The organism is Methylomonas sp. Uni0011, assembly GCF_056850255.1.
In genome coordinates this window covers 461374-516419 of the sequence record NZ_JBVVNO010000001.1, presented here as the reverse complement: position 1 = coordinate 516419, position 55046 = coordinate 461374, and the positions used below count along the sequence as shown (strand labels likewise).

The window sequence follows — 55046 nt, the reverse complement described above, 5'->3', positions numbered from 1 at the left end:
AATCTGCAACTTTTCTTGTTGCCGGCGCAAGGTGGTGATGTCGTTGAGCGTCAACAACAAATAATCCTTGGATTGGCGGGCAAAAAAACTGTCGGCGCAGACGTCGTTTTCGATGAACCAGTTGCCGGAGCAGGAAAACCAGCGAGCCCCGCGCAAGCCGCTGCCTTCGATCCGGATTTCCCGGTTGGCGAAACCCTGGTGGCGATTGATGTCGGCGCCCCACAAGTCGCCCATTTCCTGCTCCAAAGCATCCAGAAAAAACAGGGCGGGCTCGTCTTTGTCCAATTCGCTGATCAGCATCTTGTACATTTGGTTGTCCAGCACTACGCGTTTGTCGCTGTCCAGCACCGCCATCGCTACCGGCGAAGCGTTCAATACCGATTCGATCAGTTGCTTCTGGTTGTTGACCTGTTGTTCGGCGTAGTGGGCCTGGGTCACGTCGCGGTGCATGCCGATGTAATGGCTGATCGCACCTCTTTCGTCCAGCATCGGTGCGATGGTCAAATCGGCCAGATAACGTTGTCCCATCTTTTGCCGGTTGACTAATTGCCCATGCCAGACCTGTTTACGGGATATGGTGTGCCACAAGTCGTAATAGATTTGTCTGGGGGTGGACTTGTCGGACAGTTGCGATTCGTTTTTACCGAGAATTTCCGCCGCGTTATAGCCGGTCACTTCGGTGAATGCGTCGTTGATATAAAGAATGTTGGCTTTCTTGTCGGTAATCGAAATCGCCACCGGCGCCTGCTCGACGGCCTTAACGAACAACGAAAACGGCAGCGTTTTGCTCGGCGTTTTGGCAACGGCTACTGCCGGACTGCTTCCGGGCGCGGCCGTTAGCAGTTCGGCGGTTTCGCTATCGATCTGGCTTTGCAGAAAGTCTGGAGTCGATTTGCTCATGCGCATAGATCTCGTCTGATTGATGAAGTCCACAAAACACATGCAATTTGGGCGCCAAATACGAATTTGCCTGCCTACGCTCGATAAATCCTGACGATTTGTGCGGTTTGCGACAATTTTAAACCCGGTTGTTTTGCCTCTGTGTTTTTTGACACAGAAATTTGTGGGGCCGATTTTGCGGTTTTTGCACTAAAACGGTGAGCTGACGGGCCTTTGCAGCGTTGGCACAATTGATGCTGATTACATTGCAAAACACCAGGTTTAAGGCGATGAGCGAATACTTACTTCTGATATTGGGTACGGCGTTGGTCAATAACGTCGTGCTGGTCAAGTTTCTCGGATTATGCCCGTTCATGGGCGTGTCCAATAAGCTCGACACGGCACTGGGTATGGGTTTGGCAACCACCTTCGTGTTGACGCTGGCATCCGCCGCCAGCTGGGTGTTGGAACACCGCTTGCTGATACCGTTCGATATCGGCTTTTTGCGGGTGCTGGGATTTATATTGGTGATCGCCGCCGTGGTGCAATTTACCGAAATGGTGATTCATAAGACCAGCCCGGTCATGTACCAGGTGCTGGGGATTTTCTTGCCGCTGATTACGACGAATTGCGCGGTGCTGGGTGTGGCCTTGCTCAACATCCAGGAGAAATACGATTTCGTGCAAAGCCTGCTGTTCGGCTTTGGCTCGGCAATGGGTTTTACCCTGGTGATGGTGCTCTTCGCCGGTCTGCGTGAACGCTTGGCGCTCATGGCAGTACCGGCGCTTTTTTCGGGGACGCCTATCGCTTTTATTACCGCCGGCATTTTATCGCTGGCATTTATGGGGTTTGCGGGTCTTTATACTAAATAAGAGGCGCATTATGTACGTACTGTCCGCCATCGTTGTTCTGACTGCACTGGGACTGTTACTGGGGCTGGCGCTGGGGATTGCCGGAAAGTATTTGAAAGTAGAGGCCGATCCGCTGATCGAAAAAGTGGAGGCGTTGATGCCCGGTTCGCAATGCGGACAGTGCGGTTATCCGGGCTGCCGGCCGGCGGCTGAAGCGGTGGTATCGGGCGCGGCGCCGGTGACTTTGTGCCCGCCGGGCGGGACGTCGCTGGTGGAGCAACTGGCCAAGTTGCTGGGCGTGGAAGTCGATTTGAGCCAGACCCAGGACCAGGAGCCGATGGTGGCCCGGGTGAGCGAGGAAACCTGCACCGGCTGCACCCGCTGCTTCAAAGTCTGCCCGACCGATGCGATCGTCGGCGCGCCGAAACAAATCCATGCCGTGGTTGCCGATGCCTGTATCGGTTGCAAAAAATGCGTCGAAGTCTGCCCAACCGAATGTTTGCAAATGTATCCGATCGAAGTGACCCTGCGCAATTGGCGCTGGCCTAAACCGCTGGCGGCCTGACGGAGAAGCCTATGCTCGCATTGTTCGAAAATCCCCGTTTGCGCGGCGGTATTCACGCCGAAGAACACAAAACCGAGACCTCGGCGCTGCCGATTGCGACCGATTTTCCGTTGCCGAAGAAACTGTATATTCCGGTGCAGCAGCATGTGGGCAAGCCGGCCGAGCCGTTGGTCATGGTCGGTGAAAAAGTGTTGAAAGGCCAATTGCTGGCGTACAGCCAAGGCACGATTTCGGCGCCGGTACATGCGCCAACCTCCGGCACCATTGTCGATGTCAAAGACTTTCCGGCGCCGCACCCGTCGGCCTTGCCGATCCGCACCGTCGTGTTGGAAAGCGACGGCCTCGAACAATGGGCGGAGTTGAACGTCGCAGAAGACCCGTTTCAGCTCGATCCGGAAGAAATTTGCCTGAGGGTCGGTGCGGCCGGCGTGGTCGGTCTGGGCGGCGCGGTATTCCCGTCGGCGGTGAAACTGAGTCTGGGCCGGAAGAACAAAATCCATACCCTGCTGATCAACGCCGGCGAATGCGAACCCTATCTGACTTGCGACGACCGCTTGATGCAGGAGCGGGCGGCGGAAATAGTGGCCGGCATCCGGCTGATGTTGCGCGGGATGGATGCGCCCAAAGCCTTGGTCGGGATCGAAGACAACAAGCCGGAAGCCTTTGCGGCGATGCGCGAGGCCAGCCGCGACTTCGCCAATATCGTCGTCTCGCAAGTGCCTACCCGCTATCCGATGGGCTGGGATCGGCAAATGCTGCGCTATCTGACCGGCCAGGAAATACCTGCCGACGGCCGCGCCACCGACATCGGCGTCGTAGTGCATAACGTTGCCACCGCGTACGCGGTTTATAAAGCCGTTTGTTTGGGCCAGCCCTTGATTAGCCGGGTGGTGACGGTGTCCGGCGCGGCGGTCGCGCAGCCGCAGAATGTCGAAGTCCCGATCGGTACCCTGATGTCGGAAGTATTGGCCTATTGCGGTTTGGACAAAGCCAGAATGGCGCGGCTGGTCATGGGCGGGCCGATGATGGGCGACGCATTGCCGATCGCCGAGGTGCCGGTGGTCAAGGCCTGCAACGGAATTCTGGCATTGTCGCAAGCCGATATCGAAGAGCCGGAAGTGCAGCCTTGCATTCGGTGCTCGAGTTGCGTGACGGCCTGTCCGGTCGGTTTGTTGCCGTTGGAGATGGCCAGCCGGATCAAGGTTAACCAACTCGATGCGGCGGTGGATTTGGGGCTGAAGGATTGCATCAGTTGCGGTAGTTGTTCTTACGTCTGTCCCTCTAACATTCCGTTGGTGCACTACTTCAAGTTTGCGTCCGGCGAACTGGTCAAGCGCCAACAAGCCGAGCATAAAGCCGAGCAAACCAAGCGTTTGATCGAAGACCGCAACAACCGGATGGAACGCATTCGCTTGGAAGCCGAAGCCGAAGCCGAGCGCGCCGCCGAAGCCCGTGCCGCCAGATTGGCCGCCCAGCAGCAGGCGCAGCAAGCTAAAGCCGAAGGTACCGAAAAATCCGCGCCGGGCGTCGCCGCCGAGGAGACCGCATGAGCAGCAAACCGATCAGCGGGCCGCACGTTGCGGCGACCCGCCGCGTAGACCAGATCATGTGGCTGGTGATTAAGGCCATGGCGCCGGCAATCGCCTGCGGCATATTTCTGTTCGGTTGGCCGGCCCTTTACTTGCTGGCAACGACCGTAGCCGCGGCACTGTTATTCGAAGCGTTCAGTTTGAAACTGAAGGGCGTTGCCGCCATGCCGTTTTTGCGCGACGGTTCTGCCATCGTCACCGGTTTGCTGGTGGCCATGACCTTGCCGCCCTGGGCGCCGTGGTGGATAGGCGTGGTCGGTGCGGCCATCGCGATCGTGTTGGGTAAGCACGTCTACGGCGGCTTGGGCCAAAATCTGTTCAACCCGGCCATGCTGGCGCGGGTGGCCTTACTGATTTCTTTTCCGATCGAGATGACGACCTGGGCCAACGTGTCGCCGTTGTTCGCGGGTCCGGGGATGATCGATAGTTTGGGTATTACCTTCGGCGGTTTGCAAAATGCCGATGCCGTGACCGGCGCCACCACCTTGGGTTACGTCAAAACCGAATTCTCCCAAGGCCGGTTGTTGCCCGGCAGTTTGTTGGATTATTCCGGTTTTCTGGCTTTTTTAGGCTGGGAACGCGGCAGTCTGGGCGAAACCTCTTCGCTGCTACTTTTGGCGGGCGGCATCTGGCTGATGCGGCAGGGCGTAATCAAATGGCATATTCCGGTATCGCTGTTGCTGAGCATTTTTCTGTTGTCGAGTCTGTTTCATTTACTGGATAGCCAGCACTATCTGGGGCCCTGGGTGCATTTGAATTCCGGTGCGGTGATGTTAGTGGCGTTTTTTATCGCCACCGACTACGTGACCTCGCCGAATACGCCGTTGGGCCAAATTATTTTCGGTGCCGGTTGCGGCATGTTGATTTACGTGATCCGCACCTGGGGCGGCTATCCGGAAGGTACCGGCTTTGCAATCTTGTTGATGAACGCAGTGACGCCGTTGATCGACCATTACATCCGTCCGCGGATCTACGGCCGTTACCGTAACGGCAAACCGCTCGATATTTCCAACTCCTGAGGCCGGCCATGAGTTCCGAACCCGCAAAACCTCAAACCGGGCTCAAAGCCGGCGAATTTTTAGAATCGGCGCGGCAACGTTGGGCTTGGTTCAGGCAAAAACTGGCGGTTTGGCTGGAACCCGATAATTTGCAGCAATTAAGGCCGCAAGTTAAATTTCAGGCCGGCGTGTTGGCCGGGTTTGCGCTGTTGGCTGCGATTCTGTTGGGCGTTGCCGACCTGGCGACCCGCGGCGTGATTGAATTGCGCTTGCGCGAAGATTTGCAGGCCAATCTGGCCCAGGTAGTGCCGGCCGAATTGCACGATAACGATCTGCTGCAGGACAGCGTGATGCTGGATGCCCGCGACAACAATCTGGGAAGCGAGCAAATCGAGGTGTATTTAGCCAAGCAAGCCGGGATGGTCAATGCGGTATGTTTCAAATTCGTGGCGCCGGACGGCTATGCCGGGCCGATTACTCTGGTGATGGGCGTCGACCGCAACGGCGAAATTCTTGGCGTACGGGTCATTTCTCACGTCGAAACGCCGGGTCTGGGCGACAAGATCGAAGTCACCAAATCGAAATGGGTGTTAGGGTTCAACGGCAAATCGCTGGATAACCTGAGCGTCGAACAATGGGCCGTGAAGAAAGACGGCGGCGTGTTCGACCAATTCAGCGGCGCGACGATCACGCCGCGCAAAGTGGTGCAGGCCATCAAGCGCGGTTTGGACTTTTACAAGTCGCACCAGGCGGAATTGCTGGCTGCCGGTTAACGTCGGTTAGTAAGCTCACTGAGCAGCGACTGCGTTGGCGCCGCCGATAGCGCACGAATCGCAACCAAGTTTTTATAAGGGAGCATAGCTGTCATGAATCTGTCGATTCTATTCTCTGCACAATACCGAAAAATCGCCCGCGACGGCTTGTGGGACAACAATGTGGTTTTGACCCAAAATCTGGCGCTGTGTCCGCTATTGGCTGTGACCGGAACCGCAACCAACGGTTTGGGCATGGGCTTGGCAACGATGGTGGTGATGGTGGCTTCCAACGCCGCGGTTTCGGTCAGCCGGCATTTGATCCCGTCGGAAATTAGGATTCCGATTTTCGTGCTGCTGATTGCGGCGCTGGTGACGCTGGTCGATATTTTTCTGAATGCCTGGATGCACGAATTGCACAAAGTATTGGGCCTGTTCATCCCGTTGATCGTGACCAACTGCGTGATTCTCGGCCGCGCCGAAGCCTTCGCTTCCAAGCAGCCGGTGATGCCGTCGATGTGGGACGGTCTGATGATGGGTGTCGGCTTTACCGGGGCGATGGTGGTGTTGGGCGCGATGCGCGAGATTAGTTCGACCGGTACTTTATTTGCCAACGCTTCGGTTTTGCTTGGCGAAAGTTTTCGCTTTCTGGAGACCGTGTTGATACCGGAATACAAAGGTTTCTTACTAATGGCGTTGCCGCCGGGCGGCTTTATCATGCTCGGGTTCATGGTGGCCTTGAAGCGGTTGTTGGATCGCAGAATTGCGCTCAAGCCGGCCCCGCTAGTGGAGGCGGCGGTGGAGGTGGTTGACGAGGATGCGGTCGCGGTGGAATAACAGGAGGCGAAGATGAACGTAGGGGTATGTTACGCACAGGCCGATCGGCAAATTTGGTTGCGTCTGGAAGTGCCTGACGGCAGCACCATCGCTGATGCGATCCAGTTGTCCGGCGTGTTGAAGCAAATTCCGGAGATCGATCTGGAAACGCAAAAGGTCGGTATTTTCGGTAAACTAGCCAAGCTGGATGCTCCGGTCAAAGAGGGCGACCGGGTGGAAATCTACCGTAAAATCACCGCCGATCCCACTCAAGTTCAACGGCGACGAGTGGCATAAGCGATGTATGTCTGCATTTGCAAAGCGGTGACCGATAGCCAGCTCGATGCCGCAATCGCCAGAGGGTTGTGTTCGCGCAAGCAGCTGTTCCATTGTTTCGGCGTGGGCGGCGACTGCGGCAAATGCAACAAGGATATTGCCCGAATCTTGACCGATAAATCCGCCGGACCTTTGCAGCAGACGGCGAATCGTCGGCACTGACCAAACCACATTACCCAGGAGATTAGACATGCAAGGCGACAAGAAAGTTATCGAGTATCTGAACAAGGTATTGGAAAACGAATTAACCGCGATCAACCAGTATTTTTTGCATGCCCGGATGTTTAAAAACTGGGGTTTGCACAAGCTCAACGAAAAGGAATACCACGAGTCGATCGACGAAATGAAACACGCCGACAAGCTGATCGAGCGGGTGTTGTTTTTGGAAGGTTTGCCCAATCTGCAAAGCCTGGGCCGCTTGATGATAGGCGAAAATCCGCGGGAAATGCTGGAATGCGACCTTAAGTTGGAATTGCTGGCGTTGCCGTTGTTGAAAGAAGCAATCGCTTACTGCGAATCGGTCAACGACTATATCTCCCGCGAAGTATTGGAGCACATCCTGGAAAGCGAGGAAGAACACGTCGACTGGCTGGAAACCCAGTTGGATTTGATCGAAAAAATCGGCTTGCAAAACTATTTGCAGTCGCAAATGTAACCCCCTTCTGCAAACAGCGGTCGCGCCGAGAATACCTTTGGCGGCGCGACCGCCGTTTCTCGCGCGTGTTCCCAACTTCCTTTCTTTAATTCAATAGTCGCGCAGGCGGCGAAATATCAGCTCGCTTGTCGACAGGGCCGGCGAAGGTACTTCAGCGAATATTTTCCGCGCCTCGCCACCACTTTCCGCTTATGGGTTATGCTTACTCCGATTGCTGGGAGCGGCCTTGGGCTGGTTGATACGGTCGTATCCCGCCGTTGCCGTCTAGCGGCGTGAGGTTGCCTATTTTTCTATCAAAACTGCCGGAATGGAGCGTATGCCGCAAAATGCTTTTACCCTGGAATCCTTGCTGGAAACACACGACTTGCCGCTGGTTATCGTCGATGCCGGTTTGAATGTGGTAGCCGTCAATCGGGCTTGGGAATTGGGGTTTGGCGCTTCCCGGCAGAGTCGGGTAGGTAAACCGTGCTGTCCGGACAACAGCGATTGCCGGCACCGGAAAATGTTCAGAACCTTGGAATCGTATGCGGGGGTCTATCCCGATTACAGTAATCCAGAGGCGCCGTCCTCGTTAAATGTACGCGGTTTTCCGCTGTTGGATGCCGATGCCACGCTGTATCTGGGGGAAGTGCAGACACCATTGCACAAAGGCCCGTCTGTAGAATCTGAGACCTTGATGGTAGGTAAGTCGCCAGCCTTTACCGAGTTTAAAACCCGGTTATGCCAGGCTGCCGATACTCAAGCTGCGGTAATGCTGCTTGGCGAGACCGGAACCGGCAAAGAGTTGGCCGCCGAGTTTGTCCACCGGAACTCCAAGCAGGCGAATGGCGAATTCGTGATTGTCGATTGCACCATCCTGGGTGAAGACTTGTTCGAAAGCGAGTTGTTCGGCCATGAAAAAGGGGCGTTTACCGGCGCCACCGCGGCGAAGAAAGGCCTATTCGAATTGGCGGACAATGGCACTTTGTTTTTCGACGAGATCGGCGATTTGCCGTTGTCGCAACAACCCAAGTTGTTACGGGCCTTGGAAAGCGGTCAATTTCGTCGTGTGGGCGGTACCACGATGCAAAAAGCGAAAGTCAGAGTGGTTTGTGCGACCCATCGGAATTTGGCGGAAATGGTCAAAAACGGCCGGTTTCGCGAAGACTTATTCTACCGGTTGTCGGTGTTTCCGGTGGGAACGCCGCCGTTACGCCAGCGCAAGCAGGACCTGCCGATATTGATCGACCATTTCCTGGGGCAACTCGCGGTGGGAGATGGGCGTTACAGCCTGACGCAAGCGGCGTTGGTCAAGTTGATCCAATACGATTGGCCGGGGAATATCCGCGAGTTGCGCAATTGTCTACAACTGGCCGCCGGTTTGTGTAAGGAACACAAGATTCAAGACACTGACATTCACTTTATGCAGCGTCCGGCCGAGATCGCTGAAACCGGAAACGGCGTTGCCGAGCAGCGCGAGCCAACAGCCTTGACCGGCTTGGCGCAGTACGAGGCGGAATTTATCGGTAGTCTGATGAAAAAATATCAGGGCAACCGCAAGCTGATAGCGGCCGAAATGAATATCAGTGAAAGAACGCTTTACCGGAAATTGAACCGGCTGCACTTGAACTAGGCCACGGGACGCGATGATGGAATCCAATTTGATCAACTGGACGCTGGACAACATCGGTAACCAGCAACGTAACGGTTTCACGCCGCCGCGGGATATGCGGGAAATGATTTCCCAGATCAAAGCGTTGCCGCCGTTGCCGGGCAGCGCAATGCGCATATTGAATCTGATCGGCGATCCGCATGCCGATGTCGCCAAATTGGCTGAAATCATTGAGCTGGACCCGCTATTGACGGCGCAAATCATCCGTTGGGCCAGTTCTTCGTTGTACGGCTACCGCGGCAAAATCACGACCGTACACGACGCGATTAGCCGGGTTCTGGGATTTAATTTCGTACTGGATCTGGCGCTGGGCCTGGCGGTGCTGGCGCCGCTGAAATCGCCGAAGGAAGGGCAGATCGGGACCCGGATGTTCTGGACTCACGCTTTGGCCAGTACTCGTTTAATGTCGCAATTGGCGGCGGCTATGCCGGAGCCGATGCGGCCGAGTTCCCAAGAGCTGTTTCTGGCCGGCTTGATGCACAACATCGGCTTTCCGTTATTGGGCCATCGGTTTCCCGATGAATTCAACTATCTGAGCGGCCTGATCAACGCAAATCCGAATTTGGCGATATTTAACCTGGAAAATTTCGCGTTCGGTTTGAATCACACCGAAATCGGCGCTTGGTTAATGAATGTCTGGTCGATGCCGCGCACAATCACCGATATCGTTTATCACCACCACAATCCTTGTTATCGCGGTGAGCATCACGTGCTGAATTTGCTGACTTTTTACAGCGATTGTCTGTTGGGCAAGTTGGGTATAGGCGATGCCGCGAATCAGGCTTGTCCCGACGACGTGCCGACGCTGTTGGGCTTGGACGAGGCGGCCTGCGAACGCATTCTCGACGGCCAAAATGACGAGATCAGTTATATTCTGGCAACGGCCGAACAGTTGACGGACTGAGCACTGCCGCTACAGGCAAGCGGCGTTGAATCCCGGTTACGCTTGGTGTGATTACAATTCGACCCCGCCCCCGGATTCCGAGGGCGCCAGGATCGGGTCGCATTTGGGATTAGGTTGAAGAATGGCTGGTTTCGACCAGGATTTTCAGTTTCGAGCCGGGTTTTATGTCCGCTTTGTTGCGCGGCACATTGTTCCATTTGCGCAATTCGGTAACGTTGACATTAAATTTTTTCGAAATTTGGCCCAGCGTGTCGCCCGGTTTGACGGTGTAACTGATTTGTTTGATGGCTGGTGCCGTGGATGCGACGGTGATGCTGCCGCTGGTCTTTTTGATGGTCAGTTTTTGGCCGGGTTTTAACGCGGCTTTTTTCGATAGCTTATTCCAACTGACGATGTCATCCTGATCGATCGCGAAATGCTGAGCCAGGCGGGACAAAGTGTCGCCTTTCTTGACCGTATACACCTGTTTGCCGGCCGGCATCGGCGCCGAGGTTTGGGCTGCCGGTGCCGACGAGGCTAGGCTGGTAGCTTCGCCTTTTTGCGATTGGTTGGACGCCGGAATCAGCAAGATTTTGCCTTGCGCCACCGATTCGTCTTCCAGGTGGTTGACGCTGGCAATTTCTTCAACCGTGGTGTGGTGTTTGCTGGCGATACTTTTCAGCGTCTCTTTTTTACCCACCGTATGGTGTTCCCAGCGGATGCGTTCTTCGTGCGGCAGTTCCGCCAGTTTTTCCTTGAATTTATCGGCTTTGTCGATCGGAATCAGCAAGTGCTGGGCGCCGTTCGGATCGGTACTCCAGCGGTTGTAACCCGGGTTCAGTTTCAAAAAATCGTCCAGCGGGGTTTGAGCCAGTTCCGCGGCTTTACCCAGGTCGATCTGAGATTTGACGTCGACCAGTTCAAAGTAAGGCTGGTTGGCGAATTGGTGCAAGTTGACGTTGTATTTTTCCGGATTGGCAAAGATTTTGGCGATCGCCAACAGCCGGGGGACGTAAGCCGAGGTTTCGCTATTCAGATCCAGCGACCAGAAATCGGTGGGTTGGCCGCGTTCGACATTCCGGTCCACGGCATTCTTGATATTGCCCTTACCGGCATTGTAAGACGCCAGCGCCAGCAGCCAGTCGTTATTGAAGGTTTCGCTGAGCTCTTTTAAGAACGTGGTGGCTGCCTGGGTCGATTCGACCACGTCGCGGCGGCCGTCGTACCAGCTATTTTGTTTCAGGCCGTAAAGCTTGCCGGTCGGCGGAATAAACTGCCACAAGCCCGATGCTTGCGCCGGCGACATTGCATCCGGGCGGAAAGCGCTTTCCACAGCCGGTAACAAGGCCAGCTCGCCGGGGATGTTTTTGGCTTCGATTTCGTTCAATATGAAATAAAGATAAGGTTCCGCCCGCTGCTGGACTCGGGACAGATAGTCCGGATTACGCAGATACCAATTTACTTCGCGGTCTATCCGGGGGTGGTCGATTTCAGGCAATGCATACAGCGACAACATTCTGTCCCACAGCGTGTTATGTTCTTTGGCTGCTTCCTGTTTCTTAGACGAGCTGATAGCTTTGCCATTGCGGGTAAATACGGAAAACTTACTCGTGGAAGACTGGGTCAGATGATCTTTCTGAGCTTGTTGGCTACAACCTGTAACCAGCAAAATAGGTAGTAGATAAGACAGATGACGGGCTGATTTTTTAGAAATTGAGCGGGGCATTGTCTGAACTCGCTAAAATAAAAAAATTAGATCGTAGCATGGCTTTCTAAAATAGCCAAAAAACATAGCCTTATCGGTTGAATAGATGAAAAGACAATTCTTGTTTGCACTATACGAAACCCCAAGGGGGAAGCTGTTGCAAACCATGGAAGCCAGTTACCTGAAACGCTCGATTACCGTCAGTTGCAAACAAAACCAATTGCAAATCGGCGGACTGGGCTGGGAGAAAGAGTTCGTCGATTTTTCGCTTTACCGCAATTATCTGATTCTCGACGGCAAGGCGTTGGGCGATGCCGACGCGCTCAAAGTGGCCGCTAAGGCCTTTAGCTTGCCGATACAGACCGAGTCGATAGATTTGGTGATTTTGCCGCATATACTCGAGTTCGATGCGCGCCGGTTCCAGACTCTGCGCGAGGTCAACCGGGTGCTGAAGCCGGGTGGCGAATTGGTGGTATTGAATTTCAGTCCGTTTAGTCTGGCGGTTCGGTTTCAGTTTCTGTGGGACCGAAAAATGGCCGATTCCTGGCGCGCGCATTTCATCAGTAAATCGCGGATGTTGGATTGGTTAAAGTTGATGAATTTCGAGCTGTTGACTGCGGCCGAGTTCGGTCTGGATAGTTACACCATTTCCCACGGCAAGTTCCAAACCGGATTCGCTGCGTTGTTTGCGATGGCCTACGGCATTAGAGCGGTAAAGAGACAATATACCCTGATACCCCTGACCGTCGAAAAACGGCGTAAAACCAAATTAGCGACTGCTGCGGCGGGCTTGGAGTCGCGCTCACACGAGGATTCATAAACATGGCGGAAACGGTCAACATATACACTGACGGCGCGTGCAAGGGCAATCCGGGGCCCGGCGGCTGGGGGGTGTGCCTGGACTATAAGGCTCACCGCAAAGAGTTGTTCGGCGGAGAGGCAGAAACCACCAATAACCGGATGGAATTGATGGCGGCGATTCAAGCGCTGGAAACCTTGAACAAACCCTGTAGCGTCAGGCTGTATACCGATTCTAAGTACGTGTTGCAGGGTATTACCGAATGGATGCCCAACTGGAAAAAACGCGCTTGGAAAACGGCTGCCAATCAGCCGGTGAAAAACGTTGAATTGTGGCAGCGTCTGGATGCGGCGATCCAACGCCATCGGATCGATTGGGTCTGGGTCAAGGGCCATGCCGGCGTTCCCGGCAACGAACGCGCCGACCAGTTGGCAAACCTGGGTATTCCCCCGGTTGCCGGGTTACTCAATAATTAAACAGGTGATACATGATAGGTTCGGTAGCGGCGGCGTTAATCGCAGTATGGTTTTACAACACGGCCGCGCGCTCGGGCCGGCCGGCGATTTCCTGGGCGGTGTCCGGGGTAGTGGTCTATTTTTTGGCGGCGGTGCTTTGGACGTTGATCGTGACGCCGATGATTAAAGATACGGCAAGTCACACTCAAAATGGTTTGTTGGTATTCACCGTGCAGTACGCCTACATCGCTTTTGGCGTAGCGGTCGCGCTGGCTATCAACGCCTGGTTGAATAAGTCGGCTTGACCCGGCCGGTGCGATGGCGGGTTGGTCGGTTTACATCATCGAATGTTGTGACGGTAGTCTGTATACCGGCATCACTACCGATGTCGAACGGCGGTTTCGCCAGCATCTGACCGGCACTGGCGCCAAGTATTTCAGGTCCAAGCAGCCGCTTCGGATCGTTTACACGGAGTCGGAACACGACAGGGCGACCGCCAGCCGGCGGGAAGCCGAGATCAAGCGCATGGCGCGGGTCGAAAAGCTGGCAATGCTGCAATCGGCCCGCTAAGCGGACAAGTTTGTGGTGGGTTTGCAATTGCCCCGCGGCTACGTCCCTGTCAGCCGCAAGTTGGCCGGCTTGTTATCAAAAATTGACTTTAAAACCGGCTTGGACCAAACGCGGCGAGCCCGGCAGAATGCCGCGGGTCCTGTCGACGATGTAAGTCTCGTCGAGCAGGTTTTTCAGCGATACGAAGAAATCGGTGTTGATCGGTTTGGCGTGATAGGTGGTGGCGACGTTTAACACTACATAGTCGTCGATTTTGCCGGTTTGGCCGTTACCGTTGACCGGCGCCGTGCCGGTATTGGCAAAATCGCTGAATTGTTCGCCGACGTAAGCCGTTTCCAGATGCAGATCGAAGCCGCTGGGATGGGCATAACCGATGGTGGTGGTCAGGTTGTGTTCCGGCGAGTAGGGCAGGCGGTTGCCGACAAAGTTGCCGTTGGCCATCGCAATTGCCGTAGCGTTGTTGCAATCGGTGCCGGTGGCCAGACAGCGGAAAGCGGAAGTCATCTCGGCAGTACCGACCCAAGTGTAAGCGGCTTGCAGGTAAACGTTATGATCGCTGTCGAACAACGGGCCGAAGTCCTGGCGGGCCGACAGTTCGGCGCCCTGGTATAGAGCCTGTCCGGCGGCCAGCGGGGTGGAACCGCCGGCGATGCTGCCGACTGCGTTTTGCTGCAAGAAATCGGCGTGGAACAAGGTGGCATCCAATTTGGCGCCTTTATATGGTTTGGTCCTGACGCCCACCTCGTAATTCCAACTTTTCTCCGGCCCGACGTCCACGACGGTGCCGACATTGCTCAGCGTATCCTCCGCGCGCGGCGGGGCAAAGCCGCCGTGAAAACCGAAAAAGGTGGTGATCTTGTCGTTCGGGGTATGCGCGATACCGAACGCCGGCAAGATTTCGGTCAGCGTGGTATCGCCGGCAGCGTTGGTGAGTTTGTTCAGGCGGCGAAAATCGACGTGTTCGATACGAACGCCCGGCGTCAAACTCCAATCGCCGAGTATGAACCGGTTTTGGGCGAAGCCGGAGTAGGCATCGGTTTCGCGCTCGTTACGTTCGGCGAACGAGGTTATCGTGCCGGTCAAAAATTGTTTATTTTCCTGAATCCGCTGCTGTTCTTCGAAGTGGGCGCGGAAGCCGATGTCGAGTTCGTTGTCGACGCCCAGGGTTTTGTGGTTGACATGGAGACGCGGTTCGACGCCGTAGCTGTAGTAATCCCGCAACCGGCCCTGAATCGAGTTGCAAGCGTCGGGATTGACCGCGACGCCATTGAGTCTGGCGGTATTGAAGCCGCACTGGTTGTCGGTGGTCGTGCTGGCTTGGCGCCACCAGTCGCGATGGAAATGCGACCAATAGACATTGGTGGTCAACGTTGCGTTATTGTTGATGCTGTACTGGTGGGTGACTGAAGTACCCCAGCGGTCGGTCATCATCCGGTCGTTTTTAAACGGGTTGTAGCGAATCCCGAAGTTGCGCATTTCGGCGTCGGTGATGCCGGAATAGGTCAATTGCGAGTCTTCCTGGAAATAGTTGGAGCGAATGGTCAGGGCATTGCTCGCGTCGATATCGTAGACACCTTTAATGTTGAAATCGTTGATGTCGGAATGGGTATTGTCGCGGGCGCCGCGGCTTTCTTTGTGAGTGATATCGACCAGACCGCCGAAATCGCCGACCGTGCCGCCATAGTTGAAATGGCCGTCGTAAAAGTCGCGGGTACCGCCGGTAAAGCTTAGATAACCGCCGGGCTTGCTAGGCGGATTCGGCGTCAGATAGTTGATAGTGCCGGTGATGGTTTGCGGGCCGTACAAGATTTGCGACGGACCCTTCAACACTTCGATGCTGGCGAAACGTTCGATCGGCGGATGGTAATAACTGGCATTATCGCCGTAAGGAGCGTACGAGAGCGGGATGCCGTCTTCCAATAACAAGGTTTTGGTGGAGCGGGTGGGGTTCATGCCGCGGATACCGATGTTGGGCCGCATGCCGAAACCTTCCTCGTCGCGGGCATTGACGCCAGGGATTTTTCGCAACGCCTCGTTGACGTTAAACACATGGCTTTCGAACAACTCTTCCTGGGTCAGTACATTAATGGTGCCGGGGATTTTTTGCAGGGTTTCCGCGGAATCGACGATTTCCACCACCGGCATTTCCAGCTCAGAATCTTCGGCGGCGGGTGCTGCGAGCAAAATCGGAGAATGGCCGAGGAGTATGGCGATTTGACCGGGTATCAAGAGGTGTGAATATTTTTTCGGCATGGTGTTGATCCGCATCGGTAGTTTCTATAAGACAAGTAGGGTATTTACCAAAGTTAACGGAAGTATACGTTCCTTAATGCAAAAGGTAAATGATAATGCATATTATTTACCATTCACTTTGGTAGTGGTGGCGTGAGTGTCTTGCGCCGCATTGGATTGGATTTTTTGCTGTTTTATTTTTAGCCCTGTACCATGCCCGGTCATTTGTTAAGTTTGGGGAAAACGATGAATAAACATCTGCAACAAGTCAGGGCTTTTCACGACACTTTCGGCATCGTCCAACCGGAAGAAGGCGATGCCGGCCGTCTTTCGGATATGGATATTGTCCTACGCCAGGCTTTGTTGCTGGATTGCGCCAGCGACACCTTTAAAGCGATTGCCGCCGGCGATCTGGAAAAAATACTGGCCGGTTTGGTGGACTTGGCGTTCAACGCATTGGCGGCCATTGCGACCCGCGGCGACGATGTGGTGACAGTTGCGGCCAACTGGCGCCAGGACGGTTCGGTCTTGTCGGTGGTCAGGGTTTTATCCGATAAGGTCAACCAATGCGCATCGGGCGAAACCGTGCATTACTCGGGTTTGTATTCCATCTGCGTGCATCTGGCGCAGCGTTTCGTCAATGCCGATTTCGACCAGGCCTTCCAAATTTTGCAGCGCCATCTATTAAGTGGGCAGGGCGATTCGGTACGGATCGACTTGAGTCCGGCTTTGTTCGAATAAGCGGGCTACTATGCTTGGGCGACCCTACAAATTAGGTTTCGTCGGCATCGGCCTGATGGGCCGGCCGTTGGTGTTGCGCCTGCTGCAAGCTGGTGACCAAGTTTGGGTTTGGAATCGAAATCGGGAAAAGACCAAGCCGGTAGCTGAGGCCGGTGCCGTGGTTTGCGGTTCCGTTGCCGAACTGGTGCGTGCAGTCGATGTGACAATTTTGTGTTTGTCGGATACCGCCGCCGTAGAACAGGTTGTCGCAAGCCAAATATTGGACAACGGCGGTCCCGGTAAATTGCTGATCGACTTGTCCAGTATCGACCCGGAAGCCACCCGGCGGCTGGCCCGTGAATTGGAATCCGCGTGCGGCATGGCTTGGATCGATGCCCCCGTTTCCGGCGGCACCGCCGGCGCCGAGCAAGGAACTTTGGCCATCATGGCGGGAGGGGATGCGGCCGATATTGCCCTTGCGCGCGAGGTGCTGCGGCCTTTATACAGCCGCCTGACTCATATGGGGCCGGTCGGTAGCGGCCAGACCACCAAGATTTGCAATCAAATGATCGTCAGTTGCAATGTACTGGTGATTGCGGAAATGATGGCCCTGGCCAAAGCGGCAGGCGTTGACTCGGCCAAAATACCGGAAGCTTTGGCCGGCGGTTTTGCCGATTCCAAACCCTTGCAAATCGTGGGGCCGGAAATGGCGGCAGAGCGTTTCGAACCGGTGAAGTGGCGGGTTAAAACCTTGCTGAAGGATTTGAACATGGCGGTCGAACTGGCCACCAAGCAGGGCAGCGCGGTGCCGATGTCCGGGCTGGCGGCGCAACTGATGCAATTGCACGGCAGTCGCGGATTTCTGGAGCAGGACCCTTCGACCTTGGTCAAACAATATCTCAAACCTTAACCATGTTGCAGTTTTCGGCCAATCTCAGCCTGCTATTTAACGAATATCCGCTGGCGCAACGGTTCGCTGCCGCCAAGGCCAACGGTTTCGATGCGGTTGAAATTCAGTTCCCCTACAGCGTTCCGGCCGCGGAATTGCGGCAGCTATTGGATGACAACGGTTTGCGGCTGGTGTTGTTCAATGTCGATGCCGATACCTTGTTGCAAGGCGGCGAAGGTCTCGCCGCGGTGCCGGAAAAGCGGCAGGATTTTCAACGAGCAGTGGAACAGGCGCTAGGCTATGCCGAAGTGTTGCGGCCCGGAGCGATAAACGTGTTGCCCGGCCGCTGCCAGAACTCGGAACGGTTGGCCGAATACCGGGCAACCTTTCTGGAAAACCTGGATTACGCCGTTCGGGTGTTTGCTGAGCGAGATATCATCACCGTTTTCGAAGCGGTGAACAGTTTCGATATGCCGGGATTTATTGTCGATAGCAGCGCGCAGATGCTGAAAATACTGCACGACTTGAATCATCCGCAATTGCGCCTGCAATACGACATTTATCACATGAGCCGGATGGACGAGGATTGCGCCGATTTTCTGCGCCGCCACATTGGTCAGGTCGGCCATATCCAGTTTGCCGACTGTCCGGGACGCGGTGAACCGGGTAGCGGGGCAGTGGATTTTTCAGCCTTGTTCCAACTTATTCGCGATTCCGATTACGCAGGCTGGACCGGAGCCGAATACCGGCCAAGCGCAGTAACCGCCGATAGCCTTACTTGGCTGAAAAGCTGCTCGGCAGGCAATATTCGCGCGGTATAATCCAAATAACGTCCAATTGTTAGACCAGAAATATGTCCAAGCATAACTTCACGATTCACCATGCCAGTCTGATTGTTTCCGATACCGAGCAGTCGCTGCGTTTTTATCGGGATGTACTCGGCATGCAGCTTATCGAACGTCCGCCGTTGCCGTTTCCAGGCGCTTGGCTGGCAATCGGCGACCAGCAAATCCATTTGTTGGAACTGGAAAACCCGGATCCGACTACCGGTCGGCCGGCCCACGGTGGTCGCGACCGCCACGTGGCGATGCATATCGATTCGGTGGACGCGTTGCGGAGCGATTTGGAGGCGTCCGGTGTGGCTTATACGCTAAGTATTTCCGGACGTCGGGCTTTGTTTTGCCGGGATCGCGACGGTAATGCGCTGGAGTTCATCGAGCGGGCTTGAGTGTATGCGATTAGGGCGCATCATGTACCTGGGGTTGACGGTTGGCAGTCTGGCGATGTTGTTGTTTGTAACCGGTTTTTTCTGTTTTCGGCTTGGCTTGGTTTTACTGGCCGGTTTTTTTTACGCTGTAGCGAGTAAGTTTCTATTACTTGCGATGGTTGGGTTGGGAGTGCTTGGTCTGATTGCTTTGGCAAAAGCACTGTATCGGGAGTTGCGCAGCTATTTTCGGCGCGATGCCGCGGAAATTCGCTGTTGGTGGGCGTTGCGCAACCAACTCCGTGACGCCGGCTTGCGCGCCGCTGCGGAGGCGCGGCAACTGCGTTATCGGATGCAACTTGAGCGTGGGCGTATCTCTGCCGCAAACAACCGTAAACATTTGCGGCAATTACGGCAGGCTATCGCAGCTGAGCTGGCGGCGGTCCGCAAGCGGGTGCCCGCTGCGACTTATAAGGCACTGCGCAAATCGCTAAGGCAACATTACAAGCAGGCGGATGCGGCCGCGATGCTGGCATTGCGCAAACAATTGCCATGTCCGTGATGCGGCGCTGGTTGGCGGAAGCCTTGACGTTTTGGCGGCGTAGTAGCGACGACAATCTGCATTGGCGCTTGTCCCGGCAGGACGACCTGGTGCAACTGCGCCGCGAACAAGCTTTGGCCGAGCAGGAATTGGTGGCGGAATTAAAAAAACGCAGCCAGCAACTCGCGCACGAATTGGCTTTGAACAAGGCACGCAACCAGAATGAACTGGCGATGCTGAAAACCCGTTGTCGGCAAGACTTGCAGGATTACCAGCAATATTTGCAGTCGCTGGATAAATTGAAAGACTCGCTATGCCGTAGCTACGGTCACTTGCCGGAAGCGGTCGCATTCACGATCCATCACCACGCCAAACAGTTGCTGAACCGGATGTGGGAGACTGACGAACCGCAGCAGAAATTGCAGATTGAAATGCAACTGTTGCAGTTCATGACGGCTGTTCACGAAGACAGTCGGGCGTCGTTACAGTCGGATACCGCCGAAGGCCTGCCGCAGCGGGCGTTGGCCTGTATCGATGCCGATTTCGAAAATCAGATCGGCTGAAAATATTCTTCGATATCTTTAATCAGCTTTTTATTCAGCGCGAACATCACTACGTGGTCGCCTTCGGCGAACACGGTATCGTGATGGACCGGAATCACTTCCTTTTCCCGAATCAAAGCGCCGAGAATCACGCCGTCGGGTAAGTTGACTTGGTCGACGCGCAAGCCGACTACCGATGAAGAGTTCTTGCTGCGGTGGGCGATGGCCTCTATGGCTTCGGCGCTGCCGCCGCATACCGAGCTCACGCCGACCACGTCGCCTTTGCGGACGTGCTTTAAAATCCCGCCCAGCGTCTCTAGTTTGGGTTGAATCGCCAAATCGATATCGCTGCCGTCCAGCAGTTTCAAGTAAGAGTTATTGTTGACCAGGCAGATCGATTTTTTCGCGCCCAGTTTTTTGGCCAAGCCGGCGGCGATCAGGTTGATGCCGTCGTTATTGGTAATCGCGCAGAACAGGTCGATGTTCTCGATCATTTCTTCCTGCAGTAGGGATTCGTCGGTGCAATCGCCGTGCAAAATCAGGGTGCGGCGCAGGTCGTTGGCGATTTCCCGGGCGCGGTTGATATCCTTTTCGATGATTTTGACCTGGTAATTGTGCTGCAAGGCGATGCCCAGACGCTTGCCGACATGGCCGCCGCCAGCCAGCATGATCGTTTTGATCGGCGATTCCAGCTTGTGCAGGTCGATCAGGGTCTTCAGGACTTTCTCGCGCGGGCAGACGAAAAACACTTCGTCGCCGCTGGCGATGACCGCTTCGCCGTTAACCGCGATTGCCTTGCCGTCGCGGAAGATCGCCGCAACCCGGATCATGCTGTCGGCCAGTTTTTCTTTGACGGCGTGGATGCGTTTGCCGGTCAGGAAACCGGTCGGCACTACCCGGATCGAAAACAAACGGACTAAACCGTCGGCGAATTCGGAAACGTGCAGTGCGCCGGGGTATTTGATCAGATTGTGGATGGATTCGGTGACGACCTGTTCCGGGCTGATGACAATATCGATGCCGCCGGGTTGGAATAATTGCGGATGGTTCAGGAAGTCGATCGCTCGCACCCTGGCGATGGTTTTGGGTTTGCTGTACAGCGTGTTGATCACCTGGCAGGCCAGCATATTGGTTTCGTCGCGGTCGGTGACGGCGATCACCATGTCGGCGTCGCGAATGCCGGCTTGTTCCAAAATACTCGGATGGGCAGCGTTGCCTTCGATGGTGGCGATATCCAGGCGTCCCTTCAGTTCGGTTAGCAGGCTCGGGTTTTTGTCGATAACCACGATATCGTTTTCTTCGCTGGCCAGGGCGCCGGCAACCGATGAGCCGGTCACGCCGGCACCTAATATAACTATTTTCATGACACGTAACGCCGGGGATAAGGGCTTGGCGGACAGATTCCGCTAGATGCTAAGCCAGCTGGGTTAAAGGCCGCGGATTATACGCCTATCGCCCGGCATGTCCATGCTAAAACCCGAGCTTGGCGGCGCCGAATTGCCTGCGGATACCGGCGCTGGCGGTGCTGGTATAAAACGCGGCGGGGATTAGAGTTTGCCAACGATTTCGACCTGCGCGCACAACCGGGCTAAACCGGCCTCGTTCGCTATGTAAGCCGTCGGCCGGCTCAGTGCGTTAGGCTTGTTTTCTGGTCATTGCCGCCTCATAACGTTTATAATCGCAAACTTTGGTTCACTCTCACACTGGAAGTATCATGCTGGGTAAGCTGGTTAAAATGGTAGTTGGCAGCCGCAACGACAGGCTGGTCAAGAAGAAACGCAAGCTGGTCAAGAAAGTCAATGCGCTGGCCGCCGAGTACGAAACATTATCCGACGCCGCTTTGCAGGCTAAAACGCAAGAGTTCCGCGATCGCTTGACCCAGGGTGAAAAACTCGACGATTTGTTGCCGGAGGCGTTTGCCGCGGTCCGCGAAGCTTCCACCCGCGTTTTCGGCATGCGCCATTTCGACGTGCAGTTGATCGGCGGTATGGTGTTGCACAGCGGCAAGATTGCCGAGATGAAAACCGGCGAGGGTAAAACCTTGATGGCAACCTTGGCCGCATACTTGAACGCCTTGCCCGGCAAAGGCGTACACGTCGTTACCGTCAACGATTATCTGGCCCGGCGCGACGCGGAGTGGATGGGGCGGCTCTACGGATTTCTGGGATTGACCACCGGCGTCATTGTCAGCGATTTGAACCACGAACAACGTAAAACTGCCTATGCGGCAGATATCACCTACGGCACCAACAACGAATTCGGTTTCGACTACCTGCGCGACAATATGGCGTTTAGCCTGGAACAGAAAGTCCAGCGCGAGTTGCATTTTGCCATCGTCGACGAGGTGGACTCGATCCTGATCGACGAGGCCAGAACGCCGTTGATTATTTCCGGTCAAGCCGAGGGTAGTACCGACATCTATTCGATTACCAACCGCATCATTCCGCATCTGACCAAGCAGGAAAAAGCCGAGGATCCGGAGCAGCAAGACAAGATGCCGGGGGATTACGCGGTCGATGAAAAACAGCGGCAAATTCACTTGACCGAAGCCGGTTACGAGAAAGTCGAACGTTTGCTGACCGAGCAAGACTTGATTCCGGAAGGCTCCACTTTGTACGACCCGGTCAACATTCGCTTGATGCATTACTTGAACGCCTCTTTGCGGGCGCATGTCTTGTTCCAGCGCGACGTCGATTACGTGGTCAAAGACGGCCAAGTCATTATCGTCGACGAGTTTACCGGCAGGATGATGCTGGGTCGGCGTTGGTCCGAGGGTTTGCACCAAGCGATGGAAGCCAAAGAAGGAGTGCCGATTCAAAACGAGAACCAGACTCTGGCTTCGATTACCTTCCAGAATTATTTCCGCCTGTATCATAAGTTGTCCGGTATGACCGGTACCGCCGACACCGAAGCTTTCGAGCTGAATAAAATCTACGGTCTGGAAGTCGTGGTGATTCCGACCCACCGGCCGATGATTCGCAAGGACATGGGCGATTTGGTCTATCTGTCGGCCCGCGAGAAATACAAAGCCGTGATCGAAGACATCAAGGACTGCGCCAAGCGCGGCCAACCGGTCTTGGTCGGCACCACCTCGATCGAAAATTCCGAACGGATTTCGGCGATGCTGCGCGAGCAGGGCATCAAGCATGAAGTCTTGAACGCGAAACAACACGAGCGGGAAGCGCACATTATCGAAATGGCCGGTTTGCCCGGCGCCGTCACGATTGCCACTAACATGGCCGGTCGCGGCACCGACATCGTTTTGGGCGGTAACTTGAATGCCGAACTCGATGCGCTGGGGCCTGACGCCAGCGAAGCCGACAAAGAGCGGGTTCGCGGTGCTTGGCTGGATCGGCACGAGCAAGTGTTGGCCAGCGGTGGTCTGCACGTGATCGGCTCCGAGCGTCACGAATCGCGGCGGATCGACAACCAATTGCGCGGCCGCTCCGGCCGGCAGGGCGATCCTGGTTCGACCCGGTTTTATTTGTCGCTGGAAGACGATTTGATGCGGATTTTCGCGTCGGAACGGGTGGCGTCGCTGATGCAGAAGCTGGGCATGGAAGAGGGCGAAGCGATCGAACATCCTTGGGTGACGCGGTCTATCGAAAGCGCGCAACGCAAAGTCGAGAACCGTAACTTCGATATCCGCAAGGAAATTCTCGCTTACGACGACGTCGCCAACGACCAGCGTAAGGTGATTTACGCGCAGCGTAATGAATTGATGGCAGCTGAGGATATCAGCGACATTATTGCTGCGATTCGCGCCGACGTGTTGAACGACGCGATTACCCAGTTCATTCCGCCGAAGACGATGGAAGAGCAATGGGACGTGCGTGGTCTGGAAGCCCATTTACAGCAAGAGTTTCATTTGAGCTTGCCGCTGGGCGATTGGTTGGACAGCGACCGCAGTTTGAACGAGCAGAAATTGCGCGAGCTGATTGTGGAAAAGGCCGCGGAAGAAGGCCTGCGCCGCGAGCAGACTGTTGGGACGCAAGTCATGCGCCATTTCGAAAAATCGGTCATGCTGCAAGTGCTGGACAACGCCTGGAAAGAACACTTGGCCGCAATGGATCAATTGCGTCAAGGTATCCATTTCCGCGGTTACGCGCAAAAGGACCCGAAGCAGGAATACAAGCGCGAATCCTTCCAAATGTTCAACAGCTTGCTGGACCACATCAAGCACGAAGTCGTGATGATTTTGGCCCGAGTGCAGATCGCGCGGGAAGAAGACGTGCAGGCCATCGACGAGCAGCGTCAGGCGCCGCAGGAAATGCATTTCGAGCACGCCGAAGCCCAATCCGTATTTGAAGAGACTGCACCGGCTCCAGCCGCGCAGGAACCGGAGTCAGAGTCCGGTTTGGCGGAACAGCCTTTCGTGCGTCACGGCGCCAAGGTCGGCCGTAACGATCCGTGTCCCTGCGGATCGGGTAAAAAGTACAAGCAGTGCCATGGTAAGCTAGAGTGATCGGGATTGCGGTGCCGCTAGCAAGCGCGGCACCGCACCGACTCGGTGCTCGGAGTTTAGAGCTCGGCTCGCCGCCCGCAATTGCGGCTCGAGGCTTAATAGTCCACTAGTTCCTGAGGTAATCACTATGCCGCATAGAGTTTTTCATAAAAGCAGTCCCGCCGCCGATATCACCAAATTGCCGAAACTCGGCATGGAAAAAAAGCATTTCATTGCCGATTTCAAACACTACTACAGCCACCGCCTCGGCCGCGACGAAAATTGCCGTTCGCCCCATTACGCCTATGAAGCGCTGTCTCTAGCCATCAGTGACCGCTTGGTTGAGCGCTGGAAGAAAACCTACAACGTTTATCGCGATTCCGATTGTAAAAAAGCGTTCTATCTGTCGATGGAATTCCTGATCGGCCGTTCGTTGAGTAACGCGATGTTGAATTTGGGCGTAGACGATGTCGTCACGCAAGCCTTGTACGATTTGGGCTTAGAAGCGGAAGAATTAGTGGAAAGCGAGCCCGATGCCGGATTGGGTAACGGCGGCCTGGGGCGGTTGGCGGCTTGTTTTATCGATAGCTGTGCCACCTTGCAATTGCCGGTCACCGGCTACGGTTTGCGTTACGAATACGGCATGTTTTCTCAGCAAATCGTCAACGGCGAGCAGATCGAGCGCCCGGACCACTGGCTGCGAATGGGCAACGTTTGGGAAATCGAGCGCCCGGAATACATGCATCGGATCAAATTCGGCGGCCGGACCCAAAGCCATATCGACGAAAAAGGCAACAAGCGCACCAGTTGGATCGATACTCACGACGTGTTGGCTATGCCATACGACACGCCGGTGCCGGGTTATAAAAACGGCACGGTAAACACTCTGCGGCTGTGGAAAGCGATTGCCACCGAAGAGTTCAATCTGCAGGAATTCAATGCCGGCGACTATGCCGAGGCGGTGGCCGAGAAAAATACTGCCGAAAACATCACGATGGTGTTGTATCCGAACGATGCCAACGAAAACGGCAAGGCTCTGCGCCTGCAACAGCAGTATCTACTGGCGTCTGCCAGTTTGCAGGACGTGATTGCCAACTGGGTCGGCCGTCACGGCAATAATTTCGCTAAATTCGCCGAGAAAAACTGTTTTCAGCTGAATGACACCCATCCCAGCATCGCTGTCGCCGAATTAATGCGTCTGTTGATGGATATTCACGGCCTGTCCTGGAAGGAGGCCTGGGGTATCACCCGCAGTACGATGGCATATACCAACCATACCTTGTTGCCCGAAGCGCTGGAAAAATGGTCGGTGCGCTTAATGCAAACCCTGTTGCCGCGCTTGATGGAGATTATTTTTGATATCAATGCTCATTTCATGTCCGAGGTTTCGGCGCGTTGGCCTGGGGATGGCGCCCGGATGGCCCGGATGTCGATCATTGAGGAAGGTCATCAAAAACAAGTGCGCATGGCGTTTTTGGCCATTGTCGGCAGTTTTTCGGTCAATGGCGTGGCCGAACTGCATTCCAAGTTGCTGAAGGACGGCCTGTTCAAAGATTTTTACGAATTGTGGCCGCAAAAATTCAATAACAAAACCAACGGCGTAACGCCGCGGCGTTGGCTGGCAGGCTGCAACCCTGAATTGGCGCAATTGATTACCGAGACGATTGGAGACGCCTGGGTCACCGATTTGTCGCAACTTGCCAAACTCAGGCCTTATGCTGAGGATGCCGCGTTCCGCAAGAAGTGGTACGAGCTCAATCGCGCCAGTAAGCAACGACTGGTCGATTACAAGAAAGAAGAGCACGATATCGAAATCAATGTCGATGCTTTGTTCGACGTGCAAGTCAAACGTATTCACGAGTACAAACGCCAGATTCTGAATGTATTGCACGTGATCCATCTCTACGACCGGATCAAGCGCGGCGATACGGCCAACTGGGTCGACCGTTGTGTGCTGATCGGCGGCAAAGCCGCGCCCGGCTACGTGATGGCCAAAAAAATCATCAAGTTGATCAACAACGTGGCGAATGTGATCAACGACGATCCTGACGTCGGCGATAAACTGAAACTGGTGTTCATGCCGAATTACTGCGTATCGGCCATGGAAAAAATCTGCCCCGGCGCCGATCTGTCCGAGCAAATTTCGACGGCGGGTAAAGAAGCTTCCGGTACTGGGAACATGAAGTTCATGATGAACGGCGCCTTGACTATCGGTACGTTGGATGGTGCCAACATTGAAATTCGCGAGGAAGTCGGTGCTGAGAATTTTTTCCTGTTCGGCTTGACCGAGGCTGAAGTGGAGGCCTTGCGTCCGCATTACGATCCGCAGCCCTATATTAATCAGGATAGCGATCTGCAAGGAGTCATGCGCCTGCTTGAGTGCGGCCATTTCAATCAATTCGAGCCGGGCATTTTCGACGATATCATCGGTTCGATCAAAAGCCCGCACGACCCGTGGATGACGATCGCCGATTTTCGCAGCTACATTGATGCTCAACGCCGGGTGGAATTGGCGTACCGCGATCAAGAGCGCTGGACCAAAATGAGTATTATCAACACCGCCGCCAGCGGCAAGTTTTCCACGGACCGTACTATCAGCGAATACAACCGCGATATCTGGAAACTGGAACCGGTTAAGGTCGACAATTAAAGGCAGCGATGCTGGATATCGTTCTGTTCGAGCCGGAGATCCCGGCCAATACCGGCAATATTATCCGGCTTTGTGCCAATACGGGCGCACATCTGCATTTGATTCAGCCGTTGGGCTTCGATCTGGACGACAAACGGCTGCGGCGAGCCGGGCTGGATTACCACGAATGGGTGAGTATTCGCCAATATGCTTCGTTGGCGGATTACGTCGAAAAAATCAGGCCCAAACGGTTGTTCGCGTTGACCACCAAGGGTTCGGAAGTATACAGCGAAGTCCGTTTTCAATCGGGTGACGCGCTGTTGTTCGGTCCGGAGACTCGCGGTTTACCGATGTCGTTCCTCGCCGAACATCCGGCCCAGTACCAATTGTATCTGCCGATGCGTCAGGAAAGCCGTAGTCTGAATCTCTCCAATACTGTCGCAATCGTACTTTACGAAGCGATGAAGCAGTTGGGCTTCCCGGACGCTGTGATCAAGCCGCGTTTACCTTAACTGCCGGCTTCGGTCCGTTTCCTGATTTTAGTTCGGCGAGTTGAGACTGAGTTGGGCGAGCATATAAGCCGGGATTCTAACCGGTACCAAATCCTAGTTTTTACCGTTCTTGTGTTTCCGATAGGTTTGCGCCGCGTAATTCTTGGCTTGGTCTTTAGATTTTTCGGAAAACAAGTTTTGATAAAATCCGCCTTTGCGGTCGGCAATCGCGCGGCAGATATCTTTGAACAGGCTGGTATTTTCGATTACCGCTCTCGGGCTGAGTCCGTGCTGGTTGGTCAAGTAATAAGACACCCCCATTAGATAGGTTTTCTCCCGGCCGTTGAGTTTGATCAGCAGCTTCTTCTGTTTGTCGTAAACGTAGTAAGAGGTGAAGGCTAACAGGCCCAGGCCCAAAAATTTGGTCCACAACAGGATGTAGGAATTGTCCTCGAAAAGCGGTTGGCCCTTGTTCAGAATGGCTTCGGTTTTGGTCATTATTGTCCTCGTCGGTTGTTTCCCACATAGTAATTTAACACGCTGGTGCTGTACAAATTGCCCTGCCAAATAGGTGGCGGGCTGTAAAACTGGGCTAGGCCATCTCTGAGGCTCCAGGCGGATAGAGCGCGTCTAAGGCCGAAGCGGCGAACACTCCGCCCTGTTCAGCAGTCAAGGGCAAGCGAAATTTATTGACTGTCGGAATAGCCTAATCGGAGAGCTGCCGAACATGTATTCGACCGAATGGTGGAGGCTGATCGACATCGGTTCGACAAGTTTGGCGATTCGGCTCACGGTGAAGCTTGTTTTTGGTGCAATTTTGCCCGGAATTGCGTGGTTTTGGTGCGTTTTCCGAGTTGATTCATCGCGCAAAGGAGCGAAAAAAGGCTTGGAGCGACGTGTTTTTGACTTGGCATTAACTTTGCTTCAACTAAAGCGTGTGTTGTTACTCCTACCTGTTCTCAAGTGTGGACATTACGCCCTAGTTGGAAATCCAAGCAGGGCGTTTTTTTTGCGCGTCACAACTCGATTTGACCGGCCGAATTAAGCTTTTTTAACGAATTCGGATTTCAACTTCATCGCGCCGATACCGTCGATCTTGCAATCGATGTCGTGGTCGCCTTCGACCAAGCGAATGTTTTTGACACGGGTGCCGACTTTGACCACCAGCGACGAACCTTTAACTTTCAGGTCCTTGATTACGGTGACCGTGTCGCCGTCTTGCAACAGATTGCCGTTGGCGTCTTTGATGACCTTGAGGTCGTCACTATGGGCGTCGGCGGGGTCCTGAGTCCATTCGTGAGCGCATAACGAGCAGACGAAATTGTTACCGTCGTGATAGGTGTATTCGGACCCGCACTGCGGGCAATTGGGTAAGTCGTTCATTGATTTCGGTCGTTCCGTTCTTGATAAAAGCTGAGCACAGCCGTGTTGAGGTAGTCCTGTGCCTGTTGCAGATTGGCCTAGGCCGTGCTTCGGTGTGGCCTGCGCAGGGGCGGGTGCCGCGCCAGCAAACATCACTGCCAGCGGCGGCATCGATTGGTCAGCGGTATTTAACGTGTGGTTTGCCGTTGCCCACGCCAATCTTGCCGATGGTAAATGCGGTTTCGCCTTGCTGTTGCAATATTTGTAACGTGGCCGCTTCGTCGGCGGCGGCGACGCAAACGATCATGCCGATGCCGCAGTTGAATGTCACCAGCATGTCTTCCAAGGCAACGTTGCCTTGTTGCTGTAGCCACTGAAAGATTTCCGGCAATTGCCAACTGCTCAGGTCGATATTGGCTTGCAGGCCTTCCGGCAATACTCGCGGCAAGTTCTCGGTGATACCGCCGCCGGTGATATGGGCCATGGCATGGACCGGAATCGTTTTTAGCAACTCCAACAGCGGTTTGACGTATATCCGGGTCGGGGTCAGCAAGGTCTCGCCGAGCGGTCTGCCGTTTACCTCGTCGGTCCAGGCGAGTCCGCTGCGTGCCACAATTTTACGGATTAGCGAGTAGCCGTTCGAGTGCGGACCGGAAGCGGCCAGGGCGATCAGTTTGTCGCCGGCTTGAACCAAGCTGCCGTCTATGATGCGGTCTTTTTCGACGATGCCGACGCAAAAGCCGGCCAAGTCGTAGTCGCCATCGGCGTACATGCCCGGCATTTCCGCGGTTTCGCCACCGACCAGAGCGGCGCCGGCCTGCTCGCAACCCAGGCCTATGCCTTCGATAACGCTGGCTGCGGTATCGACCGCCAATTTGCCGGTTGCGAAATAGTCCAGAAAGAACAGCGGTTCCGCGCCTTGCACGACGATGTCGTTGACGCACATTGCCACCAAGTCGATACCGACGCTGTTGTGGATATTTAAATCCAGGGCCAGTTTCAATTTGGTGCCGACGCCGTCGGTGCCGGAAACCAGTACCGGTTGTTTGTAGCGGTCCAGAGGCAATTCGAATAGCGAACCAAAGCCGCCAAGGCCGGCCATCACGCCTGCATTACGGGTTCTGGCAGCGATGGGTTTGATGCGTTCCACCAAAGCGTTGCCCGCTTCGATATCGACACCGGCACTCTTGTAATCCAGGCGGTCTTGTTGTTCGCTCAATGTTGGCCTCTTGTTAAAGTTCAGGTTGAAACGACCGATATTGTACTATATTCCGAATTAATGCTGAGTCAGGGTAGGCGAGTGAGCAAGGTTTTTATGAAACGTAAATCCGTGAGTTGGGGCTTGCTGGTATGGGGTTTGTTGGGCGGAGTCGTAACTGCCGATGCCGTTGAGGTCAAGGGACTTTATGAAATCGAACTGGTGGCCCGCAGCCAATCGGCCGAGGACAGGCTGCAAGCTATCAAACAGGCTATGTATGCGGTATTGAGCCGGGTGTTGGTAGCGGACGACATTTCCAAAATTCCGGCGGTGCAGCAAGCGTTGGCCAGTGCGCAAAACTATGTCAAACAATCGCAATTTTCGCTGATTGCGGCTGACGAGCAACCGGACAATGAGGCGCGCTTGATTCGGGTGCAATTCGACGAAGATCAATTGATGCAAGTCATGCGCGATAGCCATGTCGGGATCTGGAGTGAGATCCGGCCGGAAACCTTGGTCTGGCTGGTAGTCGACGAAGACGGCGTACGCCAGTTTTATAACGCCGACGCCATGCCGGAAGTGGAAAGCGCATTGGCCTTTGCCGCCAAAATCAAAGGTATTCCGATGATTTATCCGATGTTGGATCTGGAAGAGCAGCAAAAGATTTCGGTTAGCGAAGTCCTCAGTGCCGATTCGCGCAATTTGTTGGCCGTTTCCGCACGTTACGAAGTGACCTCGGTCATGGCCGGGCGCATCGCCAAAAAAGGCGGTTGCTGGCAAGGCGAGTGGGCGTTTTATTTCGACGGTAAGATCAAGCAGTGGAATGGCGAATGCTTGCCTTTGAAAGCGGCCGCCGTTACCGGCGCCGAAGGCGCTTATCGAGTGCTGTCCAATTATTACGGCGTTAAGCCGTCAGCCAATCAATAAGCTGTAAAGGCCGTAGGCGCCGCCGTAGCTGATCAAAAAATAGAAAAGAGACATCACCAAGCCGGCCGTATTGTTGATGCGCAAAGCGTCTTTGAAAATCCTGCCGATAATGATCAAGTCCCACAGTAAAAACAAGCTTAGCGTCATGTAGCTGGGCGTATCTTCGGCAACGGTCACCCAAAACAGAATTGGCGCCAGGAACAGCGCCACTACGTTCTCGCAGAACAATATCGCCGACGACACTTTAATAAAATCGCCGAAAGTGCCGTTGGTTAGCAATACCAGCGCAATAAAGGCTAAAGTCAGCAAAGTCTCCAGCATCACCTCGAAAATCGAATCGATATCGTCAACCATGTTGAATTGGACGAAGAACACGATTGAGAAATAGAAAATCAGATTGTGCTTAAAGAAACGAGGTGAGGCCGGCAGATTGAGGACCGAGACATTGAGCCAGCACAGCGGAAAATACTGTCTGATGATGTCCATCGTCTCGGTGTCCTAACAGTTGTGGTTTATTCTTCCGTTTCGGAATACGGGTAGGCGTCGTAAGGGCCTCGGTAATCCTGTTGTTGTAAGTGGCTGAACTGGTCGTTCAGCGCTTGGATCAGATCCTTGCTCTGCTCAATCAGGCCGAGCAGGCGTTTCCGGTTCTTTTTGTTTCTGCCGACTGGATCGGTGATCGGCAGCAAAGTTCTCCAGAATCCCAGGCTCTTCTCGAATAAGCCGACAAGATCTTCGCTCAAGTTGAGTTGAGCTTGACGCTTCAGCAGTTGTTTTATGACGAATTTGGCATTAACCCGGCTGACAATCATATGCAGTGGCGTCATGATCGCGAGCAAAGCCAGGACCATGATCGGGCCGATGATGGGGTCGAATACCAAGTCGAGTATGCCGACTGCGATTTCGGCAAACAGCAATAGCATGATAATGAAGCTCAACACGATCAAGCTCGAAGCATTGGAGCGCTCTTTCCAGGTATTCAGCGCTTCTTCCACTTCAGGCATTATCACTTGATCGATAGCGAGGATGCTGTTTTCCAGCGAATCCAAAATTCGGTAAGAGCGGTCGTTGTTGATGTTAGCGAACCGATGATCGAACGGGGTGGTATCTCCGGATTGCGAGAGCACCACAAACTGGCCGGTGTGGATGCCAAGGTTTGCTAAACGGCGTTGCCAGGACGCGGCAATTTCCTGGCTTTTGGCTGGGTCGATACTGATCTCGGAATGATCGACGACAAACAGAAACTTATTTGAATCCTGATGGGCAACGATGGTACTGAGGGTGTCTTTGATCAATTCGGCGTCGGCTTCGAACAAATCCGTAAATACCAAAACCAGATCCGAAATACCAATTACGTAATTCCGTAACAAAGCCGAAATCTGGGATTCCTGATTGGGGTTCAGTACCGGAGCGTCTATGACTAATTTGTTTTTCAATTTGGCGCTATTGGCGGTGACTAGCTCCAAATAAGCGTTGATTTTACCGCCCTCTCCAGTCGCAGTTTGTTCGAGTACGCGGCTGATCTGGTAAAACGGCAGGCGGTGGTCGGCGTCCAGCGCGGTACCCGGTAAAGTGGCTGTGGTCGCTTGCGGCGTATATTGTAGTACTGTGAATTTGTGGCGAGAGGTATTCAGTTGCACGCCAAGATAGCGGTTGATGACTTCGGATTTGGCTGGTGAGTAGCCGCCCAGGGTGCTGACGATAGGCCACCAACTGGTTTTGCGCGCAGTGGTTTCGTCGTTGTCGATCAGGCCCAGCTCGAACTCGATTTCATCCAAGTCCTGAAATATTTTTGCGGTTTTCTGCAATATCGGGTCGTTGGCGGCGAATTGCCGCTCGAGATTGATCAGGTGCTTGCTTACCGTTTTCTCCGCCATGATACATGAACCTTATTCTACTAGTTGTGGGGTGTTCATCAGACGGCGGGAGTATACACCGAGGCTTTAATCGGAGTAAAAAAACCTGCCGCCCCAGCAACGGCAGGTCCGGGAGGATGCGGGATGTACGAGTCGGGCGCGGTGGCTTATTCCTTGATATCCAGCTCTTTGATTTTGCGCGTCAGCGTATTACGGCCGTAACCCAGAAGTAAGGCCGCTTCGTGTTTTCGGCCGTGGGTATGGTTCAGCGCCGCCTCGATTAACAAGGTTTCCACCGACGGAATCGCATGTTTGGCGATATCGACTTTACCCGACGAGAGCTGTTGTTTGACCCAGGTTTTGAATTGGTTTTCCCAGTCGCCGTTACCGGGCTCATTTACGCTGGTTTCGGCGTGGCTCTGGCTGAGCTCCGGCGGTAGATCCTCGATATGGATTTCCCGGCCGGATGCCATAACTGTGAGCCAGCGGCAAATGTTTTCCAATTGTCTGACGTTGCCCGGCCACCGCAAGGAACTCAGAAACGCTTCGGTATCCGGTCGCAATACTTTGATCTCGGTGTTCAGCTCTTTCGCACTTTGGTAGAGGTAATGCCGCATCAGCAAACCGATATCCTGCCGCCGCTCGCGCAACGGCGGAATATGGATGCGGATTACATTCAAACGGTGAAATAAGTCCTCCCTGAACCGGCCTTGGGCGACCAGTGCCTCCAGATCCTGGTGGGTGGCGGCAATGATGCGGACGTTGACCTTGACCGAGGTGTGGGCGCCGACCGGATAAAACTCGTTATCCGCCAACACTCGCAATAGCCGGGTTTGCAATTCGGCCGGCATGTCGCCGATTTCGTCCAGAAACAAGGTACCGTTGTTGGCCTGTTCGAAACGGCCGATGCGGCGGGCTTGGGCGCCGGTAAAGGCACCTTTTTCGTGGCCGAATAGTTCCGACTCCATCAAGTCCTTGGGAATCGCCGCCATGTTTAAGGCGATGAAAGGCTGGTCGGCGCGCGGGCTGTGGCGGTGCAGCGCCTTCGCTACCAACTCTTTGCCGGTGCCGGATTCGCCGTTGATTAACACGGTAATGTGCGAACGGGCCAGACGGCCAATGGCGCGAAATACCTCCTGCATCGCCGGCGCCTCGCCGATGATTTCCGGCGTCTCCTGCATCCTTTCCTGTTCCTGAATGTTATCGCTATGACGTTGCCGGCTGTGGGCGCAGGCGCGCTGTACGGTTTCGACGACTTCGGTAACGTCGAAGGGTTTGGGCAGGTATTCGAAGGCGCCGCCGTGGAATGCCGATACCGCGCTTTCCAGATCCGAGTGCGCGGTCATCACGATCACCGGCAGCTCGGGGTAGCTGTTTTGAATGTTGCGCAGCAGTTCGAAACCGTCCATGCCGGGCATCCTGATGTCGGTTATCAACACGTGCGGCAAGCCGTGGGGCAGCGATTTCAACAAATCGCCGGCATTGGAGAAGCTCTGCGTGTTGGCGCCGGCTTTCTGTAAGGCTTTTTCGAGTACCCAGCGAATGGATTTGTCATCATCGACAATCCAGACCTTGTCAGGAATTTGCATGATTTTGCTCCAAGGGTAGGTAGATGGAAAACACGGTGTGGCCGGGTTCGCTTTCGCATTCGATCAGGCCGTTGTGCTGATTGATCAAGGATTGCGCGATCGATAGCCCCAGCCCGGTTCCTTCGGCGCGGCCGGTGATCATCGGGTAAAAAATTTGTCCCATCAGCTCGGGTTTGATGCCGGGGCCGTTGTCGATGATGTCTATTTTTACCGTCAGCCGGTAGCGTTTACGGCCGATCGTCATATGCCGTTGCACCCGGGTCTTGATGGTGATCTCGCCGTCGCTCTGTAACGCTTGCACCGCGTTGCGGACGATGTTCAGAATCGCCTGAATCAGCTGGTTTTTGTCGGCGAAAATCTCTGGAATGCTGGGGTCGTAGTTGGTTTCCAAGACGATGCCTTTGGTCGATTCCGCCGCAACCAGGTGGCGGACGCGTTCCAGGACTTCGTGGATGTTCAGCTGGCTCTTATTCGCCGGCTTGTTCGGGCCCAGCATTTTGTCCATCAGGTCTTGCAAGCGATCGGATTCGGCAATGATGATTTGGGTGTATTCCTTCAATTCCGGGTCTTGTAACTCCAAATCCAGCAATTGCGCCGCACCGCGCAGCCCGCCCAGCGGGTTCTTGATCTCATGAGCCAGACCGCGGACCAGCATCCGACTGGTGTTTTGCTGGGCCAGCAATTGCTCTTCCTTGGTAATGCGCAGATGGCGGTCCACTTGCTGTAGCTCAATTAATATCTCGCTGAGTTCGCCGTCTTCCAGTAACGGCGTCGCGCTGAGATTTACGGTAATCGACTGGTTAAGCCGTTCTAGGATCAGCTCTCTATCGACCAGGGGTTCCAGCATGTACAGACGCGGCAATAATTCATTAAACAAGCTGCTGTGTGCGGTTTTGAATAGTTTGTGCGCCGTGTGGCCAAGCAAATGCTTGGCGCTGTCTGCTAACAGCATTTCGCCTGCCGGGTTAATGTAGATTAATCGCAAATCCTTATCGAACAGCAGGATTGCTTCGTTTAAGTGATCGAGTATTTTTTTGTGCACTGGAAACGGATATCCTTAAAAGTCCTGTTTAGCTAAAGCAATATGTACGCCAATGTCCGGATTCTCAGGGCGGATGCACCTTGCCGGGCGAAGTTGCCTATGGTGCGCTTATTTTAGTGCATATGCTGGAGCAAAAGCACCAAAGTGGTGCGCTGTATTGCGGTCGCCGGTTTTCAGGGTGCCCGGCTTTTAAGGCTAACTGGACTTGGGAGGGGGTTACCGATCATCTCGGTGCGACTTAAATAACAAGGTTGATGCTGTTGAGTTGCCTTGTGGCCGATCAGAGTCGATAGTCAATGGTCAGCGGTGCGTGGTCGCTGAACCGCTGTTGTTTGTATATCTGCGCTGCGGCTGCCTTGTTGCCGATTCCTGGAGTGGCGATCTGGTAATCGATGCGCCATCCGACATTCTTGGCCCAAGCTTGGCCACGATTGCTCCACCACGTGTAACATTCGTCTGTGGCGTCGGGATACAAATAACGGTAGGTATCTACCCAACCCAGTTCTGCCAACACCTGTGTCATCCAGTTTCTTTCTTCCGGTAAAAATCCGGAATTTTTCTGATTGCCGCGCCAGTTTTTTAAATCGGCCGGGCGGTGGGCGATATTCCAGTCGCCGCACACGACGACTTCGCGGCCGCTGCCGATCAAGTCGGCTAAATGCGGAAGAAAACGCTCCATGACACTGAACTTGACAGCCTGGCGCTCTGCGCTGCTGGAGCCGGACGGCAGGTACAGCGAGACAATCGATAGATTGCCGACTCGAATTTCCAGATAACGGCCTTCGCTGTCGATATCAAGGTGGCCCAGGCCCTCGATGACCGTATCGGCCGGCACCTTGCTATAGATGCCGACACCGCTGTAACCCTTTTTCTCGGCGTAATGAAAGTAACCGTATAGCCCGGCGGGCCTTAACATCTCGGCGGTCAGGTTTTGGGCTTGGGCCTTGAGTTCTTGTAAGCAGACGAAATCGGCGTTTTGGTCTGCCAGCCAGTCGTAGAAACCTTTGTTGGCAGCGGAGCGAATGCCGTTCAAGTTGGCGGAAATAATGCGAAGCATGGGGATACTTTGGGATGGGTTCCGGTCGTAACGAGCGACATAAAAAACCCCGCTAAGCCTTGAAGCTTGCGGGGTTTTGAGCCGGTTTCGGCCTGCGCGAGACAGGCTTAACCTTTACAGGCTGTAGTACATATCCAGCTCAACCGGGTGAGTGCTCATGCGCAGGCGAGTTACATCTTGTTTTTTCAGTTCGATGTAGCCGTCGATCACGTCGTCGGTGAATACGCCGCCGCGGGTTAGGAACTCGCGGTCTTTGTCCAGAGCATCCAGAGCTTCATCGAAAGAGAAGGCCACTTGCGGGATGGCTTTTTCTTCTTCTGGCGGCAAGTCGTACAGGTCTTTATCCATCGCTTCACCTGGGTGAATTTTGTTTTGGATACCGTCAAGACCGGCCATCAGCATGGCGGAGAATGCCAAGTATGGGTTAGCGGTGGAGTCAGGGAATCGGACTTCGATACGGCGACCTTTTGGGTTGGTGACGTAAGGAATCCGGATGGACGCAGAGCGGTTACGTGCTGAGTAAGCTAGCATCACAGGTGCTTCGAAGCCTGGTACCAAGCGTTTGTAGCTGTTGGTTGACGCGTTAGTAATCGCGTTCAGGGCTTTAGCGTGTTTGATGATACCGCCGATGTAGTACAGAGCGGTTTCTGACAGACCGCCATACAGGTTGCCGGTGAACAGGTTGACGCCGCCTTTGGCCAGAGATTGGTGGACGTGCATGCCGCTGCCGTTGTCGCCGACCAGTGGTTTCGGCATGAAAGTAGCGGTTTTGCCGTAAGCGTGAGCGATGTTGGCGATGACGTATTTCAATTCCAACACTTCGTCGGCTTTTTTAACCAGGGTGTTGAATTTGGAACCGATTTCGCATTGACCGGCAGTGGCCACTTCGTGGTGGTGCACTTCGATGGTTTGACCCATTTCTTCCAGCACCAAGCACATGGCGGAACGCATGTCTTGGAATGAATCGACTGGCGGAACCGGGAAATAACCGCCTTTTACGCCAGGACGGTGGCCGATGTTGCCGTTTTCGTAAACTTTTTCCGAGTTCCAGCCGGCTTCTTCGGAGTCGATTTGGTAAGAGCAGCCGCCCATGCCGGCGCTCCAGCGTACGTCGTCGAAAATGAAGAATTCGTTTTCAGGGCCGAACAATGCGGTGTCGGCGATGCCGGTAGATTGCATGTAAGCTTCTGCGCGTTTGGCGATGGAACGCGGGTCGCGGGCATAACCTTGCATGTCTTTCGGTTCGATGATATCGCAACGCAAGATCAGCGTTTTGTCGTCGAAGAACGGATCGATTTTGGCGGTGCTGGGATCCGGCATCAGAATCATGTCGGATTCGTTAATGTGTTTCCAACCGGCGATGGAAGAGCCATCGAACATGTTGCCTTCTTCAAAGGTGTCTTCGTCGATGGTGTGCGCAGGGAAAGTGACGTGTTGTTCCTTGCCGCGGGTATCGCAGAAGCGGAAATCGACGAATTTAATGTCGTTTTCCTGAATCATTTTTAGTACGTTATCTACTGACATCGGCCAAAATCTCCTAGTGGATGGTTATTGTTTTAGGTTTAAAAAACCGGCGCTTACCATAGCATCAATTGCTAACAAGAGCCAGAAAAATCAAAGCTTCCAGCGTGCCTAAATCACCCTGGAAGCGTCTTGTGATTGCTTGTCGGCGAGCGGGGTAGAGCTTAGAAAGTCACGACCACATCGGCGGTAAACAGAAACTGGCTTTGCCGAGTGCCGTTATCGAACGCTCTGGCGTCGTCGGTAAAGTCATAACGCAAGTTTGGTCTCAGATTCAGCCATTTTGCCGGCTTGTAACTCATGCCGGCAGTTACGGCATAGTAGCTTGAGCCTTCTTGGGTATAGCTGGCAAGGTAGTTGCCGCCGCAGGCGAAGTTGTCGCCTTGGTTAGCGGATGCAGCGTAGCAGCGGCCTGGGCCGTAAACTCTGATGCCGTTGTGGTCGCGGAACCATTCGGCTCTTAAACCGGCCGATACTTTGTCGTTGACGTCGTAAATCAAATATTGGTTGATGCCATACCATTCTGCGTCGCCGTTGCCGCTGGCATCAGCTGGTATCCAAATGTTTTGGGCGAAGCCGTGGTCATGCTGAATGATGTAATGCAGCTTGTCGGTGAAATTGTGTTTGCCGACCACGCTGTACATTGACCTGCTATCGTTAACATGCTCGGCACGTTTGCCTGCGGTAGACGTAATCGCTAGAGATGTGCCTGCGTCGTCGCTAGTCCAGGTTACGCCTCCCAGCCAGGCCCAGTTACCCAAATCGCGGTCCCAGTTACCGTCCCAGCCGCCAGTGCTGCTACCGGTAACGGCGCCACCCATTACGGTCCAGTTTGGATTGAACGCATAGGTCGCTAATACCCCTGTATGGGTGAAAGGCTCGCCGTACTGCATCGTATAAGGTTTGGTGATGAAGAAATTGTCCGGCGCGGTTACGACTTCGTAACCAATGGGGGTGTAAAAGTGACCGAGTTTGACGTCGATACCGTTACCAAACGGCAGGTTGATTTCCGCATAGGCCTGGGGTAAGGCTAAGCCGTAAAAGCGCTCGCCGTTACCACTCAAGCCCAAATCCCAGCTGCCGCGTTCGCTGGCTTCAAGCGTTTTAGGATCAAATCCCGGGGAGCCGTATGCTTGAGTGAAAATCGCGTCGGTTCCGTACATGGCGTCGACTCGTCCGCCGATATCGAAAGCATCGCCGCCGACAGTAACGGCTTTTTGGAAATATAGGTAGAACTGGTTGACCTGGAATTCGCCACTGCGGTCGTTGAACGTGACCGGGCCGTTAAAACCATCGCCGTTGCTGCTCATGTTCGCGCCAATGCTGGCGTTAAACCATCCGCCCAACTTCAGATTATGATCCTGCATGAATTTGCTTTCGTTGGGATCGATGCCGGCTGCGCTGAGCAAACCGGGAGCTTGGCTCCAGGTTTCGGCGGTGGCGCTACCGCAGCACAGCGCGATGACGGCCGCCAACGAAGTGTTCGCAGTAAGTTTGAGTGATGGAAGGATTATTTTCATAGGTTTACCTCTTGGTGTGTGACTACTGCATTAAGAATAGCATTTTTGGGGCCAATTTCATTTTAATAAAAAATCAATAAGATACGTTTGTTTGTTCCGGTTTTTTTGAACCTAAACGGTGCAATTCCGATTTTGTGATTTATTTTGGTGCGGAGGAAGTTTGCTTAGACTAATCAATCAGATGAAGAGACTTAGCGTCAATGTTTGAGTCTGTGCTTGAAGAGATGGGTCGTGGTGGTGCATGTCTGTGCCGGATGCACCATCTGAGTGCGAATCTATTTGGTTTCGGCGGGGGATTTGTAACAACCGCTTATAAATCACGGACATAAATAGTGGCATGCATCATGCTTCGTCGGTTTCGGGATTTTACTAACTGAAGCAACGAGGTGTTGAACTATGAAACTGATCACAGCGGTGGTTAAGCCGTTCAAGCTGGACGACGTGCGCGAAGCGCTGTCGGATATCGGCGTGTCGGGCGTAACGGTGACCGAGGTTAAGGGTTTCGGCAGGCAGAAGGGCCATACCGAACTGTATCGCGGCGCCGAATACGTCGTCGACTTTTTACCGAAGGCCAAGATCGAAGTTGCGGTGGCCGATGCGTTGCTCGATCAAGCAGTGGAAGCCATCGTCAAGGTCGCCAATACCGGCAAGATCGGCGACGGCAAGATTTTTGTCACTAATCTGGAACAGGTGGTTCGGATCAGAACCGGCGAATCCGGCGAAGAAGCTCTTTAACATCAAGATGGGGAAACAAACAATGAGATATTTAACAAGCATGGCGCTGTTAGCGCTGTTTGGGCTATCCGGCGCGGCGTTTGCGCAAGAAGCGGCTGCACCGGCGGTACAAGCCACGATTAACAAAGGCGACACCGCTTGGATGATAGTGGCCACAGTGTTGGTGGCGTTGATGGTAATTCCGGGGCTGGCTTTGTTCTACGGCGGTATGGTGCGAGCAAAAAACATGCTGTCGATTTTGATGCAGGTTTTCGTGATTTTCTCGTTGACGGCGATCTTGTGGGCCACCTACGGCTACAGTATCGCCTTCACCGAGGGCAATGCGTTCTTCGGCGGATTCAGCAAGGCCTTCCTGAGCGGTATCACGCCGGATTCGATGGCGGCGACCTTTAGCAAAGGCGTTTACGTGCCTGAGTATATTTACGTCGCGTTCCAGTTGACGTTTTCGGCGATTACCCCGGCTTTGATTGTCGGTGCTTTTGCCGAACGGGTTAAATTCTCTGCAGTGCTGCTGTTTACCGTATTGTGGTTTAGCTTCTGCTACCTGCCGATGGCGCATATGGTTTGGTACTGGGCCGGCCCGGATGCATACACCGATGCCGCAGCGGCGGAAACTGCCGGGGCTACAGCCGGGTTTCTGTTCCAAAAAGGTGCCCTGGATTTCGCCGGCGGTACCGTGGTGCACATTAACGCCGGTATTGCCGGCCTAGTCGGTTGTTTGATGATCGGCAAACGTATCGGCTATGGCAAAGAATTCATCGCGCCGCATAGCGTAACGATGAACATGATCGGTGCGTCGTTGCTGTGGATAGGCTGGTTCGGCTTCAACGCCGGTTCCAACCTGGAAGCCAACGGCTTGGCGGCGATGGTGTTCTTGAACACTCTGCTGGCCGCCGCCGCCGCGACCCTGGCCTGGATGGCCGCAGAATGGCTGGTACGCGGTAAACCCAGCATGTTGGGCGCCACCTCCGGCGCGGTAGCCGGCTTGGTTGCAATTACCCCGGCTTGCGGATGGGCAGGTCCAATGGGATCAATCGCGCTGGGTCTGGTGGTGGGCGCGGTGTGTTTCTGGTCTGTCACTTACCTTAAACACGCTTTGAGCTACGACGATTCGTTGGATGCCTTCGGCGTGCACGGTATCGGCGGCATCATCGGCGCGCTGGGCACTGCCGTTGTCGCCAGTCCGGCGTTGGGCGGTTCCGGAGTATGGGATTACGTTACCAATGCTACGGCACCGGACTATAGCATTCTGACCCAGCTCGGCAGCCAAGCCTGGGGTGTTGGCGTCGCCATTGTCTGGTCCGGCGTCGTATCGTTCATCGCTTTCAAAATTGCCGATGTGGCACTGGGTTTGCGAGTCAGCGAAGCCACCGAACGCGAGGGTCTGGACGTTACCGAGCACGGCGAGACCGCTTACCACAGTTAATTGCTACGCGTACCGAAATGCTTGAGGGAACGGGCGATCAATTACAGGTCGCCCGTTTCAGTTAGCTCGGGATGTCTTGTCAGTAACGCGGCTGGCTAAATTGTAGGTTGCGGCGGAATTCTTTATCATTGGCCGCAACTGTCACGAAACAGCACGTTAACCATTCGATTTTTTGGGGATAGCATGAAACTAATTACAGCAATCATTAAACCGTTCAAATTGGACGACGTTAGAGAGGCCTTGTCGGAAATCGGCGTGGCCGGTGTGACGGCGACCGAAGTCAAAGGCTTCGGCCGGCAAAAAGGCCACACCGAACTGTACCGCGGTGCCGAGTACGTGGTGGATTTTCTGCCCAAGGTGAAATTGGAGATTGCGGTGGCCGACCAGATTGTCGACCAAGCCGTGGAAACCATCGTCAAGGCTGCCAATACCGGCAAAATCGGCGACGGTAAAATCTTCGTTACCAATCTGGAGCAAATCATTCGAATCAGAACCGGCGAGACCGGGGAAGACGCGATTTGATGCACCGATAATAATCAGAAAGTCGGGCGTAAGATCGGCAAAAATCGCCCTGGTCTGCGGGTAAAACGTAGACCAGGGCGATTTTGTTGTTTATAGCCCGTCAAAAAACAACACAACAATATTCGTGATAGACCATGACAACAATTATAAGAGCGTTAACGCTCATCGCCTCCACCTGGGCATTACCCGTTTCGGCGTTCGCCGATGAATTAAACCAGGCCAACACCGCCTGGGTTCTCACCTCCACCGCGTTGGTCTTGTTCATGACCATACCGGGCTTGTCGCTGTTTTACGGCGGTCTGGTCAGAAGCAAAAACGTGCTGTCGGTGTTAATGCAGTGTTTTTCGATTACCTGTTTGGTTTCTTTGCTCTGGCTGGCCGGTGTTTACAGCTTTATCTTCGCCGACGGCGGCGATTGGCAGCCGTGGCTGGGTGGCGCCGCCAAGATCTTTCTGCCGGATATGGGTATCCGCAGTTTGACCGGCGATATCCCGGAAACCGTGTTTTTCATGTTCCAAATGACGTTCGCGATCATCACGCCGGCACTGATCGTCGGCGCCTTTGCCGAACGCATGAAATTTTCGGCCATGCTCTGGTTCAGCGGGTTGTGGCTGGTTTTCGTCTACATGCCGATTTGCCACTGGATTTGGGGTAACGGCTGGTTGGCGGCGCTGGGCGCTAAGGACTTCGCCGGCGGCATCGTGATTCATGTCAATGCCGGGGTTGCGTCGCTGGTTGCGGCATTGGTGTTGGGCCGGCGCAAAGGTTTTCCGACCGTGGCGATGCCGCCGCACAATATGACGATGGTGGTCACCGGCGCCGGCATGCTTTGGTTCGGTTGGTTCGGTTTCAATGGCGGTAGTGCGCTGAAGTCGGACGGGTCGGCCGGAATGGCGATTGTCGTGACCCATATCGCGGCGGCGGCCGGCGCCTTGACCTGGATGACGATCGAATGGCTCCGCTATAGCAAACCCAGCGTGTTGGGCATCGTTACCGGCATGGTGGCTGGGTTGGGCACCATTACGCCGGCCTCCGGCTTCGTTGGGCCTATCGGCGGCTTGATAATCGGCGTGGTCGCGGGCGGCGTCTGCTTCTATGCCACCCAATTCGTCAAGCGTCGCTTGAAAATCGATGATTCGTTGGATGTGTTTCCGGTACACGGCGTCGGCGGCTGCGTCGGCTCCGTTCTGACCGGCGTGTTTGCGGCCGAGAGTTTCGGTGGGCTGGGGCTGAACGGCGTCAGCATCGGTCACCAAGTGGCAATCCAAACCCTGGCGGTGCTGGTGACCGCCGCCTGGAGCGGTGTTTTCAGTTACGGCTTGTTGAAGATTTTGGATGTGCTGATCGGTCTGCGGGTCACAGACGATGAAGAGCAGCAAGGCCTGGATATCGTGCTGCACGAAGAGACCGGCTACCACAATCTGTAAACTGCAGCATTGCGGGTTAAAATAGCGGGCTGACTCAACAGGCGGGGTGTGCCAACACCCCGCTACCGCTATTTTAAGCCGAGATTTCCATGCCAATCACACTCCAAGCTCTGGAACCCATCATTCGCGCCGCCGGCAGTGTGGCGATGAATTATTTCAACGATCTGCCCAATCTGGCCGTCAACAAAAAAAGCGCGCGCGATTTAGTGACCGACGCCGACGTTGCCGTCGAAAATTATCTGAAACACGCGCTGACCGAACATTGCCCGGAATACGGTTTCTGGGGCGAGGAGAGCGGTCAGACCGCCAATCAAACCAGTCGCTGGATCGTCGATCCGATTGATGGCACCCATTCCTTTTCCAAGGGCCAATATTTCTGGGGCATCAGCGTTGCGTTGGAAATCGACGGCGAACTGATCATGGGCGTAGTCTACGGCCCTGCTTTAGACGACTATTACTGCGCCGAGAAAGGCAAGGGCGCCTGGAAAAACGGCAAACCGATCCGGGTCTCCGACGAAACCGACCTCGGCGCCAGCATGGTCTCGACCGGTTTTGCCTGCCTGCGCCAATATCTTACCGACAACAATCTGGCGCGTTTCGCCCGCATCGCCCAAGCTACCACCGGCCAACGCCGTCTGGGTTCGGCGGCATTGGATTTATGCACCGTCGCCGATGGCCAAGTCGATGCGTTTTGGGAGCAGGAGCTGAATCTATACGACGTCGCCGGCGGCGCTTTGATTGTGATGGAAGCCGGCGGCACCGTCACCGATTTCGCCGGCAATCCCGGCGTGTTTCCCAAACAAATCCTGGCCACCAACGGCAAATTGCTCGATCAAATCTTGCCGTTGATGTAGCCAGCGGTGACGGTCAGGCTGGTTTGGTATCGGCTAATCCCGCAATACCGCATTGCGCCGGTCGGCTTGTTTCAGTACGCCGCCCAGGATCCACATCTGGTACATCGACACGGTCCACATGAAGGCGAAGGAGATGCCAAGCCCGGCGCCGGCGACGATGATCAGCCAGGCGAAGTGCGGGTTTAACTTGGTCAGCCACCAGGAGGCTATGTCGACCAGCAAAAACAAGTAGGGCATGACGATGGCCGGATACTTGTATTTGCACGGTACGCCGGTGCTGAAGCTAAAGATCAGGCCGACGAACATGAAAATAAAACTGATGCCGAACAAATGAATGTGGGACAGCCGGGTCAGCGAGGCAAAGGTGGCGCCTTCGTTGGATTCGGACACCTTTTTCAGGTTTTCGAATTTGGAAAAATCCGGTAACGAGCCCGCATTGGCGTTGTGGCACATCACGCAGTTCTTTTCGACGATCGGTTTGATGTCGGCGTTGTAAGACGCTTCGGCGGCGCCGTCGCGCACCCACTGGATAATCTTGAACCGATCCTGGTCCGGTGCGTTCATTTTCATCGAGCCGTTCAGTTTCGATTCCATTACCGAACCCGAGCGGTCGCCGTAGTAACTATAGACGATGTCGTCCAGCGACAAGCCGAACTTGCCGTCGGCCATGCCGTGAGTGAACAAGATTTGGGTCAGCGCCATCAAGTAACCGGCGCCGATGGTGACCAGATAGCCGGTGAACAGCAACTTGATACATGTGCCGAAGCTGACTAGATTCGCGCCTTTGTAGGCATATTTAACGGGAATATTGGGTTCGGTCGACATAGGTTGTCCGGTCGCTGAGTTGACGGAGCAGGCGTGAACGGGCGGCCGCGATTTGCGGCCGCCCGGCCAGCCTGGTTACTTTTTGACGTTTTGGTAGAAAAAGCCTAGTTCATTGATCTCGTCTTCGCTGAGCGATTCGGCTAGCAAACGCATCCTGCTGTAGATGTCGTTACGGCGGCTACCTGTTTTAAAAGCCTTTAAGGTCGCGACCAGATATTCGGCATTTTGGCCGGCCAGAGCCGGGATATCCATTTCCTGGCCTTGACCGTTACCGCCGTGGCAAACTTCGCATGGCGGCAAAATCCGGTCGCTGCTGCCTTGCGAAACCAGCGTTTCCGCCAGTTCATAGACCATCGGGCTGCGCGATTTGAATGCCGGTGGCCGGGTAGAAAACCACGCCGCCAAGTCGGCCGCATCCTGCTTGCTTAGCGATTTGGCCAAGCCCGACATCATCGGATTGTCGCGGCTACCGTCGGCGTAATCGCGCAACTGCTTGTACAGGTAGGTCGGTAGCTGGCCGGCCAGCGATGGCGTGCCGGACATCGTGCTGATGCCGTTTTCGCCATGGCAAGCCGCACAGGTTTTGGCCAGTTCCTGGCCTTTCTGTGGGTTGCCGGCTTTGGCAAAATTCAGCTCCTCGGCGGTCCAGGCCACTTGCGACGAAGGTTGCGCCGCCAATGCGCTCGGCAACAGCAAGACTGTAGTGAGTATCAGTTTTTTCATGATCAGACCCCCCATCTGCCTGAACCAAAGGTTTCCATCAAGAAAAATTGCAGAATCGGATAACCGAAGGCAATCAGCATGAATACGGCGATGATGGCGTTCCACAAGCCGAAGCTGTTCAGATAGCCGGGCAATTCCTTGACGGCGTGGATCGGTTCGGCATATTCGACCTCGCCCTGATAGCTTTCCTGGCTGGTTTGGGTTTTATATAGGATATAGATCAGCAAACCGGCTGAGCCCAGTAGAATCAGGCCGCCGAATATCATCGTCACCTCATACGGTTCCCAGGACAGCGTCAACAAGTTGTTGTAGTGCACGCTGTCGATCCGGCGCGGTTGGCCGAGCAGGCCCAGAATGTGCCAGGGCGTGGTCATGATGATCATGCCGATAAACCAGCTCCACAACTGGGCGATCGCCAGCGACGGGCAGTACAGCGGTTTGCCGCTCAGCACCGGCCAGAAGTAATAGGCGATACCGAAGTACATGATGATGGTGGTGCCGCCGAAGATCAGATGGAAATGGCCGGAAATCCAGGCGGTGTTATGCACCATCGCGTTCATGGCGTAACTGGCGTTGATCAGGCCGCCGAAGCCGCCGAAGATCAGCATTAACAAACCCAGAATCAAGGCCAGTACCATCGGGTTGTTCCAGGGCAGCGCCGCGATCCAGCCGAACAAGCCTTTGCCGCCACGCAAACGGCCGGCGATTTCCAGCGAGGCAATCACGGTGAAGCCGGTAATGAAGGTCGGTAAGGTCACGACGAAGGTGCCGACCGCGTGCAGCAGTTTCCAGCCGTGGCCTTGTTCCGGGTCCATATACAGATGATGGAAGCCGATAGGCAAGCTGAATACCACCAACAGGATGAAGGCGGCGCGGGCCATTTCGTCGCTGAACAAAAAGCCGCCGGCTTGTTTCGGTACCAGACAGTAAAACGCGGTGTAGGTCGGAATCAGCCAGAAGTAGACGATAGGATGCAGGGTCCAGGCGAATAGGGTGCGGGCCAAGCCGGCGTCGATGGTGTCGATCCAACCCAATGCCCACGGGATTAACTGGAACAACACTTCTGCAGCGACGCCGACGCTGGTCCACAACCACAGGATGGCGTTGCCGGTGGTGGCGAACATCGCCAGCGGCACCGGTACGCCGGGGTTGGCCTTTTTCCATTGCATATACATGACGATCATCGACACGCACCAGAACCAGGAGCCGACCACCAACAAGGTGGCGCCGATATAGAACAACGGGTGGGCCTTCAACGGCGGATAAAAGGTAAACAGCACCGAAGCCTGGCCAAATAGCAAGGGCAGCGCCGCCATGACCACGCCGGCCAAGGCTACGCCGAAACCGGTCCAGGCGAAGGTTTTATTCCACACCGGCAATTTCAGCGTGCTGGTGGCGACGTAATAGCCGAAGCCCATGATGAAAAAGGTGGTCAACACAAAGCCCATCAGCACGCCGTGGGTACTGACCGAGGCGTAATAGACCTCGCGCGATTCCAGAAAGCTAAAGAAGCCGCTGCGTTCGATGACTTGATACAAGCCCATCACCGCGGCCAAGCCGAAGGCGGCGAAGGCGACCCAGAAATGGGTCAGCGCCAATTTTTTTTCTACGCTGTTATCCATGGTTTGCTCCCCCTTGTTTGTTGAGCGCTTCCCATTGCGCCTTGCTGACCACCTTGATGTTGCTCCACATATGGGCGTGGCCCATGCCGCAATATTCGTTGCACAGCAGCGGATAGTCGCCGGCATGATGCAGTTCGGTTTGGACTTGAGCGACATAACCCGGCACGATCATCGTGCTCATGTTCGTCATCGGGATGTGCACGCCGTGGATCACGTCCAGACTGACCCAGCGAAAGGTGATTTTGGTTTCCGCCGGCAGGGTCAGGGTTTTCGGATAAAAGCCGTACCGTCCGGCCACCATCCGCACCGTGACGCTGCCGTCCGGGTTGATACTGGCGCCTAATTTGTCTTCGGCAAATTCTGCGGACAAATGCAGTTTTGCCGAATCGATGGTCTCCACATTACTCGGGGCGTGGATACCGTGGACCAAGGCGGAACCCAGAATCACCGCAACAAAAAGGCCGGCGATGCCCAAGGCGATGCCGGCCCATCTTTTTTCCAGTCGGTCGATATGCATGGCAGCCTCCTAGCCGACATGGCCGCGGGGAAGAAATACCCCGTAATACATCAGCAGCCATGCAATCACCATGCCGCCGCCGACGATCAACATCAAAGCCCAGGTGCCGACCGGCGAGCTCTCCAGGATTTTTTTGCGTTCTTCTTCAGTGAGATTGTTCATATCCTTCCTTTTTTGTATGCGTTTATGACAGGAATTGAGTTGGCAACCAACGGCATGAACAGCACAGGCTCCGTCATTCTTGCTGATGACTTAACCAGCCGATTGCTGTGGTAATCATAACCTTAGCCCATGTCGGATCGAAAGCGAAAATTCAATGTAATTAATTGGTTGTAATCCAAAGTTACTATCAATCTCAGTATTGGGTCCCGGTATTGGCTGCAGTATTTCGCGATGGTCGCGGTGCTTGGCTTCGGCTTGGTATAATGGCCGACTTTTCCAAATGACTGGGTTTGTCAAGATGAACATCACTGACTATATGCAGCAGTTAGGGCGACAGGCCAGGCACGCCGGCCGCGAGATCAGTAAGGCCGATAGCGGTCGTAAAAACAATGCGCTGTTGAATATCGCCGCCATGCTCGAGGCCGATAGCGCCACATTAGCCAGCGAAAACCGTAAGGATCTCGATGCCGGCCGGGCTAACGGCATGGATGCGGCCACGTTGGATAGGCTGGAACTGACGCCGGCCCGCATCGACGCGATGGTCGAGGGTTTGAAACAAGTCGCGGCCTTACCCGACCCGGTGGGTGAAATCAGCAATCTCGGTTATCGGCCCAGCGGTATTCAGGTCGGCCAGATGCGGGTGCCCTTGGGCGTGATCGGCATCATCTACGAGTCGCGGCCCAACGTTACCGTCGATGCGGCGGCCTTGTGCCTGAAATCCGGTAATGCCTGTATTTTGCGCGGCGGCTCGGAATCGATTCACTCCAATCGGGCGATTGCCGCCTGCATCGCCAAGGGTTTGGCCGCGGCCGGCCTGCCGGAACAGGTGGTACAGGTAGTCGAAACCACCGATCGGGCCGCGGTTGGCGAATTGATCCGGCTGCAGCAATATGTTGACGTGATCGTACCGCGCGGCGGCAAGAGCCTGATCGAGCGGATCAGCGCCGAAGCGACGATCCCGGTGATCAAGCATTTGGATGGGATTTGCCACGTCTATATCGACGGCAAAGCCGACATCGACAAGGCCGTAGCGATTGCGATGAACGCCAAAACCCACCGCTACGGCGTCTGCAATGCGATGGAAACCCTGCTCGTCGCCGAGAGCATCGCTCCGGCGGTGCTGCCGATTTTGGCCGAAAAATACGCGGAGCAGGGCGTCGAATTGCGCGGTTGCCTGAAAACCTGTTCCTTAGTGAAACAGGCCGTCCGCGCCAGCGAAGCAGACTGGCATACCGAATATCTGGCGCCGATTTTGTCGATCAAGATCGTGGCCGATATCGACGAAGCGATAGACCACATCAATACCTATAGCTCGGCCCACACCGAAGCCATCGTCACCGAGGACTACACCTTGGCGCGGCGCTTTTTGCGCGAGGTGGATTCCAGCTCGGTGATGGTCAACGCCTCCACCCGCTTTGCCGACGGTTTCGAATACGGTTTGGGCGCCGAAATCGGCATCAGCACCGACAAACTGCACGCCCGCGGACCGGTCGGATTGCACGGCCTGACGTCACTGAAATACATCGTGCTTGGCGACGGCCATATTCGCCAGTAAATGATCGGCGTTTACGGCGGTACTTTCAATCCGGTCCATTTCGGCCATTTACGCACGGCGTTGGAAGTCAAGGAGCTGTTCAAACTGCAGCGCCTGCACCTGATTCCATGCCGGCTGCCCGCCCATCGCGGCCAACCCGAGGCCGACGCCGAGATTCGGATGCAGATGCTGGCCGCCGCGGTGGCGGATACGCCTGGGTTTTACGCCGATAGGCGCGAGCTGGAGCGCGACGGGCCTTCGTATATGGTCGATACTTTGGCGGCATTGCGGAGCGAGTTAGCGGGCGATACGCCATTAGTGCTGTTCATCGGCGCCGATGCCTTTGCCGGTTTGGAGCGCTGGCACCGTTGGCAGCACCTGTTCGAGTTTGCCCACATCGTCGTGATGACCAGACCCGGTTTTCAACCCGGGCCGTTACCGGTTTTTTTGCAACAGCGGGTCGTCGACGATGCCGGTGTGTTGAGCGTCGAAGCGGCCGGAAGGGTGTTCTTCCAACCGGTAACGGCCTTGGCGATTTCCGCAACTGAAATCCGTCGTTTAATCGCGGCTGGCCGCAGTCCGCAGTTTTTATTGCCTGATCGGGTTATTGCTTTGATCCGTCAGCATCAACTTTATCAAGCAACTACTGATCAATAGGAATTCGAATGCAATCAGCAGAATTAGTGAAACTGGTCGAAACCGAACTCGACCTCCGCAAAGGCCTGAATATCAAAACCATCGATGTGCGGGGTAAGACCAGTATCACCGATTTCATGGTGATCGCTACCGGTACCTCATCGCGGCATGCCAAATCGTTGTGCGATTACGTGCTCGAAAAGGTGAAAGAGAGCGGGCTGCAAGCTTTGGGCATGGAAGGCGACCAAAGTTCGGATTGGATCTTGCTGGATTTGGGCGACGTGATCGTACACGTGATGACGGGACAGGCGCGTGAACTTTATCAATTAGAGAAGTTGTGGTCGGTAGCCGGCGATGCGGCCAGGGCCTGACCTCGCCGGCGCGTAAGCAAATTGCTTGCCGGGTCGAGCTAAACTTTCAGGCTGATCCTAAAGAATAATTCTGCTCTGCCGATGACTCAGGCATAGAGTGGAGGGTTTATGAAAGCATTGCGAATAATCGGTTTAGCGGCATGTTTGGGATTAGCGGCGTGTACCAGCCTGAGCGGCAAGAATGCGGAGTCGGTGCAGCAGACTAAAACCTTGCGCGCCAGCGGTTTCAGCAGTTTCGACAACAGCGGTCGGCTTTCGGTCAACCAGCGTTGGTTGCAAGCGCAACAGGCGGCCAAGCTTGAGGCATTCCGCGGTTTGGCGGACCAGTTGTACCGGGAGCCGCTCGACAACGGCGATACGGTCGGCGCAAAAGTGATGCGCGATGAAACCTATCGTGTCTATCTCGATACCTATCTACGCGGCGCTGCCGCCTCGGATTACCGCACCGTAAAGGACAACTTGAAAGCAACATTGGAGTTGCAACTCAGTCCGCGGTTTTACCGGTGCATGAGTGGCGGTGCCGGTAACGTCAATCAATGTTTGCAGGAAGAAAATAAGGTTCCGTTTACCCGATTGGGTTATAAGGAAGCGACGGTCACATCCGCCAATCTGGCTTGCGGTGTGCGTGACTGTAATGATCTGTATTACGTCAGCGGTTTCTCTAAACAACCGAACCTGCTGGACGACGTTTTGTTGGACGCCGGCTTTTACGACGCGCAAGGTATCGTCAATACCGGTGCTCGCGGATTTCTGCAATACTTTCTATTCAATGGCTTCTTTAATACGCTTTAACAGTCTGATTGCACCGATGTTGGCGATCCTATTGGTCGCCTGCGACGGCTCGTTGATGCGTAAATACGGCGCCGGCGACGGGGCGGTTGACGCGTCGGGCCGCCAAACCACTGTGCAAGGGGCTGCGCAAATCGGCGTCGGCGGTGTCGAGGAAGCCCGGCGTGCAGCGATCGACGACGCAGTGATGCGCGCTTCTTCGCAGTTGAAACGCAGCAACGTCGGGTCGGTCATCAGTGACGTCAAGGTGGTTGACGAATGGCAAGACGGCGAGGTCTACCGGGTTCAGGCCTTGGCAGTATTGTCCGAGCGTCAGCATTGTGCTTCGCCTTACCGCAAAAAGATCGTTGCTACCGGTTTTCCGATAATGAACGCCGAACAGGTGAGTAGCAGCGAAAGCCAGGATTTGTTTAGCGGTATCCCGCGCGAAATCAATAATCGCTTAATGGAAACCGGCGATTTTATCGGCCGTAATCTGACCAACGCCGTATTGTATTCCCGCCCCGACATCGCGCCGGAAATCCTGTCGCCGACAGGCTCGGCCGAGTCGGTGATCGTTAACGTCGCCCGCCAATACAATGCCCAGTTCGTGTTGTCCGGCGTGATACGCGGGTTTCGCACCGAATCGACCGAATATGTGCGGGGTACGGGGGTGTTGGCGGAAATCAAATCCATGACCAGGGAATTTATCGGTCGACGCAGTATCGATTTCGACGTCTTCGTCCACGATGGTTTCAGCGGCGCGCTGTTATTCCAGCAGCGTTACAGTGCCTCTATCCTGGGCGACGTGTCGCTGCCGAACGGCTATAACGTCGGCAGCGAGCGTTTCAACGACACGCCGTCCGGGCATAAAATCGACGAATTGATTCAGCAGGCCAGTGCGGATTTGCATCGGCTATTCGGCTGTTACCCATTCACGACCCGCGTGCTGGAGTCGACCCATAACCGAATCGTGATCGCGGCCGGTGCTCAGGACAAAATCAAAGCGGGAGACAAGTTGATGATATTTTCCGCTGCCGGGATTGCGCCGGATGGACGCGGAATGAGCGAGTCGATCGGAATTTTGACCGTCTCGGAAGTTAGTGCCAACACGGCGGCCGGTAGTCTGGACTCGGGGGCGACTCGGGTGGTTCGACCGGGAGACTGGGTGAAAAGTTTTGCTTCGCCGTAAGGTCTAAGACCTAGCCAGAAGTCGCTCAATATCCTTGCTTAGCGTGGACGGCGGTACGAAAGGTGCGTAACGGCGGTGGACGGTACCGTCGCGACCAATCAAAAATTTACAAAAATTCCATTTGATCGACTGGCTGCCCAAGAAACCGGGCGCCTTAGCTTTGAGGTATTGAAACAAGGGCTCAGCGGTGGCACCGTTAACGTCAACTTTTGCAAATAGCGGAAAACTGACGCCGTAGTTTGCTTCACAAAAATCGGCTATCTCGCGGTTGGAACCCGGCTCCTGTTGGCCGAATTGATTGCACGGAAATCCCAGTATCTCGAGTCCGCGGCTTTTGTAGGTCTGGTATAACGCTTCCAAACCACGGTATTGCGGAGTAAAGCCGCAACGGCTGGCAGTATTGACCACTATCAGGACTTTGCCGTGAAATTGCTCCAGAGACACGCTTTCGCCGCGAATATTCAAGACGGAAAATTGGTAGATATCGCTCATAGGGAAAACTTCGCTGGTAGATGTCGGTGATTTAGTGGGCGGAGCCATGTTGGCATGATACGGGGTTTGGAAGTGTGCGGGTTTTCCGAAAATTTGCCGATGGCGGAAACGATATTTTCGTTAGTGGGTTGAGTGCGCCGCGGCGCTAACGGAGAAAGCTTACCGTTGGCCGCGGATTTGTCAAAACAAAACCTGTCGCTTAAACCGATTGCAACCGTGCCAGATATTGTTGCAGCTTGTGGGCGACCATGGCCTCGTGATGCCTTTTCAGGACAGAGTCAGCCGGTTTGGCAGGTAGTTCGCTTTCAATCTCGCGGGTGATGTGTGCCAAAAAATGCCTTCTCAGGACAGAATCCTGCGGTAAGGCAGATGTGGATGCCATTGCTGCGACCGCCGGTGTTGCTATGGCGGCGGCGGTCTGGATGGGTGGAATATCCGAATGGGTTTCGGCCGCGGAGGCGAGCGAATGCATGGCGTCGTAATGACGGTGCAAAACCGAATCTTCCGGCGGTTGCTCGGTGTATGCCGTGTCCGCTGGTTTAGCGGCGGCCGTGCTTGCCAGTTCCGGCTCGGTTTTTGTAAATGTTGCCGGTTCTACGGCCGCGGTTGCCGGAGTCGTTTGCGCTTGTTGCGGCGCTGTATCAGCGGTTGCCGACATCGCCTGCGTCGCCGACGGTTTCAACTCCGCCGCGGCCGCATTGGCTTTTTTGCGACGGCCGAGCAAAGCCCAGGCCAGAATGCCCAATACCAGCAGCGAAATACCCAGAATCGATAAAGTTACCAACATGACGGTCCTCCTTTGAAAGAGTGTTGTTATTTTTCCCAGCCGACCCTGCGTCCAATTTGGGCAGCGTTGATTTTTTATAATGGCCGCCAAGCCTCCTTCAGCGACCGGATAACCTTCGGCGTCGCGACCAAACCCGCGGTGTTGTGACGGCTATCTGGTGCGACTTATAACATAATTCGTTGAAATTGTTGATTTTGGCCGGGTTTTTTCCGGCTTGGTGACGCGGTCGCGTTTATCGGCGGCTGGGTCCGGTACAATGAGCGCCTGTTTTGTGTATTTCTGATGTATTGATGACTGATTCAACTATCTATGCGCTGGATTTCGACGGCGTGATTTGCGATAGCGCGCTGGAAACCGCGCTGACTGGCTGGAAGGCTGCTGCCACAATTTGGAGCGGCATGACTGGCATTGCGCCGCCGGAAGTCGTCAAACGTTTTCGCGCCGTGCGTCCCATCATAGAAACCGGCTACGAGGCGATTCTGGTGATTCGTTTGTTGTATGCGGGAGAGAGCATAGAGTCGATTTATGCTGGCTACAGCGAAAAAGCCAATCAAATTATGACGGCGGCCGGATTGACGGTCGAAGGTTTGAAGCAGTTGTTTGGAGACACTCGCGACCAATGGATCGCGCAGGATAAGGCCGGTTGGATTGCCGTAAATCCGTTGTTTTCAGGTATCGCCGACAAGTTGCGTCGGTTGGGTTCGAACCATGACTGGTATGTGGTTACGACCAAACAAGAACGTTTTGTAAAAAAAATCTTAAACGCGAATCACATCGAGCTCGCTGCCGAACGTATTTTCGGTCTGGACCGGAATATGAGCAAACCGGACGTATTGAAAGGTCTGAAGCGTTCGTACCCCGGTCGGCCGATTTATTTTGTCGAAGACCGTCTGCCTTCATTGCAGAACGTTTTGCAGCATGCGGAACTTGCCGACTTGCGTCTCGGCTTTGCCTTGTGGGGCTACAACCTGCCGCAGGACAAAGTGCTGGCCGAGGCGGAAGGGTGTTTGCCGCTAGAGCTCGAATACTTTTTGGCAGACGACTTATCGCCGCTCGGCGCAGCCTGAGGCCGGCCTAAAATCTCAACAAGCTTTGCACGTAGAAATAATCCGTATCCGGTGTCCGTGGCGCGGACGGGGCAATCCTGGCGAATTCGCCTTTGAACAGGTGAGTCCAGCCGGTTTC

General features: G+C 54.7%; 59 protein-coding genes (2 of these 59 only partly in view). 37 read left to right on the top strand and 22 right to left on the bottom strand.

Annotated elements, in window-relative coordinates; all coding sequences use genetic code 11:
- On the bottom strand, positions 1–900 hold the 5' portion of the coding sequence (gene nifL, locus AC0IM9_RS02365; RefSeq protein WP_482802902.1) for a nitrogen fixation negative regulator NifL. Its footprint begins 738 nt before the window's first position; the window shows 900 of its 1638 coding nt (coding positions 1–900); its start codon is at positions 898–900; its stop codon lies beyond the left edge, outside the window.
- A gap of 269 nt (positions 901–1169) precedes the next feature.
- Between nifL and rsxA the strand changes: the two genes are divergently transcribed.
- The 11 genes from rsxA to AC0IM9_RS02310 all read left to right on the top strand — a co-directional run bounded on the left by rsxA (position 1170) and on the right by AC0IM9_RS02310 (position 9996).
- The gene (gene rsxA, locus AC0IM9_RS02360; RefSeq protein WP_064023544.1) at positions 1170–1751 is read left to right on the top strand and encodes an electron transport complex subunit RsxA; all 582 of its coding nucleotides are present in this window, start codon (positions 1170–1172) and stop codon (positions 1749–1751) included.
- Positions 1752–1761: 10 nt separating this feature from the next.
- Positions 1762–2295: an electron transport complex subunit RsxB gene (gene rsxB / locus AC0IM9_RS02355; protein ID WP_140912218.1), complete on the top strand. Its 534-nt coding sequence runs from the start codon at positions 1762–1764 to the stop codon at positions 2293–2295.
- An 11-nt stretch (positions 2296–2306) separates the two neighbouring features.
- Positions 2307–3845 carry an electron transport complex subunit RsxC gene (gene rsxC / locus AC0IM9_RS02350; RefSeq protein WP_482802901.1) on the top strand — a complete coding sequence of 513 codons (1539 nt, stop codon included), beginning with the start codon at positions 2307–2309 and terminating at the stop codon, positions 3843–3845.
- Positions 3842–4903, top strand: a complete 1062-nt coding sequence (locus AC0IM9_RS02345) for an RnfABCDGE type electron transport complex subunit D (RefSeq protein WP_482802900.1) — start codon at positions 3842–3844, stop codon at positions 4901–4903. The genes rsxC and AC0IM9_RS02345 overlap by 4 nt, the downstream gene beginning before the upstream one ends.
- Positions 4904–4911: 8 nt before the next feature.
- Complete coding sequence (gene rsxG, locus AC0IM9_RS02340; protein WP_482802899.1) at positions 4912–5655, top strand: electron transport complex subunit RsxG; 744 nt, start codon at positions 4912–4914, stop codon at positions 5653–5655.
- A gap of 93 nt (positions 5656–5748) precedes the next feature.
- Entirely contained in the window at positions 5749–6471 is a 723-nt protein-coding gene (locus AC0IM9_RS02335; protein ID WP_278212368.1) for an electron transport complex subunit E, read from the top strand.
- 12 nt (positions 6472–6483) lie between these two features.
- Positions 6484–6747, top strand: a complete 264-nt coding sequence (locus tag AC0IM9_RS02330) for an RnfH family protein (RefSeq protein ID WP_140912213.1) — start codon at positions 6484–6486, stop codon at positions 6745–6747.
- Between the two features lie 3 nt (positions 6748–6750).
- Positions 6751–6948 (top strand): (2Fe-2S)-binding protein, encoded by a 198-nt coding sequence (locus AC0IM9_RS02325; protein ID WP_140912212.1) that lies wholly within the window; start codon positions 6751–6753, stop codon positions 6946–6948.
- Positions 6949–6976: 28 nt separating this feature from the next.
- Positions 6977–7441 carry a bacterioferritin gene (bfr, locus tag AC0IM9_RS02320; RefSeq protein ID WP_140912211.1) on the top strand — a complete coding sequence of 155 codons (465 nt, stop codon included), beginning with the start codon at positions 6977–6979 and terminating at the stop codon, positions 7439–7441.
- 316 nt (positions 7442–7757) lie between these two features.
- A complete protein-coding gene (locus AC0IM9_RS02315) occupies positions 7758–9053 on the top strand; it encodes a sigma-54 interaction domain-containing protein (RefSeq protein ID WP_278212366.1) in 1296 nt (431 codons plus the stop codon).
- Between the two features lie 13 nt (positions 9054–9066).
- Positions 9067–9996 (top strand): HDOD domain-containing protein, encoded by a 930-nt coding sequence (locus AC0IM9_RS02310; RefSeq protein WP_482802898.1) that lies wholly within the window; start codon positions 9067–9069, stop codon positions 9994–9996.
- A 109-nt stretch (positions 9997–10105) separates the two neighbouring features.
- Here AC0IM9_RS02310 and AC0IM9_RS02305 read toward each other — a convergent pair whose 3' ends face one another.
- The gene (locus AC0IM9_RS02305; protein WP_482802897.1) at positions 10106–11701 is read right to left on the bottom strand and encodes a LysM peptidoglycan-binding domain-containing protein; all 1596 of its coding nucleotides are present in this window, start codon (positions 11699–11701) and stop codon (positions 10106–10108) included.
- 85 nt (positions 11702–11786) lie between these two features.
- Here AC0IM9_RS02305 and AC0IM9_RS02300 point away from each other — a divergent pair, with 85 nt between their 5' ends.
- From AC0IM9_RS02300 to AC0IM9_RS02285, 4 genes are read left to right on the top strand one after another with little or no spacing between them, the layout of a single operon-like run.
- On the top strand, positions 11787–12500 hold the full coding sequence (locus tag AC0IM9_RS02300; RefSeq protein ID WP_140912207.1) for a class I SAM-dependent methyltransferase: 714 nt from the start codon (positions 11787–11789) through the stop codon (positions 12498–12500).
- 2 nt (positions 12501–12502) lie between these two features.
- Positions 12503–12955, top strand: a complete 453-nt coding sequence (gene rnhA, locus AC0IM9_RS02295; protein WP_482802896.1) for a ribonuclease HI — start codon at positions 12503–12505, stop codon at positions 12953–12955.
- Positions 12956–12966: 11 nt separating this feature from the next.
- Positions 12967–13239, top strand: coding sequence for a hypothetical protein (locus AC0IM9_RS02290; protein ID WP_140912205.1), 273 nt, complete (start codon positions 12967–12969; stop codon positions 13237–13239).
- A 13-nt stretch (positions 13240–13252) separates the two neighbouring features.
- Positions 13253–13504 (top strand): GIY-YIG nuclease family protein, encoded by a 252-nt coding sequence (locus AC0IM9_RS02285; protein WP_482802895.1) that lies wholly within the window; start codon positions 13253–13255, stop codon positions 13502–13504.
- A gap of 75 nt (positions 13505–13579) precedes the next feature.
- Here AC0IM9_RS02285 and AC0IM9_RS02280 read toward each other — a convergent pair whose 3' ends face one another.
- Complete coding sequence (locus AC0IM9_RS02280) at positions 13580–15757, bottom strand: TonB-dependent receptor family protein (RefSeq protein WP_482802894.1); 2178 nt, start codon at positions 15755–15757, stop codon at positions 13580–13582.
- 225 nt (positions 15758–15982) lie between these two features.
- On the opposite strand from AC0IM9_RS02280, the gene AC0IM9_RS02275 reads away from it, so the two are divergent.
- Genes AC0IM9_RS02275 through AC0IM9_RS02250 form a run of 6 tightly spaced genes read left to right on the top strand, consistent with a single transcriptional unit; the run spans position 15983 to position 19653 of the window.
- Positions 15983–16477, top strand: coding sequence for a nucleoside triphosphate pyrophosphohydrolase family protein (locus AC0IM9_RS02275; protein ID WP_140912198.1), 495 nt, complete (start codon positions 15983–15985; stop codon positions 16475–16477).
- A gap of 10 nt (positions 16478–16487) precedes the next feature.
- On the top strand, positions 16488–17366 hold the full coding sequence (locus tag AC0IM9_RS02270) for an NAD(P)-dependent oxidoreductase (protein ID WP_482802893.1): 879 nt from the start codon (positions 16488–16490) through the stop codon (positions 17364–17366).
- 2 nt (positions 17367–17368) lie between these two features.
- On the top strand, positions 17369–18166 hold the full coding sequence (locus AC0IM9_RS02265; protein WP_482802892.1) for a hydroxypyruvate isomerase family protein: 798 nt from the start codon (positions 17369–17371) through the stop codon (positions 18164–18166).
- 32 nt (positions 18167–18198) lie between these two features.
- On the top strand, positions 18199–18573 hold the full coding sequence (locus AC0IM9_RS02260; RefSeq protein WP_140912195.1) for a VOC family protein: 375 nt from the start codon (positions 18199–18201) through the stop codon (positions 18571–18573).
- A gap of 4 nt (positions 18574–18577) precedes the next feature.
- A complete protein-coding gene (locus AC0IM9_RS02255; RefSeq protein WP_482802891.1) occupies positions 18578–19111 on the top strand; it encodes a hypothetical protein in 534 nt (177 codons plus the stop codon).
- Positions 19102–19653, top strand: a complete 552-nt coding sequence (locus AC0IM9_RS02250) for a hypothetical protein (protein ID WP_278212355.1) — start codon at positions 19102–19104, stop codon at positions 19651–19653. Before AC0IM9_RS02255 ends, AC0IM9_RS02250 begins: the two co-directional genes overlap by 10 nt.
- Here AC0IM9_RS02250 and trkA read toward each other — a convergent pair.
- The gene (gene trkA / locus AC0IM9_RS02245) at positions 19641–20996 is read right to left on the bottom strand and encodes a Trk system potassium transporter TrkA (protein ID WP_140912192.1); all 1356 of its coding nucleotides are present in this window, start codon (positions 20994–20996) and stop codon (positions 19641–19643) included. The genes AC0IM9_RS02250 and trkA overlap by 13 nt on opposite strands.
- Positions 20997–21346: 350 nt before the next feature.
- Here trkA and secA point away from each other — a divergent pair, with 350 nt between their 5' ends.
- From secA to trmL, 3 genes are all read left to right on the top strand, one after another.
- Complete coding sequence (secA, locus tag AC0IM9_RS02240) at positions 21347–24097, top strand: preprotein translocase subunit SecA (RefSeq protein WP_482802890.1); 2751 nt, start codon at positions 21347–21349, stop codon at positions 24095–24097.
- A gap of 127 nt (positions 24098–24224) precedes the next feature.
- The gene (locus AC0IM9_RS02235; RefSeq protein ID WP_445370280.1) at positions 24225–26726 is read left to right on the top strand and encodes a glycogen/starch/alpha-glucan phosphorylase; all 2502 of its coding nucleotides are present in this window, start codon (positions 24225–24227) and stop codon (positions 26724–26726) included.
- 8 nt (positions 26727–26734) lie between these two features.
- Positions 26735–27217: a tRNA (uridine(34)/cytosine(34)/5-carboxymethylaminomethyluridine(34)-2'-O)-methyltransferase TrmL gene (trmL, locus tag AC0IM9_RS02230; RefSeq protein ID WP_140912189.1), complete on the top strand. Its 483-nt coding sequence runs from the start codon at positions 26735–26737 to the stop codon at positions 27215–27217.
- 93 nt (positions 27218–27310) lie between these two features.
- On the opposite strand, the gene AC0IM9_RS02225 is transcribed toward trmL, so the two are convergent.
- Entirely contained in the window at positions 27311–27694 is a 384-nt protein-coding gene (locus AC0IM9_RS02225) for a hypothetical protein (protein WP_482802889.1), read from the bottom strand.
- A 229-nt stretch (positions 27695–27923) separates the two neighbouring features.
- Here AC0IM9_RS02225 and AC0IM9_RS02220 point away from each other — a divergent pair, with 229 nt between their 5' ends.
- On the top strand, positions 27924–28241 hold the full coding sequence (locus AC0IM9_RS02220) for a hypothetical protein (protein ID WP_482802888.1): 318 nt from the start codon (positions 27924–27926) through the stop codon (positions 28239–28241).
- Here AC0IM9_RS02220 and AC0IM9_RS02215 read toward each other — a convergent pair.
- Together AC0IM9_RS02215 and purM are read right to left on the bottom strand one after the other, a co-directional pair.
- A complete protein-coding gene (locus AC0IM9_RS02215; protein ID WP_482802887.1) occupies positions 28238–28579 on the bottom strand; it encodes a zinc ribbon domain-containing protein YjdM in 342 nt (113 codons plus the stop codon). The two genes, AC0IM9_RS02220 and AC0IM9_RS02215, sit on opposite strands and share 4 nt — an antisense overlap.
- Before the next feature lie 157 nt (positions 28580–28736).
- Positions 28737–29777 carry a phosphoribosylformylglycinamidine cyclo-ligase gene (gene purM, locus AC0IM9_RS02210; RefSeq protein ID WP_482802886.1) on the bottom strand — a complete coding sequence of 347 codons (1041 nt, stop codon included), beginning with the start codon at positions 29775–29777 and terminating at the stop codon, positions 28737–28739.
- A 96-nt stretch (positions 29778–29873) separates the two neighbouring features.
- On the opposite strand from purM, the gene AC0IM9_RS02205 reads away from it, so the two are divergent.
- Positions 29874–30683 (top strand): DUF2066 domain-containing protein, encoded by an 810-nt coding sequence (locus tag AC0IM9_RS02205; protein WP_260839365.1) that lies wholly within the window; start codon positions 29874–29876, stop codon positions 30681–30683.
- On the opposite strand, the gene AC0IM9_RS02200 is transcribed toward AC0IM9_RS02205, so the two are convergent.
- The 7 genes from AC0IM9_RS02200 to AC0IM9_RS02170 all read right to left on the bottom strand — a co-directional run bounded on the left by AC0IM9_RS02200 (position 30669) and on the right by AC0IM9_RS02170 (position 39268).
- Entirely contained in the window at positions 30669–31169 is a 501-nt protein-coding gene (locus tag AC0IM9_RS02200) for a hypothetical protein (RefSeq protein WP_482802885.1), read from the bottom strand. The two genes, AC0IM9_RS02205 and AC0IM9_RS02200, sit on opposite strands and share 15 nt — an antisense overlap.
- A gap of 26 nt (positions 31170–31195) precedes the next feature.
- Positions 31196–32560 (bottom strand): P-loop NTPase family protein, encoded by a 1365-nt coding sequence (locus tag AC0IM9_RS02195; protein WP_482802884.1) that lies wholly within the window; start codon positions 32558–32560, stop codon positions 31196–31198.
- 146 nt (positions 32561–32706) lie between these two features.
- A complete protein-coding gene (gene ntrC, locus AC0IM9_RS02190) occupies positions 32707–34128 on the bottom strand; it encodes a nitrogen regulation protein NR(I) (RefSeq protein WP_482802883.1) in 1422 nt (473 codons plus the stop codon).
- On the bottom strand, positions 34115–35170 hold the full coding sequence (gene glnL / locus AC0IM9_RS02185; RefSeq protein WP_140913259.1) for a nitrogen regulation protein NR(II): 1056 nt from the start codon (positions 35168–35170) through the stop codon (positions 34115–34117). The genes ntrC and glnL overlap by 14 nt, the downstream gene beginning before the upstream one ends.
- A 280-nt stretch (positions 35171–35450) precedes the next feature.
- Positions 35451–36227, bottom strand: coding sequence for an exodeoxyribonuclease III (locus AC0IM9_RS02180; protein ID WP_482802882.1), 777 nt, complete (start codon positions 36225–36227; stop codon positions 35451–35453).
- Positions 36228–36341: 114 nt separating this feature from the next.
- On the bottom strand, positions 36342–37751 hold the full coding sequence (glnA, locus tag AC0IM9_RS02175) for a glutamate--ammonia ligase (RefSeq protein ID WP_140913261.1): 1410 nt from the start codon (positions 37749–37751) through the stop codon (positions 36342–36344).
- 161 nt (positions 37752–37912) lie between these two features.
- Positions 37913–39268 (bottom strand): porin, encoded by a 1356-nt coding sequence (locus AC0IM9_RS02170; protein ID WP_482802881.1) that lies wholly within the window; start codon positions 39266–39268, stop codon positions 37913–37915.
- Between the two features lie 396 nt (positions 39269–39664).
- Here AC0IM9_RS02170 and AC0IM9_RS02165 point away from each other — a divergent pair, with 396 nt between their 5' ends.
- From AC0IM9_RS02165 to AC0IM9_RS02145, 5 genes are all read left to right on the top strand, one after another.
- Positions 39665–40003 (top strand): P-II family nitrogen regulator, encoded by a 339-nt coding sequence (locus AC0IM9_RS02165; protein WP_064024325.1) that lies wholly within the window; start codon positions 39665–39667, stop codon positions 40001–40003.
- A gap of 22 nt (positions 40004–40025) precedes the next feature.
- Complete coding sequence (locus AC0IM9_RS02160) at positions 40026–41429, top strand: ammonium transporter (protein WP_140913262.1); 1404 nt, start codon at positions 40026–40028, stop codon at positions 41427–41429.
- Positions 41430–41612: 183 nt separating this feature from the next.
- Positions 41613–41951 (top strand): P-II family nitrogen regulator, encoded by a 339-nt coding sequence (gene glnK / locus AC0IM9_RS02155; RefSeq protein ID WP_140913263.1) that lies wholly within the window; start codon positions 41613–41615, stop codon positions 41949–41951.
- 134 nt (positions 41952–42085) lie between these two features.
- Positions 42086–43378 (top strand): ammonium transporter, encoded by a 1293-nt coding sequence (locus AC0IM9_RS02150; protein ID WP_278212344.1) that lies wholly within the window; start codon positions 42086–42088, stop codon positions 43376–43378.
- An 89-nt stretch (positions 43379–43467) separates the two neighbouring features.
- On the top strand, positions 43468–44232 hold the full coding sequence (locus tag AC0IM9_RS02145; protein WP_482802880.1) for an inositol monophosphatase family protein: 765 nt from the start codon (positions 43468–43470) through the stop codon (positions 44230–44232).
- Between the two features lie 33 nt (positions 44233–44265).
- Here AC0IM9_RS02145 and AC0IM9_RS02140 read toward each other — a convergent pair whose 3' ends face one another.
- From AC0IM9_RS02140 to AC0IM9_RS02120, 5 genes are all read right to left on the bottom strand, one after another.
- Positions 44266–45057 carry an Aq_1264-related membrane protein gene (locus AC0IM9_RS02140; protein WP_278212342.1) on the bottom strand — a complete coding sequence of 264 codons (792 nt, stop codon included), beginning with the start codon at positions 45055–45057 and terminating at the stop codon, positions 44266–44268.
- A 75-nt stretch (positions 45058–45132) separates the two neighbouring features.
- Entirely contained in the window at positions 45133–45780 is a 648-nt protein-coding gene (locus AC0IM9_RS02135; RefSeq protein ID WP_482802879.1) for a c-type cytochrome, read from the bottom strand.
- A gap of 2 nt (positions 45781–45782) precedes the next feature.
- Positions 45783–47402 carry a b(o/a)3-type cytochrome-c oxidase subunit 1 gene (locus AC0IM9_RS02130; RefSeq protein ID WP_482802878.1) on the bottom strand — a complete coding sequence of 540 codons (1620 nt, stop codon included), beginning with the start codon at positions 47400–47402 and terminating at the stop codon, positions 45783–45785.
- Entirely contained in the window at positions 47395–47919 is a 525-nt protein-coding gene (locus tag AC0IM9_RS02125) for a cupredoxin domain-containing protein (RefSeq protein ID WP_140913268.1), read from the bottom strand. Before AC0IM9_RS02125 ends, AC0IM9_RS02130 begins: the two co-directional genes overlap by 8 nt.
- Before the next feature lie 9 nt (positions 47920–47928).
- Entirely contained in the window at positions 47929–48081 is a 153-nt protein-coding gene (locus AC0IM9_RS02120; protein ID WP_482802877.1) for a hypothetical protein, read from the bottom strand.
- 298 nt (positions 48082–48379) lie between these two features.
- Here AC0IM9_RS02120 and AC0IM9_RS02115 point away from each other — a divergent pair, with 298 nt between their 5' ends.
- From AC0IM9_RS02115 to AC0IM9_RS02095, 5 genes are all read left to right on the top strand, one after another.
- Positions 48380–49636 carry a glutamate-5-semialdehyde dehydrogenase gene (locus tag AC0IM9_RS02115; protein ID WP_482802876.1) on the top strand — a complete coding sequence of 419 codons (1257 nt, stop codon included), beginning with the start codon at positions 48380–48382 and terminating at the stop codon, positions 49634–49636.
- Positions 49637–50272, top strand: coding sequence for a nicotinate-nucleotide adenylyltransferase (gene nadD / locus AC0IM9_RS02110; RefSeq protein ID WP_482802875.1), 636 nt, complete (start codon positions 49637–49639; stop codon positions 50270–50272).
- A gap of 8 nt (positions 50273–50280) precedes the next feature.
- Positions 50281–50622, top strand: coding sequence for a ribosome silencing factor (gene rsfS / locus AC0IM9_RS02105; RefSeq protein ID WP_482802874.1), 342 nt, complete (start codon positions 50281–50283; stop codon positions 50620–50622).
- 108 nt (positions 50623–50730) lie between these two features.
- On the top strand, positions 50731–51414 hold the full coding sequence (locus AC0IM9_RS02100; RefSeq protein WP_140913272.1) for a hypothetical protein: 684 nt from the start codon (positions 50731–50733) through the stop codon (positions 51412–51414).
- Positions 51415–51430: 16 nt separating this feature from the next.
- Positions 51431–52582, top strand: a complete 1152-nt coding sequence (locus tag AC0IM9_RS02095) for a flagella assembly protein FlgT middle domain-containing protein (protein WP_482802873.1) — start codon at positions 51431–51433, stop codon at positions 52580–52582.
- Positions 52583–52585: 3 nt separating this feature from the next.
- On the opposite strand, the gene AC0IM9_RS02090 is transcribed toward AC0IM9_RS02095, so the two are convergent.
- Together AC0IM9_RS02090 and AC0IM9_RS02085 are read right to left on the bottom strand one after the other, a co-directional pair.
- The gene (locus AC0IM9_RS02090) at positions 52586–53074 is read right to left on the bottom strand and encodes a glutathione peroxidase (RefSeq protein ID WP_482802872.1); all 489 of its coding nucleotides are present in this window, start codon (positions 53072–53074) and stop codon (positions 52586–52588) included.
- Between the two features lie 199 nt (positions 53075–53273).
- Positions 53274–53951: a hypothetical protein gene (locus AC0IM9_RS02085; RefSeq protein WP_482802871.1), complete on the bottom strand. Its 678-nt coding sequence runs from the start codon at positions 53949–53951 to the stop codon at positions 53274–53276.
- 200 nt (positions 53952–54151) lie between these two features.
- Between AC0IM9_RS02085 and AC0IM9_RS02080 the strand changes: the two genes are divergently transcribed.
- The gene (locus AC0IM9_RS02080; RefSeq protein ID WP_482802870.1) at positions 54152–54928 is read left to right on the top strand and encodes an HAD family hydrolase; all 777 of its coding nucleotides are present in this window, start codon (positions 54152–54154) and stop codon (positions 54926–54928) included.
- A gap of 7 nt (positions 54929–54935) precedes the next feature.
- Here the strand turns inward: AC0IM9_RS02080 and AC0IM9_RS02075 are convergent, their stop codons facing one another.
- A protein-coding gene (locus AC0IM9_RS02075; RefSeq protein WP_482802869.1) for an alginate export family protein crosses the window boundary here: on the bottom strand, positions 54936–55046 show its final stretch. It continues 1377 nt past the right edge of the window; the window shows 111 of its 1488 coding nt (coding positions 1378–1488); its start codon lies off the right edge, out of view; it ends in the stop codon at positions 54936–54938.

Excerpts from the sequence above, each read along its gene's own strand:
- AC0IM9_RS02290 (WP_140912205.1), top strand. The coding sequence starts at position 12,967 with ATGATAGGTTCGGTAGCGGCGGCGTTAATCGCAGTATGGTTTTACAAC.
- AC0IM9_RS02095 (WP_482802873.1), top strand. The coding sequence starts at position 51,431 with ATGTTGGCGATCCTATTGGTCGCCTGCGACGGCTCGTTGATGCGTAAA.
- trkA (WP_140912192.1), bottom strand. The coding sequence starts at position 20,996 with ATGAAAATAGTTATATTAGGTGCCGGCGTGACCGGCTCATCGGTTGCC.
- AC0IM9_RS02130 (WP_482802878.1), bottom strand. The coding sequence starts at position 47,402 with ATGGATAACAGCGTAGAAAAAAAATTGGCGCTGACCCATTTCTGGGTC.
- bfr (WP_140912211.1), top strand. The coding sequence starts at position 6,977 with ATGCAAGGCGACAAGAAAGTTATCGAGTATCTGAACAAGGTATTGGAA.
- secA (WP_482802890.1), top strand. The coding sequence starts at position 21,347 with ATGCTGGGTAAGCTGGTTAAAATGGTAGTTGGCAGCCGCAACGACAGG.
- AC0IM9_RS02220 (WP_482802888.1), top strand. The coding sequence starts at position 27,924 with ATGTATTCGACCGAATGGTGGAGGCTGATCGACATCGGTTCGACAAGT.
- rsfS (WP_482802874.1), top strand. The coding sequence starts at position 50,281 with ATGCAATCAGCAGAATTAGTGAAACTGGTCGAAACCGAACTCGACCTC.
- AC0IM9_RS02330 (WP_140912213.1), top strand. The coding sequence starts at position 6,484 with ATGAACGTAGGGGTATGTTACGCACAGGCCGATCGGCAAATTTGGTTG.
- trmL (WP_140912189.1), top strand. The coding sequence starts at position 26,735 with ATGCTGGATATCGTTCTGTTCGAGCCGGAGATCCCGGCCAATACCGGC.
- nadD (WP_482802875.1), top strand. The coding sequence starts at position 49,637 with ATGATCGGCGTTTACGGCGGTACTTTCAATCCGGTCCATTTCGGCCAT.
- AC0IM9_RS02200 (WP_482802885.1), bottom strand. The coding sequence starts at position 31,169 with ATGGACATCATCAGACAGTATTTTCCGCTGTGCTGGCTCAATGTCTCG.
- AC0IM9_RS02285 (WP_482802895.1), top strand. The coding sequence starts at position 13,253 with ATGGCGGGTTGGTCGGTTTACATCATCGAATGTTGTGACGGTAGTCTG.
- AC0IM9_RS02115 (WP_482802876.1), top strand. The coding sequence starts at position 48,380 with ATGAACATCACTGACTATATGCAGCAGTTAGGGCGACAGGCCAGGCAC.
- AC0IM9_RS02335 (WP_278212368.1), top strand. The coding sequence starts at position 5,749 with ATGAATCTGTCGATTCTATTCTCTGCACAATACCGAAAAATCGCCCGC.
- glnK (WP_140913263.1), top strand. The coding sequence starts at position 41,613 with ATGAAACTAATTACAGCAATCATTAAACCGTTCAAATTGGACGACGTT.
- AC0IM9_RS02120 (WP_482802877.1), bottom strand. The coding sequence starts at position 48,081 with ATGAACAATCTCACTGAAGAAGAACGCAAAAAAATCCTGGAGAGCTCG.
- rsxA (WP_064023544.1), top strand. The coding sequence starts at position 1,170 with ATGAGCGAATACTTACTTCTGATATTGGGTACGGCGTTGGTCAATAAC.
- AC0IM9_RS02305 (WP_482802897.1), bottom strand. The coding sequence starts at position 11,701 with ATGCCCCGCTCAATTTCTAAAAAATCAGCCCGTCATCTGTCTTATCTA.
- AC0IM9_RS02260 (WP_140912195.1), top strand. The coding sequence starts at position 18,199 with ATGTCCAAGCATAACTTCACGATTCACCATGCCAGTCTGATTGTTTCC.
- AC0IM9_RS02180 (WP_482802882.1), bottom strand. The coding sequence starts at position 36,227 with ATGCTTCGCATTATTTCCGCCAACTTGAACGGCATTCGCTCCGCTGCC.
- ntrC (WP_482802883.1), bottom strand. The coding sequence starts at position 34,128 with ATGCAAATTCCTGACAAGGTCTGGATTGTCGATGATGACAAATCCATT.
- rsxG (WP_482802899.1), top strand. The coding sequence starts at position 4,912 with ATGAGTTCCGAACCCGCAAAACCTCAAACCGGGCTCAAAGCCGGCGAA.
- AC0IM9_RS02300 (WP_140912207.1), top strand. The coding sequence starts at position 11,787 with ATGAAAAGACAATTCTTGTTTGCACTATACGAAACCCCAAGGGGGAAG.
- AC0IM9_RS02160 (WP_140913262.1), top strand. The coding sequence starts at position 40,026 with ATGAGATATTTAACAAGCATGGCGCTGTTAGCGCTGTTTGGGCTATCC.
- AC0IM9_RS02090 (WP_482802872.1), bottom strand. The coding sequence starts at position 53,074 with ATGAGCGATATCTACCAATTTTCCGTCTTGAATATTCGCGGCGAAAGC.
- AC0IM9_RS02080 (WP_482802870.1), top strand. The coding sequence starts at position 54,152 with ATGACTGATTCAACTATCTATGCGCTGGATTTCGACGGCGTGATTTGC.
- AC0IM9_RS02280 (WP_482802894.1), bottom strand. The coding sequence starts at position 15,757 with ATGCCGAAAAAATATTCACACCTCTTGATACCCGGTCAAATCGCCATA.
- AC0IM9_RS02125 (WP_140913268.1), bottom strand. The coding sequence starts at position 47,919 with ATGCATATCGACCGACTGGAAAAAAGATGGGCCGGCATCGCCTTGGGC.
- AC0IM9_RS02100 (WP_140913272.1), top strand. The coding sequence starts at position 50,731 with ATGAAAGCATTGCGAATAATCGGTTTAGCGGCATGTTTGGGATTAGCG.
- AC0IM9_RS02325 (WP_140912212.1), top strand. The coding sequence starts at position 6,751 with ATGTATGTCTGCATTTGCAAAGCGGTGACCGATAGCCAGCTCGATGCC.
- rnhA (WP_482802896.1), top strand. The coding sequence starts at position 12,503 with ATGGCGGAAACGGTCAACATATACACTGACGGCGCGTGCAAGGGCAAT.
- AC0IM9_RS02170 (WP_482802881.1), bottom strand. The coding sequence starts at position 39,268 with ATGAAAATAATCCTTCCATCACTCAAACTTACTGCGAACACTTCGTTG.
- AC0IM9_RS02135 (WP_482802879.1), bottom strand. The coding sequence starts at position 45,780 with ATGAAAAAACTGATACTCACTACAGTCTTGCTGTTGCCGAGCGCATTG.
- AC0IM9_RS02145 (WP_482802880.1), top strand. The coding sequence starts at position 43,468 with ATGCCAATCACACTCCAAGCTCTGGAACCCATCATTCGCGCCGCCGGC.
- AC0IM9_RS02270 (WP_482802893.1), top strand. The coding sequence starts at position 16,488 with ATGCTTGGGCGACCCTACAAATTAGGTTTCGTCGGCATCGGCCTGATG.
- AC0IM9_RS02140 (WP_278212342.1), bottom strand. The coding sequence starts at position 45,057 with ATGTCGACCGAACCCAATATTCCCGTTAAATATGCCTACAAAGGCGCG.
- rsxB (WP_140912218.1), top strand. The coding sequence starts at position 1,762 with ATGTACGTACTGTCCGCCATCGTTGTTCTGACTGCACTGGGACTGTTA.
- AC0IM9_RS02345 (WP_482802900.1), top strand. The coding sequence starts at position 3,842 with ATGAGCAGCAAACCGATCAGCGGGCCGCACGTTGCGGCGACCCGCCGC.
- glnA (WP_140913261.1), bottom strand. The coding sequence starts at position 37,751 with ATGTCAGTAGATAACGTACTAAAAATGATTCAGGAAAACGACATTAAA.
- AC0IM9_RS02205 (WP_260839365.1), top strand. The coding sequence starts at position 29,874 with ATGAAACGTAAATCCGTGAGTTGGGGCTTGCTGGTATGGGGTTTGTTG.
- AC0IM9_RS02195 (WP_482802884.1), bottom strand. The coding sequence starts at position 32,560 with ATGGCGGAGAAAACGGTAAGCAAGCACCTGATCAATCTCGAGCGGCAA.
- AC0IM9_RS02275 (WP_140912198.1), top strand. The coding sequence starts at position 15,983 with ATGAATAAACATCTGCAACAAGTCAGGGCTTTTCACGACACTTTCGGC.
- rsxC (WP_482802901.1), top strand. The coding sequence starts at position 2,307 with ATGCTCGCATTGTTCGAAAATCCCCGTTTGCGCGGCGGTATTCACGCC.
- AC0IM9_RS02235 (WP_445370280.1), top strand. The coding sequence starts at position 24,225 with ATGCCGCATAGAGTTTTTCATAAAAGCAGTCCCGCCGCCGATATCACC.
- AC0IM9_RS02255 (WP_482802891.1), top strand. The coding sequence starts at position 18,578 with ATGCGATTAGGGCGCATCATGTACCTGGGGTTGACGGTTGGCAGTCTG.
- AC0IM9_RS02265 (WP_482802892.1), top strand. The coding sequence starts at position 17,369 with ATGTTGCAGTTTTCGGCCAATCTCAGCCTGCTATTTAACGAATATCCG.
- AC0IM9_RS02215 (WP_482802887.1), bottom strand. The coding sequence starts at position 28,579 with ATGAACGACTTACCCAATTGCCCGCAGTGCGGGTCCGAATACACCTAT.
- AC0IM9_RS02225 (WP_482802889.1), bottom strand. The coding sequence starts at position 27,694 with ATGACCAAAACCGAAGCCATTCTGAACAAGGGCCAACCGCTTTTCGAG.
- AC0IM9_RS02310 (WP_482802898.1), top strand. The coding sequence starts at position 9,067 with ATGATGGAATCCAATTTGATCAACTGGACGCTGGACAACATCGGTAAC.
- AC0IM9_RS02250 (WP_278212355.1), top strand. The coding sequence starts at position 19,102 with ATGTCCGTGATGCGGCGCTGGTTGGCGGAAGCCTTGACGTTTTGGCGG.
- AC0IM9_RS02165 (WP_064024325.1), top strand. The coding sequence starts at position 39,665 with ATGAAACTGATCACAGCGGTGGTTAAGCCGTTCAAGCTGGACGACGTG.
- AC0IM9_RS02315 (WP_278212366.1), top strand. The coding sequence starts at position 7,758 with ATGCCGCAAAATGCTTTTACCCTGGAATCCTTGCTGGAAACACACGAC.
- AC0IM9_RS02150 (WP_278212344.1), top strand. The coding sequence starts at position 42,086 with ATGACAACAATTATAAGAGCGTTAACGCTCATCGCCTCCACCTGGGCA.